Genomic DNA, 57671 nt, shown 5'->3' on the forward strand with positions numbered 1-57671 from the left:
GTGCTGAACTGGAAGCCAATCACGATTCAGGTCAAACCAATAATGGTTCGTTCTGCCTCTTGGCCAAGCTTCATTAAACTCAGCATTATTCGGATCACCGTTCATATTGTATGACTTGTGCGTATTCACCCAAGAAGCGAAGCGATTCAGACCATCAGGATTAATCGCCGGATCGAGTAGTAAGACCATATTGTCTAAATCTCCAGCGATTTCCTTTGCGGCAGCAAAATGATAGGCAGCCACCAATGATGCATTAGCACCACTTGGCTCATTGCCATGGACCGAATAGCCCATGAACATCACGATTGGCATTTTGGAAATGTCTACCGAAGCTCCGGCATCTCTAAGTTTTTTCCGATCGGATTTGATCTGATCAATCTTCGCAAGATTAGACGGAGACGTAATCGTCAACATTACCTGCGGTCTTTTCTCATATGTTCTTCCCGTTTCTTCGAATGTCACCCGATCCGAAGCCGCAGCCACGGCCTTCATATACATCACCAGCTGATCATGGCTCAGGTGCCATTCACCTACTTCATATCCCAAAACTTCCTTGGGAGTAGGGATAGCTTCGTCATAGGTATATCCTGCAGGCAAATAATAGCTTAAATCGACCTGAGCGAAGCTACACAGCGCATAGAAGGTCAAAAGCAGCGATAAAAGAGTTTTTTTCATAGTGATGGGAAGATTAACTTTCAGCAAATTCTTATTTTGATTACCCAAAAAAAGCTATTTTGGTTCAATGGTAAAAATAACTGAAGAGAACACATGGAATTAATATCACCAAGTAACGGACTTTTATATTGGCAAGGGGGAACATTTCTTGTGATGATCGGGTATTTCGCCTTTATGATTTATGCATTAGTGGATCTGATCCGTTCAGACTTTAGAGAGCAGCATATGAAGCTGATCTGGGCATTGATGATTTTATTCATTCCTGTGATAGGCACATTTATCTACCTTAATATGAGACGTAGCACAAAAAATAATTTTAGAAGATTCGATCCCAATTTTTCAACTAATCAAAAAACAGCAAAATGACATTACATTTTATTCAAAATATAGGAGGCGGAAGTATCCTTTTTCTATTAATAGGCCTTATCTATACTATCCTTTGGATTTATTGCCTAGTTGATATTCTTCGTTCAGATTTTAAAGATCCCAACATGAAAATTATTTGGATTGTGATTATCCTTTTTGCTCAAGGTATTGGCCCACTTGTTTACTTGGCGATGGGAAAAGGCACAAAATCAACTTACACTTCTTGATATGTTTGGATTAGGAGCTATTGGATTAATAATCTACATAATTACTATTTTCGATGTGGTGAGCAGTAAGTTCGCCAATCCAAATGACAAGCTCATCTGGGTAATCATCGTCGTTTTGGTGCCGCTTATAGGTACGGTGCTTTGGTTTTTAATAGGTAGGGGGAAGAGGATTTGAAGTCGAAACTCAAAAGATCAGTTGAAATAGGCCTCACTACATCATTGTCCTAAGGCCACCCAAGCTCATGAGAAGTCTATTTTTATTTTATAAGCAGATCAACAGTTTCAATATCCCATTCTCATTTATCATTGCCTTATTGGTTTTATCTGAAGGAGGCAGTTTTGCAGTTTTCTTCTTTTTACCCTTGTTGACACTTGGCTTCATGCTTTCGCTTTACCTTTATGAAGTAAGGCATGCTAATCAATACTTTTTCTATTTCAATTTAGGCTTGGATAAGGTGAAATTGATTGGCTTTACTTTCGGAATCAATGCCACAATCACCCTGATCTATTTCCTTATTTTTTGATCGTTATGGCTCAGCATACCTTAGAAGTAGATAGTATCATCGAAACATTTGGGTATAAACATCTTTTGACAGATATCTTTATCAAATGCGCTACAGGAGAGGTTCTAGGGATTTTGGGGAGAAATGGAACAGGCAAATCCACCTTGCTTCAAATCATCTTTGGCTCGGTAGAGACAGAAAACAAAAGCATCAGAATAGATGGTCAATCCTATGCAAATGCCTATACAGCTGGAGAAAAGATCACCTATCTACCCCAAGGAAGTTTCTTACCAAATAGTTTAACAGTTGCAACAGTCATTCGGACATTTCTATCCACAGAAACTAGTAGAAATACAGTTTCCGAAAACGCCCGAATCAAGCCATTTCTCAAGAAAAAGATCAACGCTTTATCTGGAGGCGAAAAGAGGTATTTACAAGTACTTCTGATTCTCAATCTTCCCACTGCTTTCGCTATGCTGGATGAGCCTTTTTCGCAAGTAGAACCACTTTATCGAGCAGACATCAAATCACTGATTCAATCACATAAAGAAAAAAAGGGCATCATTATTACCGATCATGACTACGTCAATCTGATGGCTGTGAGCGACAAAACCTTCTTGCTGACAGGTGGTGCACTAAAGCCTATCCAAGAAAGTAAGCAGCTTGTTGAGTATAATTATCTGCCACCAGAATAATCACAATTGATCAAAATGCATTTTAAGAAATGAAAAATCACTTGCGATATATCTCTTTCAACGCTCCAGTTAGCTCAGGACATTCAAACTCAAAGCCAGCTTTTTGGATTTTTTGTGAGGAAACTCGATTACCTCCAAGAACAATTGCTGCCATTTCCCCAAGGAATAGCTTCAAGGCAAAAGCCGGTACTCCTATTCCGATATAAGGCTTACCCTTTGCTTTGGCAGCAGCTTGGGTAAGTTGCTGATTTGTCGCTGGATTTGGACCTACTGCATTGAATACGCCTTGTAGCGTTGTCTTTTCCAAGGCAAACACAAACATTTTCGCCAAATCTTCAATAGCAATCCAACTCATCCACTGATCTCCTTTTCCCAGAGGCGCTGCAATAGGTGGCTTCATCATTTCGCCTAGTGCGCCGCCATCTGCATCCAGTACGATGCCAATTCTTAACATAACAGTACGAAGATTTAGCTCTTCCATTTTTTTCACTTCGTTTTCCCAGGCTACAACCACCTGAGCTAAAAAGTCAGTCCCTGCTGCTTTCGTCTCATCCATCAAGAAGGTTCCAGTATTGAATCCGTAATACCCCACTGCAGATGCCGAGATAAATGTGTTAGGCTTCGCGGTGGATTTCTCTATCGCATCATAAAGTAGGTGTGTGCTCTGAATACGAGAATCCAAAATTAGCTTCTTACGCTCATCTGTCCAGCGCTGCTCAGCAACTCCGGCACCAGCTAAATGGATAATAGCGTCCGCCCACTCTACAGCTTCTGGATCTATGGTTTGCTTTTCCACATCCCATAGAAAAGATTTTTGTGTTTGTGAAGATCTGCTGAGCCATGCAACTGAATATCCTTTCAGTTCCAGTAGCTGGGTGATTTTATGGCCAATAAGACCTGAACCTCCTGAAATAAGAATATTTTTCATCTGTTTGTATTGTAAAATATAATCGTCCTCCCGAAAACTATCAGGAGGAATCTCGCAGCATCGTACTCACCCCAGTATATGGAGAATATAACATTCTCGATTTTGTTAATGGGTGATTTGTATTTAGATAACTCGAATACTTCCAATTAAGTTAGTCTTACTAGAACGATTTAGGGTAACCGATGCTTCATTAAAGTCAATTTCTATTCCTAATTTGGCCTAACTAATTCAAAAACCAAGTTTGAGCAGCACTTCTGTTTTTCGGTATCTACTTCTCTGGATCGTTTTAAGCCTTTTGGTTGGTCTTCTCTCTGGCGCTGCATCTGCAATTTTTCTCATTGCATTGAATTGGGCTACTGAATATCGTGAATCGCATCTCTGGATCATCGCTTTTCTGCCCATAGCGGGTTTTGTGATCGGATGGAGCTATTACCGTTACGGAGAAAATTCAGTGAAAGGGAACAATCTTTTGCTCGATGAACTTTATAAAACAGAAAAGCCAATTCCGCTTAGAATGACTCCTTTGGTACTTTTTGGGACGATTATGACACATTTATTTGGTGGATCAGCAGGACGTGAGGGTACGGCGGTGCAAATGGGTGGCTCCCTAGCCGATCAGCTGACCAAATATTTTCACCTCAATCCAGAAGATCGAAGAATCATCTTAATTGCTGGAGTTGCAGGAGGATTTGCTTCTGTATTTGGAACTCCATTAGCAGGGGCAATTTTCGCTTTGGAATGGATGCTTCACCGAGAAATTCGATTGAAATCCCTGTTTCCAGCGTTTTTGACTGCTTTTGTAGCCAACTGGGTTTGCACCTCCTTGTTTGGTGTAGGCCATACACATTATTTGGTAGATCTCGTTCCTCCACATACCTTAATCAACCTACTTTGGATTCTCCCCGCAGGAATAGCCTTTGGGTTATCAGGGAGATTATTTGCCCAAAGCACTCACTTCTTTTCTCATCAATTTTCAAAACACATATCTTATCCACCACTTCGTCCGGTCATTGGCGGACTCCTGATCGCTGCATTTGTATACTTTTCGGACAGCACAACTTACATTGGCTTAGGAATTCCAAGGATAGTAGAGGCATTTGAAACACCCGTTCCTTGGTACGATTGGTTGGCAAAAACAGGACTGACCAGCTTAACCTTAGGTGCTGGATTTAAAGGGGGTGAGGTTACTCCCTTATTCTTCACCGGAGCGACTTTGGGCAATGCTCTTGCTACATGGATTCCTCTTCCTTTAGCATTGTTGGCGGGGATGGGTTTTGTGGGTGTCTTCTCAGGCGCCACCAATACACCTTTTGCATGTACCGTAATGGGCATGGAATTATTCGGCTACGAAAGCGGCATATTTTTGGGAATTGCCTGCCTGATCGCCTACCTTTTCAGTGGCAAATCAAGCATTTATTCCTCACAAAATCTGGATAAGAAATTCCACTTATATCCTGCAGAAGGGATTTTTAATGTCTCACCAGAGAAGTCCCAAAAGAAAGATTGATATTGCTTCAATGCCTATTTTTACCCCATGAAACTTAAGCTGAAAATTTTTTCTAACCCTGATCGCAATATTATCTTCCTGAAAAAGGTGGTTAAGGTCCAGGAAAAAGTGGTTCAGGTCAGCAGTATTTTTGCATTTGCTATTTTACTTTTTCACTTGGGTTATTCTATTGATCCTCAAGATCAGGTCACTACTTCATCACTCTTCAATATATCGCTAATCTTAATTGGATTAGGGTACTTTGTCCGAGTTTTATTAGTTGAAAAATCCATAGTTCCTGCACGGGTAATCCTCGAATTATTCCTGTCTATCATACTTATATTCACTGCGCTAGTTCGCTGGAATGTGCTGGGGGATGATATCACTAAGCTGGTATTAGAATTCACAGCACATTATCACCTGATCAACGGGCTGGTGATAATTCTATTCTTTATAGAGCTTAGCAAATTTAGCCTTGCTATCAATGAGCTCAAACTCAGTCCTTCCTTGGTATTTATACTTTCTTTTATCATTCTGATTTTTGTAGGAACTGGACTTCTGAGTCTCCCGGAGGCGACTACAAGAAATATTAGCTTTATAGACGCCTTGTTTACGGCGACTTCAGCCGTATGTGTCACTGGTTTAATTGTACTGGATACTGCGAAGGATTTTACGTTTTTTGGTCAGGTAGTCATCATGATTTTGTTCCAGATAGGTGGGCTTGGAATTATGGTTTTCACGAGTTTCTTCGGTTTCTTCTTCAAGGGCAGTTATTCCATCGAAAACAGACTTTTTATCCGGGATTATATCAATGAAAACAATGTAAATGAGATTTATACTACCTTATTTAAGATAATTTCTTTCACAGTTTTAGTCGAGGGATTTTGTGCTTTTCTGATCTATCATTTTACGGATTCTGCACAGTTTTCAGGTAAAGGAGATCAATTGTTCTTCGCACTTTTCCATGCTGTTTCAGCCTTTTGTAATGCTGGTTTTTCTACCCTAAGCAATGGCCTTTATCAGGAGGGTTTCCGAGAAGCTTATAACATGCACTTAGTTATAGCATTGGCCATAGTTCTGGGAGGAATTGGTTTTCCTGTAGTGTTGAATTATTATTCCTATCTGAAGCATGTGGTCGTAGGAACGGTAAAAAGCCTATTGGGCATAGAAAAATACAGACATAGGCCACGAGTCTCAAGCGTCAACACCCGATTGGTAATCTATACGACTGGAATATTGCTTGTCGTGGGAATGATCGTTTATGCCATCTCGGAACAAAATTCTAGCCTGAAAGGGCTAAGTACGTATGGAAAATTTGTAACCACAGTTTTTGGATCAGTGACTCCACGTACCGCAGGATTTAATACCGTAGACATGCGAGAATTGGCAGTTCCCACGATTTTAGTCTACCTTTTCCTCATGTGGATAGGAGCATCTCCTGGATCCACGGGTGGAGGACTCAAAACCAGTACTTTCGCTGTAGCTATGTTGAATACATTTAGCATTGCTTCTGGTAAAACCAGAGTAGAAATTTTCAGAAGACAAATTACTAATGAGACGCTTAAGAAGGCATTTGCAGTGATTTCTCTTTCCGTGCTAGTAATAGGAATGGGAATTTTTTTACTTATGGTATTTGATCCAGAGCTTCCTATGATAGATGTGTCCTTTGAAGTCTTCAGTGCATTTTCTACCGTCGGATTGACTCTCGGAATCACTCCTCAATTAAGCTTGGGTAGCAAACTTGTGTTGATGGCTATCATGCTCATCGGAAGAGTAGGAACACTGACAATTCTGGTGGCCATCGTCCGAAAAATAGGTGAACAGCGGTACAAGTATCCTGAGGAAACTGTCTTTATAACTTAATCAATCTTTCTATTTTGCATGATTGACAAATACCAACAAAGCATATAAGCTATTCACACATGAAATACATAATCGTAGGCATAGGCAATTTTGGGGGCTATCTGGCAAAGCGTCTGACTAATCTTGGACACGAAGTAATTGGCGTAGACACTAGCGAAAGCAGAATAGAAATGATCAAGGACAGCATTACTCATTCCATCGTAATGGATGCTACAGATCAGGCTGCGGTAAAGAATTTACCTTTGAAGGATACCGACATCGTCATAATCGCGATAGGTGAAGATATAGGTGCATCTATTATGAGCACCGCGATTTTTAAGCAACTTAAATCAAAACGAATTATCGCCAGAGCTATCAACTCCCTACACGAAACGGTAATCCAAGCGATTGGTGTAGATGAAATAATTCACCCAGAGGAAGAGACTGCTGATCGACTTTCGAAGCGGCTTGAGATGAAAGGCGTTCTGGATTCTTTGGAGATTTCCGATGAATACAATATCGTGGAAGTGAAAGTGCCTGAAAGATATGTAGGAATGACCGTAGCAGACGCGGATATACGAAAGGAATTTTATCTTAATATCTTGACAGTGATTAAGCTAGAACAGCGGAAAAATCTTCTTGGAATAAATACTCCCTACAAAAATGTAATCGGTGTAGTCACTCCAGAGTATAATTTTGATGCAGACGATATCTTATTACTTTTTGGGAAAATCAACAACATACAAGACTTTCTTAAGCTGGGAGATTAGGCAAGTTTACCTCCACAAAATTTACAATACTCATCCCAACTATCCAATCCAGTATGCTTACAATTAGGACATTGAACTGCACCTCTATTTTCCATTTTCTTCTTCTGCGCCGCCATCTCTGAGGACACAATCCCAGTAGGTACCGCAATAATAGCATAGCCCATTAGCATGATGACAGAGGAAAGTAACTGTCCAAGTGGTGTGGAGGGCGTTATGTCACCAAAACCTACTGTAGTAAGTGTTACGATCGCCCAATACATGCCTATAGGAATACTCGTAAAACCATTTTCTGGTCCTTCTACAATAAACATCAGTGTACCTGTGATCAATACAATCGTAAGCACAAAGGCTATGAAAATCATAATCTTATGCGAACTAGCTTTAAGAGATTTAGTTAGGTACTCGGCTTCTGCCACGTACCGGCCTAGCTTTAGGATCCTGATCACTCTCAGTAGTCGTAAAGCTCTGACTACGGTCAGCAATTGGGAATTGACCACGAAAAAGCTGAGATAAGTTGGTAAAATAGCCAGCAAATCCACCATTCCAAAAAAGCTAAAAATATAGCCTCTTGGTTTTCTGGAAAGCCAAATCCTTAACATGTATTCTAATGTAAAAAGAATGGTAAAAACCCACTCTAAAATAAAAAGTAATTCACCGTATTGAGCCCTAACGCTACCAACTGAATCTAATATTGCAACAAAAATACTTCCGAAAATCATGAATAAGACCACAATATCGAAGGTCTTCGAAGCCCAATCATCGGACTCAAATACTATATGTGCCAGTCTTTTTTTGGTGAATATCATTCGGGAATTTAGAAAAATTTAAAAGTAAAACCAGACCTAATCAAGGTAATAAACACGCTTCACACGAGTACTTATATTTGTAAGCAACTCATAAGGGATAGTTCCAATTCGTTCAGCCAGTTCTTTCAAGGAGATTTTCTCTCCATAAACGATGGCTTCATCACCGGCTTTCACATCCATTCCGCTCACATCCACCATGCACATATCCATGCACACATTACCAATGATGGGAGCCTGTTTTCCATGGATAAGTACATAGCCTTTACCATTGCTGAATCGGCGGTCGTAGCCATCTGCATACCCTAGCGCTAGAGTCGCTATTTTACCGCCGGTAGCTAGAACTCCCTTTCTGGAATACCCTATTGTTTCGCCAGGTTCGAGCTCTTTGACTTGGGAAATCGTAGTTTTCAGCGTACCAATCGTTCGCAGTGCCTGCTCAAATTTACCTGTCACTTCTACGCCATACAGTCCGATTCCCAATCTCACCATATCAAATTGGAATTGTGGAAATGTACTTATTCCAGCAGAATTGAGCGCGTGAATCAACGGTCTATAGGATAGCATACTGAGAACTTCCTCTTTCATTACTATGAAATTCTTCATTTGTGTTAAAGAAAATTCACGATGAATCTCCTCGTCAGCACCTACAAAATGAGTATAGATTGAGGCTACTTCCAATTGAGGGTTGGCTTTAATCAAGCTCTTCAAAACTTCTATTTGTTTTTTTTCAAAGCCCAATCTGTGCATACCAGTATCCATGTCGAGATGGATTTTCATGGTAGTGTGATGTATAATACTCCAAGAGGCTAAACTCTCAAAATACTCCGGACTGAAAACTACCGGCTCCAAATTAAACTCACTGCACAACCCAAAAGACTCTTGCATGGCATTCAATACCATAATCGGTAGTTTGATTCCCTGTTTCCGCAAAGCAACTCCTTCATCAGAAAAAGCAACCCCCAAGTAATCTGCACCCATGGTCTGGATTTGGTTGGCGATTTCCACCGCTCCTCCACCATAAGCGAGTGCCTTCACCATTACCATTACTTTGGTTTTTGGGGAAAGCAGTTTTTTATAGAAATTATAATTGTGCGTGAGCGCATTGAGATTGATCTCCAAGGTGGTACCATGAATCCTCTGTTGAAGTCGGTTGACTACTTCCTCAAATCCAAACACTCGTGCCCCAGTTACTAAAATCAAGTCATTTTGAAAGGTCTCAGGATCGAGCTTGGCCAAAAGCTCTAGCGTAGAATTGAACCCAGTGAAAGATTCTGGGAATTCTTTCTCCAAAAAGAAAATCTCCTTACCCACACCATACAATTGGTCAAACCGGTACTTTTTGATCAACTCAGAAACCTCAGCATAGATCTTCTCTGGAGAACCTTGCTGCAATAAGTCAGACAGGATCAGAATTTTCCTTCGCTTAGGCCTTTGTTGCTGCATGAAATCCAGCGCGACCTTTAATCCTGCCAAGTCATTATTGTAGGTGTCGTCGATCAGCAAAGAATCATTGATTCCCGGCTTTAGCGTCAAGCGCATATCCACAGACTTCAGATGCGCAATTCCTTCTTGTATAGATCCAACGCTTTGTCCTAGCGTGATCGCGGCTACGATCACATGCGTGATATTTTCTAGAGAAGCCACATCCGTGAAAGGCACATGAAAAGTATGCGTGCTTAAATCCGAGTTCATCAAAATCATTCGTGATCCATTCCCTTTCACCTTCAAAGATCTGGTAAATTCTGCTCCAGCTCGATCTGACCATCCTACTCGTTTGTCAGATGGAAAAACAGACTCAATCGCCTCAGAAATGAAGTCATGATCTCTACAATAAATCAAAAAATTAGAGTCCTTGAAAAGTGAAAGCTTCTCCTGAAGCTTAGCTTCCAGACTTTCAAATCCTTCTTGATGGGCTGTACCGATATTAGTGAAAATTCCGAGGTTTGGTTGGATCATTTCCTCCAATGCAGCCATTTCTCCAGCTTTGGAGATTCCTGCTTCCAGTATTGCTACTTGATGATAAGACTCGATTCCAAAGATAGATAGAGGTACTCCAACTTGAGAATTATAGCTTTTTGGGCTTTTAGCCACGGCATATTTTTGCCCCAGAATCTCTCCCAGCCATTCTTTGACGATGGTTTTACCGTTACTTCCGGTGATGCTGACGACGGGATTCGTAAATAGTGAACGTTGGTATTTGGCCAGCAATTGTAATGCTCTACGCGTATCCGCCACCTTGATAAAGCAAACATCTAAAGCTGTGGACTCATCAAAATCATCATGAACCAAAAACGTCTGGACGCCCAATTTTACTAATTGAGGAATAAAATCTGCCCCATCAGCTTTTGCACCGCGCAATGCCACAAAAAGTGTCTTGGAGGGATGAAGAATTTGTCTGGAGTCTATTGCAAGTTGAGAAATCATCAACTCATCATGCCGATTCAGAACACTTCCTTTGGTGAGTTCTACGATTTGCTTTTGGCTAATTTCCTGAAACATCTGGTCCCGCCTCTAATTTCTTTTTCTTAAAAAACACTTGCTTAACCCAACGAGGAAGGAAAAATGCTCCTAAAATCAAGTAAGGGTAGTAGGATAGAAGTCGCCACAAGATGCTAGTTACAAACGTGTAATTTGTTAAGAATTCGGTAAAGAATTGACCAAAGAAAAACTCCGCTGTACCACTACTACCTGGGGTAGGTGAGATCATCATCACGATCCACATAATTACTTGGCGCGCAAAAACGATGACATGCTCATGAGCAGCAAGGGGCACAAAAGCCGAAATCAATGCATTTAACATCAAGTATCTAGAACTCCAGATGAAGATAGTAGCACCAATAATCGGCAACCAATAATTCCATTTTTTACCCGATAGTTCTTTGGAAGCTTCGATGATCTGATCTCCATATCCTTGGGCTTCATGTTTCCATTTGAGAAGCCATTTAATCGAAAATAGCTTGATTAGAAGCCATTTGAAAACTCTCGGCTTGTAAAATAAAGCTGCAGCCATCACTATGCTGTAAGTAGCATAGAGCGTATACGAGATCCAGAAAATCGCCTCCATGCTATTCTGAAGCTGCATTTCCAGTACTTTACTTTCTGGAAAAATACTTCCTTTCGCAAAAAATAAGATAATGGGAGCGCCAATCACAAAGAATAAATTATCTAAAATCGCTGTCACCATCACATAGGCAATGGCTTTACCGAATTTGATCCCTTCCTTATTTAAGATAAAAATAGCAACTGCTGTCCCGCCCACCACAGAGGGTGTCACTGCAGAAGCAAACTCCCAAAGTATGATGACATAGATAGACCTCTTCCATGTCAGTTTCCTATCCGTAATCTCCCTTATTCGATATACATAGCCTACATCCCTAAATAAGATCACCAAAATGGCAAGAATTACCCAAGGAATAGAAGCATCAAAAATCCCATTCAGAGAGTCCTTATTTACTTTAGGATCAAAATAAAACATACCGAAGACAATGGCTAAACCAATGATTACCGGCACCCAAATTTTATTCGGATTAAGTGTCTGAAAGATTTTTTTGTTGTCCAATTTCATATGCTATGCAACTGCTATTGGCTCTGATATTTCCACCCAAAAATTATTAAAGCCATCTCCAATGACAATCGTAACCAGGGAAAGTTGAAGTAATTCTAAAATGGCTAGAAAGGTATATATCACAAAAATCTTATCGGGCTTGTAGCTGATGAATTCAGCGAATGGCACTTTTTTCTTAAAACTTACTTTCTCCAACACAAAGTCTTTTTGTTGGGCAATGGTATAAGGATACTGGATTACGGTGTGTTTGGTTTCATCCACTCGCGAAGCCATTTTGGACATCGACCGCTGAAAAACTTTCAGCAATTTGTATAAATCCATATCCTGCATCTCTGCATCCACATCATCCACTTTGCTAAGTGTCTTCAACTCGGAGGCTATATTTCCACGCTTTTGTTTGGACATTTCCTCCCCTTCCATAGCGGAAAGTACTTCGATGACGGATTTGTATTTCTTGTATTCCAGAAGATTTCTGATCAATTCCTCTCGTGGATCCACTTCTTCACCTGCCTCATTCAGTTCAGGTCTTGGCAAAAGCATTCGTGATTTAATCTTCATAAGGGTTGCGGCGAAGAGAATAAAATCACTGGCTACTTCCATTTCCATTTGCTCCATCTGATGTACATAATCAAGGAAGTCATTGGTAATCTTGGAAATAGGAATGTCATAAATATCCAGTTCATCACGCTCGATGAAGAAGAGCATGAGGTCAAATGGACCTTCGAAGAGTGGTAATTTGATTTCGAAACTCAAAGGATATTTAAATTATTGGTTAATTTTGCCACCTTGTTGCCAAAGATATTCAATTAAGCTAAATTAATTGAAAACGACAGGAGAAAGAGACAGTCGTCTTTTCGTCAAATTATTCATAGAAAAAACAAAGGAGCATATTTATTGTTATTCTATTTTGAACACTTTACCGCTGTAAAATGCTGATTGAACCAGGAGAATTATTAGCTCAAATTAATAGCCCCGCTGACCTTAAGAAATTTCCTAAGGAGAAGCTGGTACAAATTTGTGATGAACTTAGACAGTTTATAATCGATAATGTATCCGTTTATGGAGGCCATTTTAGCGCGAGTCTTGGCGTGGTCGAGCTTACAGTTGCCCTTCACTATGTGCTTAATACTCCTGAAGACCAATTGGTCTGGGATGTAGGACATCAGGCTTATGGTCATAAAATTCTTACCGAAAGGAAAGATCGCTTTCATACAAATCGTCTTTACGGAGGCCTTTCTGGTTTTCCTAAAAGAAAAGAAAGTAAATACGATACGTTCGGTGTAGGTCACTCCAGCACATCAATATCTGCAGCATTGGGTATGGCTGTCGCTTCCCAGTATAAAGGGCTTTCTCAAAAACAGCATGTCGCGGTGATTGGCGATGGTTCTATGACTGGTGGTATGGCCTTTGAAGCTATGAACCATGCAGGAGTAGCAGACACCAACTTGTTGATCATCCTGAATGATAATTGCATGGCAATCGATCCGAATGTCGGTGCGCTCAAAGATTACCTCACCGATATTACTACTTCCAAAACCTACAATAAAGCAAAGGATGAGGTTTGGAAGATTTTGGGCAAAATGAGCAAATTTGGAACAAGCGCTCAGGATGTAATCTCCAAAGTGGAAGGTGGAATCAAATCTGCTATTCTGCACCAAAGCAATCTTTTTGAGTCATTAAACCTTCGATACTTCGGTCCAGTAGATGGTCATGATGTCAATCATTTAGCAGAAATATTAAAGGATCTTAAAGATATTCCAGGGCCTAAAATCCTTCATTGTGTGACAATGAAAGGAAAAGGATATGGTCCTGCGGAAAAAGGAAATCAAACTACCTGGCATGCCCCAGGAGCTTTTGATAAAGTTACCGGAGAAATATATAAAACGACTCCAAGCAGTCCGCAAGCTCCAAAATATCAGGATGTTTTTGGACACACGTTAGTAGAATTGGCTGAAATGGATGACCGAATCATGGGAGTTACTCCAGCTATGCCATCTGGTTCGTCTATGAATATCATGATGAAAGCGATGCCAAATCGGGCATTTGATGTAGGAATCGCCGAGCAACATGCGGTGACTTTCTCTGCTGGATTGGCTACACAAGGACTAGTTCCTTTCTGTAACATCTATTCTACATTCATGCAGCGTGCTTATGATCAAGTATTACACGACGTCTGCCTTCAAAATCTTCCTGTAGTCTTCTGTTTAGATAGGGCAGGATTTGCAGGTGCCGATGGCCCTACGCACCATGGAGCATATGATATAGCTTTCTTTAGATGCATACCAAATCTGGTCGTATCTGCACCGATGAATGAGGAAGAACTTCGCAACATGATGTACTCGGCTTCTATTCATAACGGTCCTTATTCTATCCGATATCCAAGAGGAAAAGGCGTAATGCCAGAGTGGAAAACTCCATTTGAAAAAATTCCAGTAGGGCAAGGAAGAATTGTGAAAGAGGGAGAAGATGTAGCTATTCTAACGATTGGACATATTGGTAACTATGCGGTAGAAGCTTGCGAAAAACTAGTGAAAGAAGGTTTAAACCCCGCTCAGTACGATATGCGATTCGTGAAGCCGCTGGATGGGGAACTACTTCATGAGATTTTTGGCAAATTCAAAAAGGTAATCACTGTAGAGGATGGTTGTATTATGGGCGGGTTTGGCTCAGCTGTGATCGAGTGGATGATAGATCATGGATATCAGGCACAAGTGAAGCGTCTTGGTATTCCAGATGAAATCATCGAGCACGGCGAGCAGGAAGAATTACATAGAGCTTGTGGTTTTGATGCAGAAGGCATTGCTGAGGCTGTCAGAGAAGTTGCTGAAGTTTCCAAATCTATCTAAACAAATGTCTGCTATTCATTTTTTCGAAAAAGGCCAAGGTCAACCTATAGTCCTAATTCATGGTTTCTGCGAAATCGGAGAAATGTGGAGAGATTTTGCAGAAGCTTTATCCACAGACTTCAGAGTGATCTGCCCTGATCTTCCAGGATGTGGCAGTACTCCAATCGCTTCAGACTCTATTCAGATGGAGGAAGTAGCAGTTCTATTCGAAGAATGGATGGAGGAAAATAATATCCATAATCCTATAGTAATCGGTCATTCGCTAGGTGGATATGTGATGCTAGCGCTGCTTGAATTGATGGGAAATAAACTTAAAGCTGTTGGTCTTTTTCATTCTTCAGCTTTAGCAGATGATGAAGAGAAAAAGGGCATGCGAGACCGCACGGTTATTTTCCTGAAAAAACACGGCGTTAATACTTTCGTAACATCTTTCGTCCCACCACTTTTTCCAGAGGAAAGAAGAGAAGAACTATCTGATGAAATAACTCAAGCCATAGCGCAAGCTAAAAATTGTAGTTTGGAAGGATTAATTGCTTTCACCAAAGCAATGAGAGATAGAAAAGATCGATTGGAAGTGTTGGAGAATTTCTCTGGACTAAAACTGGTGATCGCTGGAACTGAAGATGGAGCGGTAAAAATCGATACTAGCCGAAAGCATAAATCAGCAGTAACCGATTACTTCGAACTCGAACACACGGGGCATGTCGGCATGATCGAGCGCAAAGAGGAAACTTTGAAAATTGTCAGAGAATTTTGCGAAAAGGTGAGTAGGAGCGAAACCTAGATCTTACTCCCTAACGACTCCATCAACTTCTCCAAATACTCCTGATCAACCGAATCAAAATCATCTAATTGATCGGAATCCACATCGAGTACAAAGGCAACTAAACCTCCTTTGAACACAGGTACGACTATCTCAGACTTTGAAGCAGAGCTGCAAGCGATATGACCTGGAAAAGCATCTACATCGGGAACCAAAATTGTTTTGCCTTCTTGCCAAGCTGTACCGCAAACTCCTTTTCCCATAGAAATCCTCGTACACGCTATTGGTCCCTGGAAAGGACCAAGTACTAACTGATTCTCTTTGACCAGATAAAACCCAACCCAAAAGAAGTCAAATGCCTCTTTTAATGCTGCGGAGATGTTAGCCAGATTTGCATAAAGATCAGGTTCACCGGAGATCAAAGCTTCGATTTGAGGCAGAATCGCTTCGTATTTTTCCGCTTTTGTAGCGGACTCAGGAATGTATAGACTTTCAGACATGATGATATATTCTTAAAGTATCTTCCAAGATTTCTATAGTCTCGGATACTGGGGTAGGAGGTATTGGGGCTGCGACCCCACTTCCAAATTTGTTGCTGCTTGTAAACACACGTGCTTCATCCCAAAGTTCAGAAGCCAAGAACTTATTCAATGAGTAACTTCCTCCTTCTATAAGTACACTTTGAATATTCCGCTTGTAAAGATCTTCCAAAATATCCTTTACCTGAAAATCTGGGTCCAGCTTCTTATATTCAAGCGTGCCCTTAACTTCAGATTTCTTCGTATTGTAACAAATTGTAGGAACTGCTTCGTCAAATAGTTTGAGTGAATTGGGAAGCTCAAGTCTGCTATCAATAACCAATCTGAGGGGATTTTTTCCAACCCAATCTCTGACATTCAATGCAGGATCATCGTATTTGGCTGTATTTTTTCCCACCATTATCGCATCTTCTTCAGCCCTCCACTTATGCACTAACTGTCGGCTAGAGGCATTCGTAATCCACTTGGAAGAGTAATCTTCTCTCGCCACAAATCCATCAAGAGTTTGGGCCCATTTCAGAATTACATACGGACGCTTTTTTTCAATCTGAGTGAAAAAACGCTTGTTTTGAATACGAGCTTCTTTTTCCAATAGCCCTGTTACCACTTCTATTCCAGCATCTTTCAATTGCTGAAATCCTTTTCCACCAACTAATGGATTGGTATCGAAAGCAGCTATGACAACTTTCCTAACCTTTTTCTCTACCAGTAGACTTGCACATGGAGGGGTTTTTCCATAGTGAGCACATGGTTCCAAGGTCACGTAAACTGTAGCTTCCATCAAAAGCTCGTGGTTTTTTACTGCATTCACCGCATTGACTTCAGCATGTGCTTGACCGTATTTCTGATGGTAGCCTTCGCCTATTATTTTGTTTTGATGTACGATCACACAGCCAACCATGGGATTTGGACTTACTTTACCCCGGCCAAACTCCGCCAGTTCAAGTGCTCTTTGCATGTAGAGTGCATCAGAAATCATCAAGGTTTTTTCTTAAAAGTGATTGTATTAAGAAGGCTGTCCTCACTCACGACTAGATCTTGTGTATAAGCAGTGTCCAAATAAAGTTCGTCTTTCGCATCAAAGAAAATCTTATATGATCCAGCCGGCACTCTGAAATTGTATTTTCCAGTAGCATCGGTATGTGTTGAAATCGTATCCTTTCCGTCGCTCAAATAAACAGCAGGATAGAGAGTCAATGGTTTTAATAATCCACTAATATCAATCGTTCCTGCGCCCTTTGTTAAGGTGAAAGTTGGATTCAGCCCGTAGGTAAGAGGGGATTCAGAAACTTTTACAATTGACTTTTCAAGGTTAATATCCAATATAATATCATAAGATATTCCTTGCTCTGTATCTATTGAAGTAGTCAACAATATTTCGTTTTGGGAAGTGTCTGAGACTTTTAATGGATACTTTTTCTGATCATAATACATGGAATGATCGTTACCTAAGATGATTTTTGCAGATATTATTTGCCCAATAGGCAATTCATTTCTACCTAAGAGCAGCGCATTTCCACCAACTAAATCACTCACTTTTATACGCTTATCTCCAGATTTATATTCTAAGAAAAAAGTCCGGCTTTGTGTATCACGCCCACTTGCCAACACCTCTATATCTACTCCCTCTATCTCTACAAATACCGAATCCCACTTAGCCGCATTGTCCACCAAAATAATATTTAAAAGTGCTTTGGGGCTAGCATCTGGATCTTCGCAAGAAGCCAAGAGAAATATGCTAAATATCGAAAGAAGATAAAAATACAGTTTTTTCACAGGGTAAATTTAGTCCAAAACTTTTCAAAACGGGAAGGCAAGAAAGTCTAGCACAAAAAAAAGGCCAGCAACAGCTGACCTTTTATGTTAGATTTTCAATAACTATTTCAACTTCAATACGATTGGATTTATAGAATTAAGCTTTCCATTTTCTACCAAAACCCCTTCTAATTCTACAGGGCTATAAGAATCATTTGGAGTAAATATCAATTTGTACGTACCCTGATCTAAACCAGTGATTTTATAATTACCTTTTGCATCGACGAAGGTATTCATCGTGTCATCTCCTTTTTGAGCAGTCACTTTTACTGGTTGTGCTTCTAATGGAAGAATTTGTCCCATGATTCCAGCGGATATTTCGTCCAAATAGGCTCTTAATACCGGCTTTAATATGATCTGTCCAGAGTTTCCAGCCTCAACGATTGACTTCGCTGCATCAAAATCGATAACAAGATTATAGGTCATTCCTCCCTCAATACGCTCATCGACTTTTATCTTCAGTCCACTTTGCTGAGCACTCGGTGTTTTCATATCATGACGTTGACCCTTCTTGATCACATAATTATTTTCTCCAAGAATCAATCTAAGCTGATCGATTTTTCCCTCGGGAAAATCTTCCGTACCTAATAATTTGCTATTTCCTCCTGTTAAGTCCAGAAGATTTATAGGCTGGCTTTCATTGTAAGTGATCTCATTCCATGATGAGTCATCATCGTTGTCGTCATCAATTCCCTCTTTGTCCACTTTAACCCGAACAGCCAAAACCTCAACCCAGACCTCATCATATGATGCTGGTGCGTCTACTAAGCGAATATTTACACGAGCAGTATCACTGCTTGGATTCTCATCATCTGACGTACATGACATAGCTATAAGCGCAAGTCCAGTAAGCAGGATATAAGAAAAAATATTTTTCATAGTTATTAAGTTTAATTGCTAGATAAAATCCAAGTACCGTGCCAACTGAATAATAATCAAATTTTAAAGTAATGTCTGAAGAGAATCTTATTTTTGGGAATGATGAAATGGGAACGCCTTTTATCCAGAGGCAGATTTGGTGATAATCCGGGATTTATACCTACGCAAGTAACCCGAAGTGAGTTTGAAGTTGATTACGATCGAATAATTTTTTCGTCTCCATTTCGAAATCTTCAGGACAAAACTCAAGTTTTTCCATTACCAGAACAGGCTTTTGTACATACACGATTAACACATAGCTTGGAGGTTTCCAGTGTGGGAAGATCTTTGGGGAAATCAGCTGGAGAAATGCTCCTGGAAAAGTACCCACAACTGTCTAATACAGGCATTACACCATTTGAAATTGGTGCTATTGTGGCTGCAGCAGCTTTAACACATGATATCGGAAATCCTCCTTTTGGTCATGCAGGAGAAGAAGCTATTTCTGATTTCTTCAAGTTTCACCCTTCGGGAAAATGCTGGGAATCTCATGTCCGTACAGAGCAACTAGCAGATCTACAGAATTTTGAGGGAAACGCGCAAGGATTCAGAATGCTTGTTTCAAAGCAGTTTGGGTTAAAACTCACGTATGCGACTTTGGCTACATTTACCAAATATCCTCGACCAAGCATGATTGCACACCGGGATATCGCTAGGAAAAGTCAGAAAAAATACGGCTTCTTTATCAATCAACTGGCAGACTTTGAACAAATGGGAGCGGTCTTAGGAATGGAGAAATCCAGTCCAGAATGCTGGTATAGACATCCGCTCGCATTCCTCGTGGAAGCAGCGGATGATATTTGCTACAGCATCATCGATTTAGAGGATGGCTGTACGCTAGGCTTGGTGAGTTTTGAAGAGACGGTGAAGCTTCTCGCACCGATTTTGAAGGACAAACTTGATCCAAATAAGTTAAAAGAACCAAGAACAGAAGCTCAAAATCTGGGTGCTCTACGAGCGCTGGCTATAGGAGAATTGATTGGCGAATGTGTAGAAGTATTTGGCAACTATGAGGAAAGTATGTGCAAAGGAAATTTTGATAAGGCTTTGACCGACATTATTCCTTCGGCTAAAGCATTGAAGAAAATTACAGAAGTGTCTGTAGAAAAAATCTATAGATCTCAAATTGTTTTAGAAAAAGAAGCAGCTGGATTTCAAGTCTTAGAGGGCTTGTTAGAAGTGTTTTCCAAGGCACTTTACCATCAGTTCTACGATCTGGAAAATTTCTCAGGTCAAGATAAAAGTATCTTGAGACTATTACCTGCCGACTTCCCACTGAAAGGCTGGGGGGCTGAGGTAAATCCGTATCCAATGCTTCGAAGTTTGGTAGATTTTATCTCTGGTATGACTGACAAGTATGCACTGAATCTCTATCGCCGGGTCAAAGGAATTTCATTCCCTGGATCGTAGCTCACAGAAGTAATCCAATAAGTGTTCCCAAAAGGATCTTTGATGCCTCCGCTTCTTCCATAAGGCTGATTTGATACATTCATAATGATGACTGCTCCTAACTCAATGGCAAGCTCAAAAGCAGCATCTGCATCTTTGACATAGACAAATAGTCCTGAGTTTTGAATTTCATAATCAGGTGTTGCTTCTGCGATCATCACCGTGCTTTCACCTATTATGATCTCCGCGTGCATAATTGTATTCTTATCTCGCATCTCTTTCAATACTACTTTCGCAGAAAAAACTTCTTCAGCGAATTTGATAAAAGATGCAGCATCTTTGAGAATTAAATAGGGCATCACTGCCTGATAATCTGCCGGAACTTTAAGGTCTAGGATCATATCTGATTAAGGTTTATATACGGATAAGATAAATAATTGCGAAATCTATAACTTGAATTTTTGCTGACGACGGCAAAAAACGTACTATGGATGAGACATTAAATTTCTTCTATAATGCTAAAATTTGCCAGAGGCTTAAAACTTGTTATAATCTAAGCTCTTGCTTTTCAATATTTCGTATCTAAGTGGATTAGAATAAATGAATTTCCAGCCTATTCACCCTCTTGCTAAATAAGACCCAGTTATGAAAAAGACCTTAATCATTGTTTTAGGTGTATTTATATTTTTGATCGCTGTCGCAGTGGCTGTCCCCTTTATTTTTAAAGACAAAATAGTTGCACGTATAGACCAAGAAATTGCCCAGTCTATAAACGCTAAAGTTATTTACGATATAGATAATGTGAGTATAAGTCTCTTTAGAAGATTTCCGAATGTATCTGCAAGAATCAAAGACTTTGATATCGTAGGAAATGCCCCATTTGAAAACGACACCTTGGTTTCACTTCAGGAATTAGCCATCGATTTGAATCTTAAATCTGTCTTATTTGACGATTATCCAACCTTGACCGGAGTGCATTTGAACGGTGGCAATGTTTACATCAAAGTCTTGGAAGATGGTATCGCCAACTACGATATAGCTTTCCCCTCAGAAGAAGTAGCGGTAGAAACAAGCGCGAGTAATTTTCAGATCGGTGTGGATAAGATCGAAATCAGTAATCTAAATGTAGTTTATGACGATAGACAGCTCAATTATTTCATGGCTTTGGGAGGAATTAATGCCACAGGTTCTGGCGATTTCACTGCAGATGTCTATGATCTTCCTATTGAATTAGATGCCCAGATCGCAGACATCACCTATGAGAATGTCAGCTACCTTTCCAACAAAACTTTTAAAGGGAAAACCGTATTAACCATTGATTTGGAACAAATGAGGTTCACGCTGGGAGAAAGTAATTTTCAGCTGAATGACTTTTTATTTGACCTCAATGGATACCTCGCAATGCTTGGTGACGATATGGAAATGGATTTCAATATCGAGGGAATAGATAATGAGTTTAAAAGCATTTTGTCCTTGGTACCTGGGATTTATTCAGAGAGTTTTTCAAGTTTGAAAACTTCCGGAACGATGGATTTCAAAGGAAAAGTAAAGGGTATTTACAATGATGAGAAAATTCCTTCTTTTGATATTTCACTGAAAGTGGCCGATGGAATGTTCCAGTATCCTAACCTGTCAAAACCTGTAAAGAATGTCAATTTGGATCTTCAGGCAAAAAACGAGACAGACAATCTGGATAATACTTCCATTTCCATTCCTGCGTTCGACCTAGACTTCGGTAGCAATCCGATTTCCGGAAAATTGTACCTCTCTGATTTGGTCAGCTACACGATAGATGCAGCGCTAAAAGGCAAGCTGAATCTAGAGGAATTAACTTCTATTTTCCCAATTGAAGGACTAGCATTAAAGGGAAATCTGGACATAGATGCAACTGCCAAAGGCAGATATGATTCAATTGCGGGAATTATTCCAGCTATCAACGCCAAAATACTTTTGGCTAATGGCTATGTAAAAAGCGTAGATTATCCTGCGCCAATTGAAAAACTAAATGTCAATGCATCAGCTCAAAATCCTAATGGAAGTATGACGGATTTTCTTGTTGATCTTAGCCAATTTGGCTTTGAGCTGGAAGGCGAAGCAATCAATGGAACTCTGAAAATCCGAGATTTCGAAAAACTTATCTGGGATGGTGAAATCAAAGGCGGTGTGGATCTAAAAAAGATATTGGCCATTTTCCCTATGGATGATATGATAATGGAAGGACGCATACTAGCTGATATCAATACCAAAGGATCTTATGAAGCGGTGGAAGCCAAAAAATATAACCAACTGGAAACTCGTGGATCAATGGCCGTCAGCAATTTCAAGTATTCATCTACGGATGTTCCTCAGGGAATTCAGATCGCCAAAGCAATAGCGGAATTTACACCAGAGCGTATAAATCTGACTGAGTTCGACTCTAAAATCGGAGAAAGTCCTCTTCAAGCTACTGGTTCACTTTCCAATTACATGGAATATCTTTTGGGTGAAAATGGCTCGCTTAAAGGACAACTGGCCATGAACAGCAGCAGATTCAATGTAAACGAATGGATGAGTGAGAATTCATCTAAAGACACTACAAGCAGTGAGCTTTCTGTCATAGAGTTGCCAAAAAATATTGATTTCAAAATGACTGTGGCTGCAAATGAAGTACTTTATGACAACATGAACCTCAAAGAAGTTAAAGGCGATATGTCGTTGAAAGATGGTGTTTTGACCTTTTCTGATGCTTCCATGAAAACGATGGGTGGCACGATAGGTTTGTCAGGAAACTACGATCCAAGAGATCTCACGGCTCCAGCATTCAGATTCAATTTGAATATCGCTGAGCTTAGTATAGCTGAAGCTTTCAAGTCTTTCAATACGGTAAAAGCATTTGCTCCGATAGCACAAAATTTGACGGGAAAATTCAATTCCAATCTTAATTTCTCAGGAAAACTCGGACAAGATATGATGCCTTTATTATCCAGTCTGGATGGTCAAGGTGTATTAAAAGTCCTCGAAACGGCATTGAAAGACAGTAAAATCCTAGAAGAAATCACCAGTCTTACTAAGCTCAAGGATGTTAATTCACTTCAGATGAAAAATATTTCCATTCCGATCACTATTGAAAATGGTGTGATGGATGTCAAGCCTTTTGATGTGAGGCTATGGGATTACCAAGCCAACGTGCAGGGAACTGCAGGTTTTGATGGCTCAATAAACTACTTGGTTAATATGCTGATTCCAGCAGGAAAGTTTGGATCTCAAGCAAACTCGATTTTGGCAACTATCACTGGAACTGCAACGGATGAGAACACCACAATTCCATTGGCATTGAATCTTTCAGGAACTTACAACTCACCGAAGATTTCCTTTGCTGGTGGTAATAGCATCGAATCTTTATTGGCAAATGCGCTCAAAGCAAGAGTAAGCGGAGAGGTTGCAGGCCTACAAACAAAAGCAACAGAGCAATTTAATGCAGCACAAGACAGCGTAAAGCAAGTGCTCAAAGCGAAATCAGCAATAGCTCAGGATAGTGCCAAAAAGGAACTTGAAAAACATGTAGATGTAGCCAAGGACAAAGCGGTAGATGAAGCGAAGAAGCTATTGAAAGGCTTTTTCCCTAAAAGTACTCCTGCTGCAAAACCAGATACCACGACTGTGAGAAAGGATTAATACTTATAAGTTTGAGCGATGGGGAGTTGTCAGTTTGAGCGAAAGTTCTTAATCTCTTTGCCAGCCAATTGATTTTGCCAGCGATCCAAAACTGGCTGCTCTAAGTGCGCTTCTCTGTATTCGTCTGGATTCATGATGGGAATTCCTTTAATGATCGGATACAGTCGAGTACATGTGGCACAAGTGAGCCAACCTTCGATGATATTCTCTTTCTCATCTTTCAGGATTATTTTCAAATCCAGATCTTCCTTATCGAAGGGGCAACACAATTTTTGTATAGTTTCTAATTTCATGAGTTTATGTTTGTTTGTTAGCGGTCACACCGATTAGTCGGGGCGGGCTATGAAATCGTGCATGGTAAATAATCTTCCCATCGTTTAACAGTTTGGTCATGCTCGATTTCATTTTTTTAGGTCAGATAGTAGTTGTTGATACTGAGAAATAGCGTTTCCAGGATCTGCAGCGCTCATCACACCGGATACTACGGCAATGCCGTCAAATTCCAGAGATTGGAGCTGCACGAGCATTTCGGTAGAGATTCCACCAGCCAAGAAAATTGGGATGGAGGTATGTTTTCTTGTCTTTCTCACTGTTTCAAACTCCACCAAATCACAACTATTGGCAGTCGATGATGGAAACATAGAACAGAAGGAGAGGTAGTCTACATCTGCTAAAATGGCCATCTTAATATGTTCAAAGTCATTATTTACAGTGATTCCAATGATTTTTCCCTGTTGCTTCAGCTGGGGAATTGATGATAAATATTCATCAGTCAACTCGTCAAAATGCACTCCATCCAGTCCAAATAGTTCGGCCCATTCAGGATGATTATTTATCAGAATAGGAATTCCTGAGCGGTTACAGATCATTTTAATTTTAGCTATCAAAGCAGGTACTTGATCGTGAGACTGAAAATTGTCCCAAATCTGCAGCGCACATGGTTTCGCCGTAACCGCTTTTTCCAATGATTCTAAAAGCTGGCTTTCTTCCATAGAAGGGTCAATCACCAGGTATATTCCGGAGTTAATTTTCGCTTGTTGATTCATTTCCATCCCGCTTTTAATGCATCAAAATAAGCAGCCCAATAGGGATCTGTCTCCTGATAGACTAGGGGAGAGGTAGTGCCTAACTTTTGGATTTGAATGCCAGATATACTTTCAGTCACTCTTCCCACTTCAGTGCAGAGAATATTTTCTTCAGTAAGTCTCTTGATCACATCATCAGATTTTTTGGGATCGCAAGCAATGATCATGGATCCCGCACCCACACAGTAGCGGGGATCGAGCCCAAACAAACCTGAAATGGCAGCAGCTATATTTCCAATTGGTAGCAATTCATTCACTACTAGTCCTCCTTTCTCAGATGCAACAAGCATTTCATAAATAGCACCTAATACTCCACCTTCAGTGACATCATGCATCGCATGAATCTCCGTGAACTTCTTCTCCGTTCCAGCTGCCACTAGCGCATCCTTGAGAGAGGAAGTATGATAAAATTGCGCACATGCTGATTGGTAAACTTCTATCCCTAGCATTCGCTTGATAGTTTCGGGAAAGCTCATTCCCAAAATGGCTGTTGCTGTCAAAGCGCATGATTTCGTCACCAGAATCACGTCTCCTTCTTGTGCACCGGTGGAGCATAGCATCTCAGATTCTTTTGCTATAGTGATCAAGGTACCGCCTCCGGCAAAAGTCGAATTTTGTCCATGCACAAATCCCGTATGACCACCTGTGATCGCAATACCTAATTCTTTGCAATAGCTATCGATATGTCCCCAATAAGTGCTGAAATCCGCATTAGAAAGCGTTTCCGGCAGATTCAGCACAAACTGTCCATACTGCGGAGCAAAGCCAATAGTGGCCATATCGTTTGCCATCAGGTGTACACTGAGCCAGGCTGACTCCTGCAAACCCAAGGAAGGTATCAATGAAAGTGGATCGCTGGTAGCCGCCATCGCCAGACCTCCAGGAAGTGAGGTTATCGATACATCTACTCCAAAAGCTGGCCCTTGTATCACCTCGTTTCGCGAAGCTCCCAGCCTTCCAGCCAGCAATTTTTGGTAGCCTTCATGAGTGATTTTGCCTAGATCAGCCATCAATCGACATCATTCAATTTGACATATAAACCAAAAAAGTCTCCATAAGGAACACTCCATTGCTGGACAGGAAACCACTTTGGAAGACCAGTGCATGACCACTCAATCGTGTAATCTCTTCCTTCCAGCGCTTCTTCAATGATCTTAATGAGCATCGCTGGTGTGTAAAAAGTAGCGGTGACATAGAACGGATTTTTACCAAAAACCTGCTGAACTCTTCGTCGAAGCACTTTTGGAGAATTTCGATTCATCATTCCCATTGCAATGCCGTATTTGGCCACGCGGGCAGATTCCCGAATCACTTTCACAGGATCCTTGTAATATTCAAACGTAGTGATGAAAGCCAAGGAATCGAATGTATGATCCTTAAATGGCATGTGATGCGAATCCGCCATGACCAAGTCGCCGTCAAACAAATGAACCGCTTGGGAAAGCATCAGCGGAGAAATATCACCTCCAGTTGCTGTTATACCGATTTCCTTCCACCAGCGCGTAAATCTTGTAGTGCCACAGCCAAATTCTAAGAGGGTTTTTACTCGTTTGTCTTTTGACACCAGTTGCTCCATGACTTTCTTTTGCCATACTTCGGCGCGCTTGTATCTCCCTTCATACCAAAGCTCATAGGTGTCTGTGTGCGCCCGGTTGAAAAACCATTCAGGACGATTTTGCCAGTTTTTCTGCGCGTCAGGCAGTAATTCGAAATTCTTTTTCTCGAGTTCCATAGGGAATGTTAGGTTGCAAAAATATTAACTGCATTTCCTGCGGTCAGACAACCAAGAGAAAACAAAGGCGTTTTCTGGCTTAAGCATCCCTACGTTGGCATGATCCAAATCAGGTAATTCGGGTATTTTCTCAGCCTTCCCAAAGGAAAGCACCCCGTGCAATAATTTCAAATATAGGTGAAAAAGAGTAAGCTAAAAACCTAAAGAGGTATTTAGATAATCATCATTATTCAAAGCTTAAACTTAGAGGTCTCAAAAAAAACAGGAGCCTTAGGCTCCTGTTTTACATTAATTATTTTTCTTACTTTCTTTTTTAGCGGCTTTATCCGCACGCTTTTCTTTCAAGGTCTTGGTAGCCGCAGACTTATCGTTCTTTGGTTTACCTTCTGGTTGTTTTGCCATAGTTGTGTTGGATAAATGATGTTACTGATAACCGTTAAGGTAGCGGGAATTTTGCAACTCCCAATCTGACATGAGAACTATTTTTTAGCAGTTTGAATGCCAGAAACTCCTATTTCACAGCGATAAAAATATCAACGGAGGAATTAGCACCTTGTTGCGATTGAGAACCATATACTTCGAAATCAGCAGTATATTCTCTGTCCAAATCACTGTCTTTTGCCCAGATTTCCTGCCAGCAATTTACGACCGCATCAGGCATTTTTCCTTTAGCTACAAACTTAGCATGCTTGCCTCCATGAAATTTCTTTGATACCAAGCCTTCAGTAATATTTCCTTCATTCTCCACTTGGTAACCAATTAGACAAGTGTATTCTCCCTTATAATCAGACTCGTAATCTGTATAAATAGCATAGATATCATCACTGATTTTTCCTTCTATTTTATCTCCAATCTGCTCTTCAAAAAACCGTCTCCAGAGCGCACCTAGAACTTCAGCTGCTTTCCCAGATGTATTTGAAGTTCTTGCAGCAATTCCAATTATCTTAAAAGGGGCTAAAGTGTGCATTTTGTGCTTGGTAGTAGATAACAACTGATTCATATAAAGAAGTAAGTTAAGACATGATAGCCTTTTAAACTAAACCAAAAGGTAAGCAAATATAAAAGTTTCGACCTCCACATTCCCTTTGGTGTACACAGTAGATAAAACCAAAAATAGCCTCCGAACTTTTTCAATTCGGAGGCTTTCATTCTTACCTTCTCACTGGTTTAAAATGGATATTTCCCTTGATCAATCATATAGTCAGCAACTTGTCTTCTCAATTCCTTGGTATTATAAAGCTCTGATTTGGTGAATCTCTTCAAGCCCATCAGCATCACTTTTTGCTCATCGCCTTGAGTGAAGCTACCGATTGCCTCTTTAGCAGCCACATTGATTTTGTCAACCGCCTGAGATAGATAAATCTGCGTCATCGCAATTTGATTCTTGCAGGCATCTTCACCTTTCATAGACACCAACTTCTCGGTGCGCAATACGGCTGACTCACTTGCGTAGATCTCTATCATCACGTCAGCAAGATTCATCATGATTTCCTGTTCATCTTCAATCTTGTCCTGAAGTGTCATGGCTGCTTTTCCACCGACCATTAGGAATACTTTTTTTAGCTTCTTCAACACTTCTTTTTCAGCTGCGAAAAGTTCTGAAGTATCAACTGTTTCAAATGAGGGTACAGAAATAAGTTCTTTAGAAACAGCCATAGCAGGGTCAAAAATATTGATTTCGCCTTTCATCGCACGCTTCAATAGCATTCCAACCATGAGCATACGGTTGATTTCGTTCGTTCCTTCGTAAATCCTGGATATTCTAGCATCACGATAAGCACGCTCCATAGGCGCATCAGCTGAGTAGCCCATACCACCATAGATCTGAACTCCTTGATCTACTACATAATCCAGCACTTCTGAGCATTGCACTTTTGCGATAGCACATTCAATCGCGAAAGCTTCGACACCTTTGAGTTTAGCTTCGGTAGCATCCATTCCTTCTGCCTCTAGCGCATTCATCTTATTCTCGATATCCTGACCAGCTCTGTAACAAAGTGCTTCAGAAACGTAGGTCTTAGAAGCCATTTCAGCAAGTTTGGACTTGATCGCTCCAAACGTATTGATGCTCACACCAAATTGCTTACGCTCTGTAGAATATTTGATTGCATGAGTAGTTACGGTACGAACTCCACCAAGTACGCCAGCGCCAAGTTTTACTCTACCGATGTTTAGGATATTTACCGCGATTTTGAATCCATTCTGACGATCCGAAAGCAAATTCTCTACTGGCACAGGGCAATCGTTGAAGAATACCTGACGAGTTGAAGATCCTTTGATACCCAACTTTTTCTCTTCTTCATTCATCGTAATCCCGCCAAAAGACTTCTCTACTATGAAACAAGACAAGTTTTTATCATCTTCTATTTTGGCAAAAACGATAAATAATTCCGCGAAACCAGCATTAGAAATCCACATTTTCTGTCCTGTGAGAAGGTATGTTTTACCGTCTTCAGAAAGGGTAGCTTTAGTTTTACCACTATTGGCATCTGAGCCTGCATCTGGCTCAGTAAGGCAGTAACATGCAGCCCATTCACCGGTTGCGAGCTTTGGAAGATATTTTTTCTTCTGTTCCTCAGTGCCGTAATACAAGATTGGGAGTGTACCTATACCCGTATGAGCTCCATAGGTAGTAGAAAAAGAGCCTGCTGCGCCGATAATATCTGCAATCAGCATAGATGTATTAAAACTCATACCCATACCGCCGTATTCTTCAGGGACGGTGATGCCCAAAAGACCAAGTTCTCCGGCTTTTTTGAAAATACGTGGAACAAGCTCGGGGTCTTTCATACTATCGATCTCCTGCACATGCGGTGTGATCTCCGTATCGATAAAATCCTGACAAGCCTGAGCCATCATTCGTTGTTCTTCGGTAAATTCTGCTGGGATAAAGATGTCCTGTGCATCCGTTTCCTTGATAAGGAATTCTCCTCCTTGGGTTGATTTTGTTTGGGTGGCCATTGTTATAAATTAAGACTTTAGATTTTAGACGCTAAACATCAGACTTCATTATTCATCATTTCTCATTCATCATTCGATATTGAAAAGTTCAAAAATTCAGAATGTCGAATGCTGAATGCTGAATTTTGAATGATGAAGTGGGTAGGACTTCCTATTTAAGCAGTTCGTAGACCCCAGCCACGCCCTGACCACCACCTACACAAGCAGTGACTAGTCCGTACTTTTTATTCTGCCGACGAAGTTCATTGAACATTTGTATGGAAAGCTTTGCTCCAGTACATCCCAGCGGATGACCAAGAGATACAGCTCCACCATTTACATTCACGATATCTGGATTCATATCCAGCGCTTTCATCACTGATAGACCTTGCGCAGCAAATGCTTCATTCAGCTCTATCAAATCAATGTCATTTAAAGTTAAACCTGCCTGCTTCAATGCTTTTGGAACGGCTACTTTTGGCCCAATCCCCATGATTCTAGGATCAACTCCTGCAGCGCTATAAGACATCATTCTAGCAATTGGCTCAATGTTCAGTTCCTTCACCATTCGCTCAGACATCACTACTACGAAAGCCGCTCCATCAGAAGTTTGAGATGAATTACCGGCAGTGACTTGACCGCCATTTTTGAAAGCAGGTCTCAGTCCAGCTAATACTTCCATGGTAGTACCTGGACGAGGTCCTTCATCCGTATCTACTACAAATTTTCTGGTTTTCTTTTTGCCTTTTTCATCCAGGTAAGTTTCTTCCACTTCTACTGGTACAATCTCATCCTTGAACTTTCCGGCCGCTATTGCAGCTAGAGCTTTCTCGTGAGACTTGACAGAAAAAGCATCTGATTCTTCCCGAGTGATACTGTATTCCTTAGCCAGTTCCTCAGCAGTCAATCCCATACTGATGTAATAAGAAGGATGCTCGGTGGCTATTTTATAATTTAAAACTGTTTTGTAACCCATCATCGGAACTAGAGACATAGATTCTGTTCCTCCGGCGATGATACAATCTGCCATTCCTGCTTTCACTTTTCCTACTGCCAATGCGATAGCTTCAATACCAGAACCACAATATCTGTTGACAATAAAACCAGGATTGGAAACTCCCAAGGCCATTAGAGAAATCATCCTTCCCATTTGCATTCCTTGCTCCGCCTCAGGTACTGCATTTCCTACGATCAGATCATCAACCATTTTGGCTTCAAGACCTGGTGTATTTGCAAGCAAATGCGTAATCACATCTGTTGCCAAATCATCTGGACGATAAAATCTAAAGCCACCTTTTTTGGCTTTCCCTACCGCCGATCTATATCCATTTACTATATATGCTTCCATGTTATTTTCGAATTATTTGTGTGTTGAGATACTTGGTACATTGTACGTCGTACTTAGTACGTCAATTGCGCAACGGTTTTCCCTTGAATAAAATACTATGAATTCTCTCCAGCGTCTTCTTTTCACCTGTGAGACTTAGGAAAGCTTCTCTTTCCAAATCCAGTAGATATCGTTCTGAAACTTCTGTTGGAGACGATAAATCCCCACCAGACATCACCCAAGCTAATTTTCGAGCAATCTTCGCATCATGCTCAGAAATGTAAGCACCGTATTGCATGCCCGTCACTCCAGCATCAAATAATGCCAACGACTCCTTTCCCAATACCTTAATATTTGTTTTCTCGATAGGCTGCGTGTATCCTGCTTCGTGCATGGAGATTACTTTCGATTTAGCTTCAGCCAATTGGCGTTTTCTATTCAATGTAATCCCATCTGATTTTCTCAAATAACCAAGATTCCTAGCTTCCTCCGCAGAAGTGGAAACTTTAGCCATAGCTATATTTAAGAAATACTCTTGCAGTTGATTCAATTCTACATCACCAGAATTAATGGCATTAGAAAATCTCAATGTCATCTCCTTAGTACCACCACCAGCTGGAATCAAACCAACTCCGACTTCTACTAATCCCATGTACAATTCCGCATGGGCCTGTACGTGATCAGAGTGAAGCGAAAGCTCACATCCACCACCTAAAGTCATATTATGCGGTGCTACTACTACAGGAACTGATGAAAAACGAGCGCGCATCATGGTATTCTGGAAATGAGATATCATCAAATTGATCTCGTCAAAATCCTGATCACCCGCAAACATGAATAGCATTGCCAAATTTGCTCCTGCAGAGAAATTCGCACCTTCATTCCCAATCACCAATCCTTTATGTGACTTCTCAGCCATTCCGATAGCAGTATTGATGCCTTCGATGACTTCCTGACCCATAGAGTTCATCTTGGTGTGGAATTCCAATCCGATTACATCATCGCCTAAATCATAGACAGATGCTCCTGAGTTATTCCATATCTTCTTACCAGCAGATTTGAGCGTATCTAGAATGATAAATTCATCTAATCCTGGAATTTCTAGGTAAGATTTAGAGGGAATGTCGTAATAATGCTTCTTTCCATTTTCTACTTTGTAGAAGGAGTCATTTCCTTCTTCCAACATCTCATAAACCCAAGCTGCAGGCTTCTCACCAGCTGCTTCCATTTTGTCTACAGTCTCTTTTACACCGAGTAAATCCCAGTTTTCAAATGGACCAAGTTCCCAACCGAAACCAGCTGAAACTGCCTGATCGATCCTATACAATTCATCAGAAATTTCGGGAATACGATTAGAACAGTATCTGAATAAATCATAAAAAGTAGCACGATAGAATTCTCCTGCACGGTCATCAAAATTCACTAGGAATTTGATCCTCTTTTTTAAATCTTCAAATTCTTTGGCCGCTTCTAAAGCCTTAAACTTCGGTTTCTCTACGTCCTTATATTCGAACGTTTCAAAGTCAATTTCTTTCAGCTCTTTTCTGCCATCTTCATGACGGATCATTTTGAAGTAACCTTGACCTGTCTTATCTCCAAACCACTTATTATTATAAAGTACTTCGACAATTTTAGGAAGCTTAAATTTTTCTCTAGACTCGTCATTTGGTAAAGCTTTGTAGAGGTTATTCGCAACATTCACAGTAGTATCCAGCCCCACTACATCCATTGTTCTAAACGTAGCTGATTTAGCTCTACCAATTAATGTTCCTGTCAATTTATCTACTTCAGATACTCCAAAGCCCATTTTCTCGATAGTATGCATTGCCGAAATAATTGCATATACTCCAATTCTATTGGCTATAAACGCAGGCGTATCCTTACAAAGCACAGTTTCTTTTCCAAGGAACTTGTCACCGTATTCCATCATGAATTCCACTATTTCAGGCTTGGTTTTAGGCCCAGGAATAATTTCCAGAAGCCTCAAATATCTCGGTGGATTGAAAAAGTGCGTACCTACAAAATTCTCTTGAAAATCTTCAGATCTTCCCTCGCACATCATGTGCATCGGAATTCCAGAAGTATTGGAAGTAATCAACGTTCCAGGCTTCCGGTACTTTTCTACTTTCTCAAAAAGTGATTGTTTGATATCCAAACGCTCAACGATAACCTCAATTACCCAATCGTACTCTTTGATTTTCGGAAGATCATCATCAAAATTTCCAGTAGTTATTCTAGCCGCAAAGGCCTTATCGTATATAGCTGAAGGATTTGCCTTCAGGGTGCTCTGCAAAGCATCATTTACTATTCGGTTTCTGACTCCTGGATTTTCCTTGGTCAAACCCTTTTTCTGTTCCTGCTCTGTAAGTTCAAAAGGTACAATATCCAGTAAAAGTACCTGCACGCCGATATTGGCGAAATGACAGGCAATTCTGGATCCCATAACTCCCGAACCTAAAACGGCAACTTTTTTAATGGTTCTGTTCATAATTTTGGGCTTTTGGTCTTATTAACCTTGTGGCGGTTATTAAATTATAATTCAAATATTGTTTTATTAATATCTACTCCTTTATCAGTTTGTACCTGATCGATGACAAGTTGTATTTTTTCAAATACGCTGAAAAAACCAGTTAGATCTTCTTCACTGACTACTTCACGTACTTGTTCATTAAACTCTCTAATCGTATTGACAGAAATCGCTTTGATTCTCTTTCCTTCTTCTGTTAGGTAAATTCGGACTGAACGCTTATCTATTAAATCTGGCTTTTTGAAAATCAGTCCTTTTTCTTCCATCGTCTTTAGCATACGTGTTAGGCTTCTAGTTTCCAAACCAATCTGTGGCGCAATCTTAGTTGCTGGCGTTCCATCTTTAGAATTGATGTTAATCAGTACAAACCCAATCGCAGTGGTAAATCCCTCAACTGCAGCTTGCTGATTGTACATTCTAGAGATAGCATGCCATGCACTTTTTATATGATAATCAACAGTTTCTTCTCTCTTCATCTCTATGGAATGCATCAATTTTACGATTCCTAAGTTACAAAAAATAATGTATGCATGCATACTATATTGATAAAAAGTTATGCATGCATCACAAATTCTATTATAAAAAAAACAAAATTTAAAAGAGAATCTCTATCTAAAACTCTCAGTTAGTTTCGAATTCAGATTAAAAAGCATGAAAAATAACTTCTTTAAAAAATTTATGATTGTAATTAATAATGTTTGGTTCTGATCAATCTTGATAAAGATTATTAATCTCTTTTTCAAATTTTTGATGAATCACCTTTCTTTTCAATTTCATCGTTGGCGTCAACTCTCCAGATTCAATTCCCCAAGATTTTGGCAAAAGTTTAAAACGCTTTATTTGCTCCCATTTACCAAAATACTTATTCGCCTGTTCTAGCTCCCGATCGAACTTTTCTATTATTTCTGGTTTTTTGATCATTTCTTCATCAGTCGTGTAGGGAATATCTTTGTGTTTACAATACTCCTTCAACCCTTCAAAACTCGGTACTATTAGAGCTGTAGGGTAATTTCTATTTTCGCCTAGTATTAGCAACTGATCAATCAAACTAGATTCTTTGAATTTGTTCTCCATGAGCTGCGGAGCAATATACTTTCCTCCAGAAGTTTTGAACATTTCTTTTTTGCGATCTGTGATTTTCAAGAATTGTCCATCTAACTCTCCAATATCTCCTGTATGAAACCAGCCATTTTGAAGTACCTCTGCGGTCATGTCAGGTTCCCTGTAGTAACCTTGCATTACGTTAGGCCCTTGGACTAGTATTTCGCCGTCTTCTGCGATTTTGACTTCTACATCTTGAACTAGTTTTCCTACCCAACCAATTCTCATCTCCTTATGTGTACATATTGATGCTGAAACTACTGGTGAAGTTTCCGTCAGTCCATATCCCTCACAGACTTTGATCCCTGCAGCCCAAAAAACACGAGCTAGTCTAGGTTGCAAAGCTGAAGCACCAGAATTGATCTGCATTACTTCTCCGCCCAATGCTTCTCTCCATTTACTAAAGATAAGTTTGTTGGCTAGTTTCAGTTGAAAATCATACCATGATCCCATAGTTTTTGCAGGATCATATTGCAAGCCTAGATTTAGCGCCCAAAAGAAAAGGCTCTTCTTAATACCAGTTAGCTCATATCCCTTAGCTACTATTTTATCATAAATTTTCTCCAAAAGACGAGGAACAGTATTGAAGGCATGTGGCTTAACTTCCTTCATATTTTCTCCTAAAAGCTCTAGACTCTCCGCATAGTAAATAGAGAAACCTAGATACATAAAACAGAATGAACCAGTCCGCTCGTATATATGACACAGAGGAAGAAAACTTAAAACTCTGGAAGTTCCGTATGCAGGCGTCATTATAGCTGCAATTGCAAGCACATTTGAGAGCACATTGGAATGGGAAAGCATCACACCTTTAGGTCTTCCTGTAGTTCCTGAGGTATAAATAATCGTAAATAGGTCATCTGGATTCACCTGTTCTTTGGCATTTTCCAAACCCAAAATATCCTCATTCACACCAATAGCCAAAAAGTCTTCCCAAAAGATTGTTCCTTCCAATTTTTCAAAACTATATATCAAACGATCTCCTGAAACAACTTTTGCTTTTTCATGGATAATTTGATCACCCACAAAGATCATTTTTACTTCAGCATGCTCAAAAATATACTCATAGTCCGCAGAGGTGATGGTAGGATACATAGGAACAGATACAGCCCCAATCTGCTGTAAAGCTATATCAACAAAATTCCATTCTGGACAGTTATTAGAAATGATAGCTATTTTATCACCTGATTTGACACCAGTTTTAAGAAATGCTAAGCTCAGATTGTCGGAGATCTCCTTGACATCTCTAGTTGAGAAAGATTTCCAAGCCCCATTCTCCTTTTTAGAGAGCGCAATCTCTTTATCATAGGTAGCGATCTGATAGGGAATCAAATCAAAAAGTCTTGAAGGCTTCATAGTTCATTATTTTGGGTATCTATAATATTACCAAAATGTGAGATGATTACAAAGAGTTATCCACGCTCTCTTTTTATAGTAGTTGTAAAATAGATTTTTAAAAAAATTCTTTACTAAGGTTATTAGGACTGTGGATTTGTGGAAAAGACGCCTAAATATTCTTCTCAACGTTTATCCCTACCAAACCTTTGGGTTTCCCACTACTTATCCCCTCGTTGTCCACATGTATGTTACTGTAAATGATAGGAGTAAGTCAATTAGCTGTTTTATGTGGATGATAACCTTTTTTCTACCTGTTAGGAAAATGGCTGTGGATAGAATGATATTGGTTGGTGGATAACTGTTGGCTTTTCCCCATTAATAGTACTTAGAGGAAAAGCCTAGAAGAGGGACGTGTATAAGTGCTGAGTTATCGTTAAGTAGTCCACGCTTATCCACAGATAAATTGGTACTTATCCACCCCTAATTTTGTACTGTTTTCAAGCCTGTTTTTGGAGTGGATGTTATCACTAGGTCTTCCAATGTCCAACCACCTCTGATGGATATATTTTTATCTCCAGTATCAGGATCTGTGAAATAGAAGGTTCTTTCTGCATTTCTCTTTTCTTCATAGTTGGCAGGATCCCAACGTTTATTTGCATTTGTGTCTTCAATTACTCTGATTTCATAATTTCCAGCTTCTATCAAGTTAAATGAAAAGTTATTTCCAGATTTAATATAAGCTTCTCTTTTCATTTCACCTTTACTATCCAGAAGTTGCACTATAAATGGACCTTCGGCCCCTTCTATGCTTCCAGAGATCAAATCAGCTAACGTTTCTAGTTTAAGTTTTTTATAATTTGCAGATAAAACTGTTTCATTGTATTGACCTTCAATATCCAGAAAAGTAGAATCCGCTGCCTTTACTGTAAATAGTTCAAAGGGAATTGAGTCTGGTATGCTTAGGTTAATTTGAAGAATATCTCTTCTTAAAGAATCTTTAAAACTTAGCATTTTCGGGGTAATGGCAATTATTGAAGCTGTATCATAGGCTAAATAAAGGGAATCATAATTAATATTTTTAAGTGGCTTATTGAAGGTTAATTCAACACCTAGATTCTTGTAGAAGCTTTTTCCCGAATTTGGAGTAATGCTGAGTTTTTCTGATCTTCTTTCGGAATTTTCAAATTTTGCATAAATCAGTGAATCAATATTGAATCCTACCGAATCAGTTAAATTCACTTTGAATGCTAAACTATCTGTGATAGGCTTTTCTAAGTAAAGTGTTATTCTTTTATCTCCCAGAGTATAAAAAATATCAAACTCAGGATTTTCATTTTCAATGGAAATTTCGACTGGATTCTTATTTAAAACTATGGTATAATTTGAACCAACTGAAGAGGATCTTAATATTCTAATAGGATTCTGGTCTCCCTTGGATAGATTGAATTGTATACCATCAATGTTTTGGATGATGGTAATGGTATCTTTTATAAAATCAAATGCCTCCGACTTGTATTCCGCCTTAAGGCTATTATTATCATCTAGCCATGCGTATGCGATATACTTCCCTGATTTGATATTGGAAATGAAAAATTTTCCTACAGAATCCACTTGGGTCAAATAATAAGGAGGTGCTGTAAATACGTTCGTTGTATCATCTAATGGATATAGACCCACTATAGCATCTTCTAATTGTGTATTTCTCCCAGGAAAATAAGTATTAACTGATCCTGAAAAAGTTAGACTGTCAATGCTTTCACCTGTAGAAAACACCAATTTCAAATTTTCTACTGGATTTGCTTCAGAGAGATCTTGAATGGATTTTTGAAAATTGAATACGTAAGTTGTGCTATCTTCTAATATTTGGTTTAGCTCTATTACCAAGGTGTTTTTGATGGCCGTGATAATTACTTCATCCTTATTTATTCTTGGAGTGATTAGGATATTTTTATTTGCATTATCTAGTTTTATGTATTCATCAAAGGTTAAAATGATTTTTTCTGGTTTGGTATTCAAACTTTGATTCTTGGGACTCATGTTTAAAACTTTTGGTGGGTCAAGGTCTCTTGGTCCCCCCATAGGTGAGCTCTGTTTGGCACATGAAAAAGCTAGTAGGCTTATTACTAAAAGAATAAGTAGATTAATGTTTTTCACTTTTTTTTGAAAACGAATAAATTACTTGAATGATTTATTGCACTCTTAGATGCTTCTTGATTTGATTTTAGACCTGTTCTGATTGCATTCCAATATTTCTTCATCATGGATTGCTTCGAATCTAAATAGCCTTCTGATAGTAACGAAACATAATAACTATCGAAGATCATCGGAGATTCTTGTATGAGTTGTAAATCAAAGATATCTCCGAACTTTTGGATTGCTTTATGATTGAAATGGTATAGATGTCTTGGTACATCCCATCCTGCCCAATTCGTACTGTATTTTACAGCATCCAGACTTTCAGGATTTGGTACTGCTATTATGATGTAACCATCTGGTTCTAAGTGTTTTATAATTTTTTTAATACTTTTTCTCAATTCATGTACGTGTTCTAATACATGATAGAGTGTGATAATGTCAAATGAATTTTGCTTAGGTAACTCATTTATTGACTCATATATCCTACCATTTAATTTAGAATTAGCCAAAAGCCTAGCTTTTTCATTAGGTTCTATTCCAGTTACATTCCATCCCTTTTTATTTGCGCTATAAAGTAACTCACCTGTACCACAGCCATAATCGAGATATTTACCTTTAGTAGGCTTTAGGCTACTTAGATGTTTTATTTTCTGTGATATTGCATATTTACGTACTCTTTGATAAATGAACTGAGTTAAGTTTTTGGATTTATCATCGTGGGAGAAATATTCTGGAAAATCATAGTATGTGGCTATAGTCTCTACTGTGGGTCTTGGATTAGTAAATTTCAAACCACAGTTAGTACAGTTGCAAATACTGAAAGACTCGTGACTTACAGCAAAATCTTTTATTACTTTAGAATTAAGAAAATGTCCACTCTTGCAGAGTGGACATTTTGTAAGTCTTTCTAGCATTTTATCTTCCAAGGTAAACGGTGATTATGGATAGGTCTGCAGGTGTTACACCACTTATTCTTGAAGCTTGGCCCATTGTTTCGGGTCTTATTTTACTCAGTTTTTGCTTGCCTTCAGATGATAGAGCAGGAATAGCTATATAGTCAAATTTCAAAGGAATCTTAAAGTTTTCCATACCACTTAGTTTATCTACCATTTGCTGTTCTTTCTCTATATAACTATCGTATTTGATTTGTATTTCTGCTTGTTCTAGAACCTCAGCTGGATATTTGGATAGATACTCGTTTATTTCTGGGTTGAAAGTTTTTAGTATTTCAAGACCTATTTGAGGTCTTTTTAAAAGCTTCTCAGCAGTTATTTTTTCTTTGATAGCAGCAGTACCTGATTCTTCCAAACCTATGTTTACACTTTCTGGGGAGAATTTCTTCTGTCTTAGATCATTGATAAGCTTAGCTGTAAGATTTTTCTTAGCATTCATTTTGTCTAATCGTTCATCTGATGCTAATCCTATGTCATGACCTTTCTGAGTCAATCTTAAATCTGCATTGTCCTGTCGAAGTAGAAGTCTAAACTCAGCTCTTGATGTGAACATTCTATAAGGCTCATCTGTACCTTTATTTATTAGATCATCTATAAGTACTCCAATGTAAGCATCAGATCTTTTCAGTAAGAAAGGATCCTTTTCTTGAGCTTTTAAGCTTGCATTGATTCCAGCTACTAATCCTTGACAAGCTGCTTCTTCATATCCTGTTGTACCATTTATTTGTCCAGCGAAATACAGATTTTCCATCAATTGTGTCTCTAAGGTAAGTTTCAATTGTGTCGGTGGAAAATAGTCGTATTCTATCGCATAACCAGGACGGAACATCTTTGCATTTTCAAAGCCTTCAATTTTACGGATGGCTTTGTATTGTACATCTTCTGGAAGTGATGTAGAAAAGCCATTTATATACATTTCTACCGTATTCCATCCTTCCGGTTCTACGAATATTTGATGTCTGTCTCTTTCTGCAAACCTATTTATCTTGTCCTCTATTGATGGACAATATCTAGGACCTAGGCCTTGAATTCTTCCGTTGAACATTGGAGATCTATCAAAACCTTCTTCTAGTGTAGAATGAACTTCTTTATTTGTATAAGTAATCCAACAAGTTCTTTGTTTCTTTAGTGTACTTGTGGTATCTGAAAAGCTAAATTTCTCGGGATTCTCGTCTCCTTGCTGAACTTCCATTTTGGAATAATCAAGGCTTCTTCCGTCTACTCTTGGTGGTGTACCCGTTTTCATCCTTCCGGACTCGAAGCCAAGTTCTACAAGTTGTTCTGTAATACCTCTTGCAGCAGCTTCACCTGTTCTTCCTCCTCCAAATTGTTTTTCACCAATATGTATTAGTCCATTGAGGAAAGTACCGTTTGTCAGCACTACACTTTTTCCAAATATTTCAAGCCCTATGCTTGTTCTCACACCTTTTAATTCTCCCTTTTTGACAACAAGGCCTGTGATCATTTCTTGCCAGAAATCTACGTTTGGAGTTTGCTCTAGAGCTAATCTCCACTCTTCAGCAAACATCATACGATCATTCTGAGACCTAGGAGACCACATAGCAGGCCCTTTTGATCTGTTTAACATTCTGAATTGAATCATTGATTTGTCAGAAATAATACCTGACATACCACCTAAAGCATCTATTTCTCTTACTATTTGCCCTTTCGCTACACCTCCCATTGCTGGGTTGCAAGACATTTGAGCGATGGTATTCATATTCATTGTACATAGCAAAACCTTCGAGCCCATGGCTGCAGCAGCTTGTGCAGCTTCGCATCCGGCATGCCCCGCCCCTACTACTATGACATCGTATATTGGAAACATTATATCCTTTTTTGTTTACTGTTTCACGTGAAACAGTAGTAAATTCGATCCGTATGGGTTCACTGTTTCACGTGGAACGTTTAAATCTTTTCGAATAAATCTATAGCAAATTCTTCTTTGCTTCTCATTAGACTTTCCTCTTCTGTTAATTTATCCTTATAACCAAGTAAATGAAAAAGACCATGGCTTAATACTCTGCTTAATTCATTTTCCTCTTCCGTTTTAAGCGTCTTTGAGTTTTCTTTTACTCTTTCAATACTTATGAAAATATCCCCTTCTATTATTCCCTTCTCCTCGGAGTTATCAAATGTGATAATATCTGTATAAGTGTCATGATCTAAATATTCAACATTTATATTCAGTAGATATTCGTCCGAGCAAAAAACAAAATTAAGATCTGAAATTATATGATTTTCAGATTCAGCAAGGTTTTTAAGCCAAGCCTTTCTTTTTCTCTTTTCTTTTAGAGAGAATGATACTTCTTCAGTAAAGAAATTGATAGGCATAATTTAATTCATGTAAAATGATAAAACAGTCTTAGTGCCATTATTCTCAAATTTCACATCGTCCGAAAGGTGCTTTATAAGGAAAATTCCTCTACCACCAGTTTTTTCTATGTTTTCTGGTGCTGTAGGATCTTTTAGCTCATTATAATCAAATCCCTCACCCTCATCCTGAATAGTGAATAAAAGAAGCTCTTCTTCAAGAGTCAATTCTAAATGAACAAGTTTATTCTTATTGCCTTGATTTCCGTGAATGATAGCATTACTAATGCACTCCGTAACAGAAATCATAATGTTACCATAGATATCATCGTTAATCTCAAAGTTTTCTCGAGCATTGTCGATGAAACTTTCAATTATTTTTATGTTCTCAATAAGAGAAGGAATTGAAATTTTTATGTTTTTCATCATAATTGTATTCAATGAATAATATCTAATATTTTATTCTACCTCGATAAGAATTGGACAATGATCTGAATGTATTGTGTCAGCTAAAATGATTGAGCTTTTTAGTCGTTCTTCCATTGGAGCCGTAGCCATATGATAATCAATTCTCCATCCTAGATTCTTAGCTCTAGAATTTGCTCTATAGCTCCACCAAGTATAATTGTCGGGCGCTGAATTGAATTTGCGAAAACTGTCTACAAATCCAGATTCTGTAAATTTATCCATCCAAGCTCTCTCTTCTGGCAAGAAGCCCGAACAATTCTTATTTGATTTTGGATTATGAATATCAATTGCTTTATGACAAATATTGTAATCTCCACTCAATATTAAATTTGTGTTGGTTCTTCTTAAATCCTGAGAGTATCCATATATGTCATCCAGAAATTCATATTTGAACCCTTGACGAGCTTCACCAGTAGTACCTGATGGAAAATATGCTGTTAAGAAAGAAAAGTCATCAAAATCAACCTGAAGAATTCTTCCTTCATCGTCGTATTTTAAATACTCCATTCCATATTTAACCGATTTTGGCTTTATTTTAGTCAATATTGCCACACCACTATATCCTTTTTTTACGGCTGAATGCCAAAATATTTCGTAGCCCAAATCTTCGAAAATAGTAGCATCTATCTGCTCTAAATTAGCTTTAACCTCTTGTAAACCAACTACATCTGGATTTACCTGTTTAAGCCAATCTACAAAACCTTTATTCATGGCAGCACGAATGCCATTGACGTTATATGACACTATTTTCACAAGCTATTCAATTACTATTTCGTATTCTTTTTCAAAATATTCTATTACCTGAATCTTTAAAAGCTTTTCCTGATCTAATAAATCGAAATGAGGAAGGTCTTTTATAAGTTTCCAATGGGGCCAGCCATCTTGATCGACGTGATCCAGCTCGTAAAAGCCATCGTAACTTAAAACCTTACAAACAGCAATATGCATTAGATCCTGTTTTTGCTCTTTACTAAATATCCTATTGCCTTGGCCTAATTCTTGGACACCTATTAGAAAGAGTACGCCATTTAAGTCCGCAGGTTTTTTACCAATGGTTTCTTTAAGGCCTTCTAATAATTTAGACCAACGTTTTTCTAATTCCAGATCGCGTTTAAACATTATAATCCTTTGATTGTCAAGTGTTTACTAGTATTCTGCTGCTCCTCTTAAATGTGGAATTACAACTGATACTTCTATTACGGTAGCTATGGAAAAAACTTCGAAAATTTGTTTTTTTGTTATACCTATATCCTAGTAATTTCCTAAATAATACCTTACGCAGTCATCGCATCTTCTATAGAACAGGCAAATCCGATCATCTCTTCCGACTTTATATCTACGGATTTCTCAGGATGTGCTTTAGTAATCAGTTTAAATATACGCTTGATTACTGTATTGTCATCAGCCAGTATATTATCATTGATATGACTGCGATACTCATTGAATTCTTCTATGAGATTCATTAACTTAACTGTATAGGAAAGATTTAGAAAGCAAATATACCACTATTTGCCCTTGACAGATAGGAACAAGCCTTTTTCACAATGCGTTTATTTTTTGTAAAAGATTTTTTGGATTTAATTTTTCCTCGCAATTGTCTTTTGTGTGGCAGGACTCTCTATGATCTGGAGCAAAACCTGTGTTTAATCTGTAAGGGCATGCTTCCTGTAACCAGTTATCATTTGCGACCCATCGATAATGATCTAAGTGATAAAGTGAAAGGATTGAGTGACGTGAAGATGGTGATGGCTTATTTAAAATTTACCAAAGGTGGTGATAGTCAAAAGCTTTTACATCAACTAAAGTATAGAAATAAACCTCAATTGGCTCAGGAGTTGGGCCTATTGTACGGGACTATTCTCAAGGATCATGAATTTCATAAGTGCTGGGATCTCATTGTTCCTGTTCCTTTACATCCTATGAAACAACTTCGTAGAGGTTACAACCAAAGTGAACAATTTGGAATAGGTCTTGGTGATTCGCTGTCGTTAGAGGTAAAGAAAGCATTAATACGGGGGAAATTTACAGAAACACAAACTCAAAAATCACGAATTCAACGAATGGATAATATGGACGAGGTGTTTCAGATATCGCCTAATGCAACTATTGCTAACAAGTCAATTCTCTTGGTAGATGATGTAATGACTACAGGAGCTACATTGTGTGCCTGTGCGAATGTACTTTTGGCGAATGAGGCAAAAAATGTAGATTTGGTCACCATTGCAGCAGGAGGATGAATCGTATGATTGATATAGAATTATTAAAATACCCAATTGGGAAATTTAAGAAGCCACAGCATATTTCAGAAAATATGGTAAAGGAGGCTATTGATTACCTACGTTTATTTCCAACTTATTTGGAAGATACGATCCAAACTTTCTCAGATGTTCAGCTTAATACCCCCTATCGACCTGGTGGTTGGACTGTAAAGCAATTGATACATCACCTTTCAGATAGCCACATGAATGCATTTATGCGATTCAAATGGGCACTTACGGAGGATAACCCTACAATCAAGCCTTATGATGAAGCAGCTTGGGCAAAACTGGTTGATTATTCATTACCAGTTTCTGATTCCATCCCAGTTATCCGGTTTATTCACTCTAAATGGTCCACTATCCTTGAATCGATGAGTTCTGAAGATTATTCGAAAACGTATTTCCATCCAGACTCACAATTATCGGTTCCTTTGGCTGAAGTTGCACTTATGTATCAATGGCATTCCACACATCACTTAGCACATATTCAGCATTTAATTATGCGTGAAAAATGGTAAGCGAATCGCCTTTTCTTAGGTGAGATCATTAGATTTTATCCATTTAGTCTATATTTCAACTCATGAATATTTCCCTCAAAAATCAACGAATTCTAGTAACTGGAGCTTCTCGGGGAATCGGAAAGGCAATTGCTAAGCAGCTTTCTGATTCTGGAGCTGAGGTGATAATTCATTATAATAAAAATAAGAATGAGGCAGAAAAGCTTCAAAATGAATTAAAGAATCCAGCTGTTATAGAGTCTTGTGATTTATCAGACATAGATCAAGTAATTGGATTTGTTCCCAAATTGGTAGGGAAATATGGGTCAATTTCAGGTCTGGTAAATAATGCTGGGATCTCACTTTCCGCGCCCGATAATCTTGATACTAAAGAATGGGTGAAGATTTGGAATGAAACACTTCAAGTAAATACTACAGCGCTCGGAATTCTATGCAAAGAATTTGTAGAACATGCCTTAGTTAACCAAAGTGGAAGGATCATTAATATCTCTTCTAGGGCAGCATTTCGAGGAGATACCACAGATTATATAGCTTATGCAGCATCTAAAGGTGCAATTGTCAGTTTGACAAGATCAATTGCCCGGCATTATGGGAAACAGGGAATCAAAGCTTTTTTAATTGCTCCAGGGTTTACACGCACGGACATGGCTGATGAAATTTTGGCTGAATATGGAGAGGATTTTGCCTTGAATGATATTGCACTGAAGGAGCTGACAAGACCCGAAGATATTGCGCCTATGGTCACGCTGCTTTGTTCTGGACTGGCAGATCATGCTACTGGAGCAAGTATCGATATCAATGCGGGTTCGTATGTACATTAATAGTGATTTGATATCTAAGCAAAACATCCAATGCCTCTAAGGCAAAAAACCAACGATATTCTTTCCCCAGAATTAATTAAAATTCTGAAGATTTTTGGATTGATATCGATCGGGTTAGTTTTTACTCTTTCCTTTTTCAATACGAGACGGGCGAATAATTCGGGTGAAGACCTGACTTTCCATATGACTTCTTCCAGTCGTCTTTACTTTTTAAATGTTCGTGCCATAAATTACGACAGAGAAGTAAGGCCTGATGCAGGAATGATTCTTTTTCGTCATGGCAAAAGAGCTACTTTAAAGTCTAAGCAATTGCTTGATATGGTAATTATTCTTAATAATCCAAAAGATGAAGCTTACCTCTATTTGGAACCTGTGAGCATAGATTGGCCGCTTGAAATTAAAGCTTCGCTTGGAGGAAAGGAAGAGATATTCCAATTTAAAAATGGAAATAATACCGATGTTTTAAGGTATATCAAACAACTAGAGCCGTGGATTTTCAATGAGGCTAAATTTGAGTTAAAAGTTGATTCCAACTGGATTCCTTTGTGGTCAACTCCAAAAGAAAAGGAAAGCATAAAATCCATACTAGAAGATTATTATAAATTGATAAATGAGCGAGAATAATTCGATGGAAAACCCAAATTCCCACATGGAGCAATTCAAGAAATTAGTAGGCCAAAAGCTAGATAAAATGCCCTCACAGGCTGGAAACTGGCTTGGAGGAACACTTCTGGAAATTGAAAAAGACTTTATCAAAGTATCCTATATTGTGAGTCCAGCAATGTGCAATCCTGCACGGATTCTGCATGGAGGAGTGGCATCATTGATGATAGATGATGTTATCGGAATGGGGAATTTTGTAGCCGGCTCAGAGTACTTGATGACTAGTATAAATCTGAATGTAGATTTTTTGTCTGCCGCACAGGTTGGTGAGAAATTAGAGGTATCTGCAAAATTAGTTCGATCTGGCTCAAACCTAAATCATTGGGACGCCGTAATCACTAAAGACTCAGGTAAAATCGTAGCTAAAGCTAGCTCCAATATGATCAAAACGCACGTAAAGATGAGTGAACTCGGGTATTGAAATCTAATACTACTTAATTTTACACAAATGAAAAATTTTCTACTACTACTTATATTCTTAGGAACTTCTACTTTTGCCCAAGCTCAATGGACAACTTCTTTCCACATCAGCAATCGCCCTTTTGTAGGAGTAAATAAGCAGTTAGGAGAAAGATGGCTCCCAGAATTTCGGGTTGATGTGGATAATAGTTTTGATTACACTGGGCTAGAATTGGTTGTGAATTATATTTTTGTCAAAAAGGACTCATATCAATTCTATGGAGGATTGGGAGGAAGGGCGAATTATTATTCTGGTGTAGTGATTCCAGCAGGCTTGAACATCTATCCATTTGAAAACAAGAGTTTTGGGTTTCAAATGGAATTAGCTGGAGTTGTTGGAGAATTGAGTTACCTCAGGGGTTCTACTGGAATCAGATACCGCTTCAACAAGAATTAAAATTGCTCCATTTTCACCATCAAATCCCAAACAGCTATACCTAGAGATACAGAAATATTTAAGGAGTGCTTGGTGCCCAATTGCGGAATTTCCAAAACTGCATCACAAGCATTAAGCACTTCTTCTTCTACGCCAAACACCTCATTTCCGAATACTAGAGCATATTTTTTACCTTTTTTAGGAATAAAATCATTGAGCATCACTGAACGATCTACCTGTTCTAAAGCACAAATTTGAAAGCCTTCAGCTTTCAAATTTTCTACCGCCAGCATGGTATTTAGGCAGTATTCCCAACCTACAGACTCGGTAGCACCCAAAGCAGTTTTCTGAATATCCCGATGCGGTGGTGTACCAGTAATTCCGCAGAGATAAATTTTTTCTATTCCAAAAGCATCTCCAGTTCGGAAAGAAGAGCCGACGTTATTTAGGCTTCGAACATTGTCTAGAACGATAACAATTGGCGATTTATCCATTTCTTTAAACTCCTCTACAGAAACTCTTTCGAGCTCTTCCATGCTTAATTTTTTCATTGCCTTTTGTTCTGCTTTGTGAATGGCTTATTTTCGACTTTATTCCTTGAGTAAGTTTTTGAAATTACGTACAAAAGTAAGCATACCCCATGAGTAAGTCTAAAGACGGCAAAGAAACGCCCTTAATGAAGCAGTATAATGCCATAAAAGCTAAGCATCCCGGTGCCTTGCTACTTTTTCGTGTAGGGGATTTTTATGAGACTTTCGGAGAGGATGCCATTCGAGCTAGCAAAATTCTGGATATCGTGCTGACCAAGCGTGGCAATGGTGCTGCTACATTTATTGAACTGGCTGGTTTTCCACATCATTCTTTGGATACGTATTTACCAAAATTGGTGCGTGCTGGAAACCGTGTAGCAATCTGCGATCAGTTGGAAGATCCGAAGTCAGTCAAAGGGATTGTGAAGCGTGGTGTGACGGAATTGGTGACGCCAGGACTTTCTTTCAACGATCAAGTCTTAGATACAAAGAAAAACAACTACCTCGCTTCCATCTCTTTTGGAAAGGACAAACATGGAATTGCTTTTTTAGATCTTTCTACTGGGGAATTTATGTGCGCCGAAGGCTCAGCATCCTACCTCGAAAAGCTCATTCAGAGCTTTGCGCCAGCTGAAATAATTTTCTCTAAAGCTGCTAAAAAGTCTGCTGCAGAGATGCTGAAGAATGATTTCATCACGTTCCATTGCGAAGATTGGGTATATCAATATGATTTCACTTATGAGAAGCTCAAGACACATTTTGGTACGGCTAATCTCAAGGGCTTTGGCATTGAAGAGCTTGAATCGGGTATCGTAGCTGCGGGTGCGATTCTATATTATTTGGAAGAAACAGAGCATAAAGAAATTCAGCATATATCTTCTATTTCGCGAATAGCGGAGGAGAAATATGTTTGGTTGGACAAGTTTACGATTCGAAACTTAGAGCTGGTATTTCCTCAGCATGAAGGGGGGATTCCATTAATCAATATCTTGGATCAGACGGTAACACCGATGGGTTCGAGGATGATGAAAAAGTGGATGGTACTTCCCCTGAAGGAGAAATCTACAATAGAAGAGCGGTTGAATGTGGTGGACTTTTTCTATCAAAATGAAGCGCTGATAGATGAGATGGTCGATCCACTGAAGCATATCGGTGATTTGGAACGATTGATTTCCAAAGTCGTGGTGGGTCGTGCGAATCCTCGAGAGATCAATCAGATCAGACGTGCGCTGATAAATATAAAACCCATTAAAGAGTTACTTAAAAATCAGAAGAATCCTACACTGAAGCGACTTTCTGATCAATTGAATCCATGTGAGTTTTTGTTGGAGAAAATAAGTACAGAACTGAAAGAAGATGCACCTATGCTTACGCATCAAGGAGGAATTATCCAAGATGGAGTAGATGAGGAATTGGATGAATATCGTGGTCTGGCGAATACTGGAAAGGATTTTCTCGTTCAAATTCAGCAGCGGGAGGTTCAGAATACTGGAATTACCTCGCTTAAGATAGCTTTCAACAAAGTATTCGGATATTATCTAGAAGTCACTCATTCACACAAAGACAAGGTTCCAGCCGAATGGATTAGAAAGCAAACACTTGTCAATGCAGAGCGGTATATCACGCCAGAACTGAAGGAGTACGAGGATAAAATCCTGAATGCAGAGGATAAAATGATCGCAATTGAGCAACGGTTTTTCTTGGCTCTTGTCCAGGAGACAGCACAGTATGTGACGCAAATCCAGCAGAACGCCAGAGTGCTTGGTACCTTGGATGTTCTTATTTCTTTTGCCCAAGTAGCAATTTTGAATTCCTATAGTAGACCAAAAATCTCAGAGACAGAAACACTTGAAATCAAAGATGGTCGTCATCCTGTAATCGAAAAACAATTGCCTCCAGGCGAGGATTATGTGCCTAATGACATTTACCTAGATCACGATTCGCAGCAGATCATGATCATCACTGGTCCAAATATGGCTGGTAAGTCGGCTCTCCTGCGTCAAACGGCGCTCACGGTATTGATGGCTCAGATGGGAAGCTTTGTACCTGCATCCTTCGCAAGAATTGGTATTATCGATAAAGTATTTACCCGTGTTGGAGCTTCAGATAATCTTTCAAAAGGTGAATCCACCTTTATGGTGGAGATGACTGAGACAGCCAGTATTCTGAATAACTTGTCGGATCGCAGTTTAGTTTTGATGGATGAAATTGGACGAGGAACATCGACTTATGACGGAATTTCCATTGCTTGGTCGATTGTGGAGTACTTGCACAACCATCCTACTTTTAGAGCAAAAACACTTTTTGCAACGCATTATCATGAATTGAATCAGCTTGCTGCCGATTTTCCTAAAATCAAGAATTTCAATGTGTCTGTAAAGGAAGTGGGTAATAAGGTGATTTTCATGCGAAAGCTAAAGCCAGGTGGAAGTGAGCATAGCTTTGGTATCCATGTAGCACAAATGGCTGGGATGCCAAACCCAATTGTCCTTAGAGCGGCTGAGATTATGTCACATTTGGAGAAGGATAAGGCAGTGGCTGAGCAAAAGAAGAATATCAAATCCATCCCCAAAAATAACTTTCAGTTAAGTATGTTTGAGATGGACCCTAAATTTCAAGAGGCGAAGGAACTTCTTGATGGGATAGACATCAATGCTATTTCACCAATAGAGGCCCTTTTAAAATTGCATGAATTAAAAAAGAAAATTGAATAAGTAAGAACTACTTTTTATAAAATGAATTACCAATCAATTTTTGAGAAATTGAGCGATCAGGAATATCTATAATAACCTGATTATCAAAGGAAAATTGATAAACTTTCATTTTTATCCTAAAATGTTAACAGTCGTAAAGGTTTAACATTTGCCTGTTTGATTAAAAATTTTTTTACTGAAAATGTAGAATAACTGTCAAGTTATACTGTTTCAATTTAAAGGTATGAAGACTTCATTTGCACTGAATAATCCCGAATTTTCGGTTTTCAGAAAATTGTTCTTGATAGATTTTATCAAGGCACTATAACTGAGAAGCATTCTTCTGAGTTTTCATATACAAACACTCTGGGTTCATATAATAATTAAAAATTAGATTAATGCATGGAAAAGTTAGGCCATATCTGATAGACTCTGCTGGTAATTTCGCTATATATCTACACGTCGTTATGCAGCTTTATACCCCACCCTAATCAGCGAACTATGTGTGAAATTATTCTTAAAAGTAAGAGGGAAGGTCACGGATATTTGTAAGTAAAAATTCACCAAACAATAAAATTGTATCCATGACCAAAAAAAAGAAAGAGATTGTGAAGTTGATTTTGCGAGGAAAGGAGTCTAAGGATATCGCGGTTTGCCTGGATAATTCTGTAAATACTATTTCAATACATCATAAAAACATGCTTAAAAAGCTTGATGCGCGAAATGTTGGGAAAATGGTAAAAATATTATCAACCTATCCATTTTGATAGTAGCTTGAAAATCAATGACAAGGATGATTATCGAGGAAAAACTTGAAAAAATTACCAAATAATACTTGTAAATTTCTCCTTGACGCTTACCTTTGCATCCACAATTCAACTGGATCACGTTCCAGTTAAAACAAAAGCGAGAGTAGCTCAGCTGGTAGAGCACGACCTTGCCAAGGTCGGGGTCGCGAGTTCGAATCTCGTCTCCCGCTCAAAAAGCCCTTGATTCAAGGGCTTTCTTGTTATACGGAATTTGTAGCTTGGTAATGTCCAAGTTAAGCCGGAAAGAAAAATCTATGTTTTTAGGATATAGATTAAGCCGGGATGGTGGAATAGGTAGACACGCAAGACTTAAAATCTTGTGAGCGTAAGCTCGTGCGGGTTCGATTCCCGCTCCTGGTACAAAAGCCTCGTAGAAATACGGGGCTTTTTTGTGTTTTTTAGCCAACTGCTTTTGATAAATTTGCTTTTACAAAACATCATGCTTTCACTCGGTGCTATTTTTTGTATTTTAACCGCTATGGAAGAATTTGAGTTTTTATCTTCTGACTGGCCAACTGTTAAAAATTGGCTGATCATAGGCGGTTCAGCACTTGCCACATTTATGATTTTTCTCTTTTTGGCTAGAAAATCACGTACACTTTTAAGCAGAAGACTTGTGAAGCGAATGGATGACGATCTGTTGGCTAATTTTCTCGCTGGCGTATTTGGGTCAATCGTAATCCTAATTGGCTTGTTGATTGTATTCCGTATTATAGGATTGACCGGGGTGATTTCTGGCATGCTTGCAGGAGCAGGTATTTCAGCTTTTATAATAGGTTTTGCACTGAAGGATATCGGAGAAAACTTTCTTGCAGGAATTCTATTAGCGTTTAAAAGACCCTTTAGAGTCGGTGATTTAGTAGATATTGGAGGAATCCGAGGAACCGTTTTAATTCTTAATCTCCGTGATACTCAAATAAAAACTCCTGACGGAAAGGATGTTTTTATTCCTAATGCTAATATCATAAAGAACCCCTTGGTTAATTTTACTATTGACGGATTTCTTCGCTATGATTTTACTGTGGGACTGGATTATGGCTCAGATTACAGAGCGGCACTATCGATAATTTTAGAAGCTATATCCACCGTAGAAGGAGTGCTTACTGAAAATAAAAAACCAAAAGCTTGGATCTCAGACTTGTCAGAAAGTACGTTAAATCTTCAAGTGGTTTTTTGGGTAAATACATTTGATAGAAAAATCAGTGATATGGAAGTGAAAACCGACGCAGTCATTTCTGTATTAACGGCATTAGAAAAGGCCGGCATTAATATGCCAGCCCAAGTTTTGGAAATCAAGAATTTTCAGGGAAAGAGTTTTAAAACTGCCTGATTACTGATTTAAAATGCCTTTTAAATCAGCAGGAGAATATGCTACTGATTTCAAGGTTTTTCTATCACCTTCTCTGAAGACTAAGAACAATTCACCTTCTTTTTCATAGAAACATTCGGTGCCTTTTGCATTGTAATGTGCGACGGTTGCTTTGGCTTCTTCTTCTGTTTTGCAGGCTTTGCTCATATTCGAGCGCTGCACTTCATCGAAGAGAATTTTGAATTTTTCGCCTAAGCCAAATTCCAGAATAGCTCCTGAAAGCACATATTGCAAATCGCAAAGTGCATCAGCCACTTCGACCAAATCATTATTTGCGATAGCTACTTCGAGTTCCTTTAACTCCTCTGCCAGAAGAGATACACGCAAATCACATCTTACTTTCTCAGGGATAATCGGAGACGGCAGAACAGGGTGTTTGAAGGTTTCGTGAAATAGGGCGACTGAGGTAAGCGATTTAGGATCTTGCATTATTTGATTTATTGAAAGGTTGAAATAAGTAAAAAGACTTGGATTTCGGGCCTTTTACACTTGAATTCTAATGTAGTAAAGTGGATTGATAATATGTTTCACCCAATTTCTGACCGATTTGAAATTGAGTTTCAGACAATAAGTCTGTTTTTCTGACAAGATGCTTAAGTTTGTAGCTCAATAGTGCCTTGGATGAATTTTTGTCCAATAGTCTACAATTATTCTCCATGCAAATATCATTTTATAAATATCAAGGAACTGGCAATGACTTCATCATGATCGACGATCGTGGGCAGGAGTTTGATGATTCTGATCTTCAATTAGTCTCAAAAATTTGCGACCGAAAGTTTGGAATTGGTGCTGATGGCTTAATTTTAATCAGAAATCACACAGAATTTGATTTTGAGATGATCTATTTCAATGCTGATGGCAGTCAAAGTATGTGTGGCAATGGCGCTAGATGTGCAGTTGCTTTTTCAGCATATTTGGGAATAATTAATGAGAAGACAAATTTTCTAGCCATAGATGGAGCTCATGATGCGATTTTGAAAGATGGATTAGTAGAGTTGCTGATGGGAAATGTGGCTGGAATAGAGGTAAAAGGAACTGATTCTTTTATCAATACTGGCTCACCTCATCATATCCGATTTGTAGAAGACGTGGAAAATTACCCAGTTTTTGATGAGGGTAAAAAGATCAGGTATGATCAAATGCATTCCCCAGCAGGCACTAATGTTAATTTCGTTGAAAAACTGAGCGAGGACGAAATTTTCGTTCGTACTTATGAGAGAGGTGTGGAGGATGAGACTCTTTCATGTGGTACTGGTGTGACAGCAGCGGCTATCGCTTTTGGGAGGGATCAATCAGTGGCCTCGATTAAAATAAAGACCCTTGGAGGTCAATTATCTGTAAAATTTAAAGCCTCCGTTGATGGTGGCTTCAACGAAGTCTGGTTAATAGGGCCTGCGGAACAGGTTTTTGCCGGAAAAATAAATCTTTAATCAGCTCTTGGAGATCTTTTCCAATGAACTGGTTTTATTATCAATTATAACAAAAAGGGCTTAATTTTATAGCCCCTATAGAGATTCACAATAAGCTAACATGTTAGATATTATAGCAAAAGGACTTGCAAAAGTATTTGGAACCAAGTCCGACAGAGATATTAAAATACTTCTTCCGATCGTCACGCAGATCAATGAAGTTTTTGCTGGATTAAAGAGCCTCAGCGATGATCAGTTGCGTGCTAAGACTGAAGAAATCAGGGCTGAAATCAACGCTCATCTGAAAGAATTTGATGATAAGATTATTTCAATCAGATCTAAGGTAGATGACTTACCCGCAAAAGCTATTCATGAAAAGGATCAACTTTTCAATCAAATAGATCAGGTCGAGAAAGATCGTAATGTGGCTCTTGAAGTCATTTTGGAGAAGGTTTTGCCAAAGGCTTTTGCAGTAGTGAAAGAAACAGCAAGACGATTCAAAGAAAACGGCAAGCTAGTCGTGAAAGCAAATGATCGTGATCGTGAACTTGCTGTAAGCAAGCAGAATGTAGAGATTCAAGGTGAAGAGGCTACCTGGCATAATAGATGGATGGCCGCTGGGACTGAAGTCGTTTGGGACATGATTCACTATGATGTGCAGCTAATCGGTGGTATGGTGCTTCACAAAGGAGATATTGCTGAAATGGCAACTGGTGAAGGTAAGACATTGGTGTCTACCCTGCCTGCTTACCTCAATGCGCTTGCAGGACGTGGTGTCCACATAGTAACTGTGAATGATTACCTAGCCAAGCGTGACTCCGAATGGAATGCTCCACTTTTTGAATTTCACGGATTGACTGTGGATTGTATCGATAAGTTTACCCCCAACTCAGCAGGACGAAAGAAAGCCTACAAGTCGGATATCGTTTACGGTACTAACAATGAATTTGGCTTCGATTACTTAAGAGACAACATGGCTCGTGAGGCAGGAGACCTAGTTCAGGGCAAGCATCATTTTGCTATGATTGATGAGGTCGATTCCGTGTTGATAGATGACGCGAGAACTCCATTGATTATTTCTGGACCAGTGCCCAAAGGGGATGTACATGAGTTTGACGAGATGAAGCCAAGAGTTGCTACTCTTGTTGATGAGCAGCGTAAGTTGGTTCAAGGCTTTTTAACGTCTGCCAAAAAAATGCTTGCTGACGGCAATGATAAAGATGGTGGAGTAGCCTTATTCCGAGCATATCGTGGAATGCCGAAGTACAAGCCATTGATCAAGTACCTTTCTGAACCTGGAATACGAGTGATTCTTCAGAAGACAGAAAACCACTTCATGCAAGACAACAAGCGACAGATGCCAGAAGCAGATGAGCCGCTTTTGTTTACAATAGATGAAAAAACAAACGTAGTAGATCTGACGGATCGTGGTATCGAGACAATGACTACTAAGAATGAAAATATTGAGTTTTTTGTACTCCCAGATATCGGAGTAGTAATTGCTGATTTAGAAAAAGCAGAAGGTGTTGATGACACTGAAAAGCTTGTTCGTAAGGAGGAAGCTATTAAGGACTATAGCGTAAAAGCACAACGTATTCATACTGTAAATCAATTGCTGAAAGCATATTGTATGTTTGAAAAGGATACAGAGTATATCTTGGTGGATGGCAAAGTGAAGATTGTCGATGAGCAGACAGGTCGTGTGATGGAAGGACGTCGTTATTCTGACGGATTACATCAGGCAATAGAGGCGAAGGAAAATGTGAAGGTTGAAGATGCTACGCAGACTTACGCCACGATTACCCTACAGAATTATTTCAGAATGTATCACAAGTTGGCTGGAATGACCGGTACGGCTGAAACGGAAGCTGGAGAATTCTGGGAAATTTACAAATTGGACGTGGTAGTGATACCTACGAATAGACCTATTATCAGAGCTGACCGCGACGATAAAGTATATAAAACAGTACGTGAGAAATTTAACGCAGTAGGCGATGAAATCAATGAGCTCGTTGCTGCAGGAAGACCTGTTTTGGTTGGTACTACTTCGGTAGAAATATCAGAAGTTCTCAGCAGAATGCTAACGCTAAAGAAAATTCCTCATCAAGTGTTGAATGCAAAGCAGCATGCTAGAGAGGCGGATGTAGTTGCTATTGCAGGTCAATCTGGCACCGTAACAATTGCAACCAACATGGCTGGCCGTGGAACTGACATTAAATTGTCTCCGGAGTCGAAAAAAGCTGGAGGCTTGGCTATTATCGGTACAGAGCGTCATGAATCCCGACGTGTCGATAGGCAGTTAAGAGGTAGATCTGGTCGTCAGGGTGATGTAGGATCTTCTCAGTTTTTCGTATCCTTGGAAGATAGCTTAATGCGTCTTTTCGGTTCGGAGCGTATCGCCAAATTGATGGATAGAATGGGGCTTGAAGAAGGCGAAGTTATCCAGCATAGCATGATTTCAAAGTCTATAGAACGCGCGCAGCGTAAGGTGGAGGAAAATAACTTTGGAACTAGAAAGAGACTTTTGGAATACGATGATGTGATGAACTCACAGCGTGAAGTGGTATACAAGAGAAGAAGAAATGCGCTTAAAGGGGACAGATTGGAGCTGGATATTTTGAATATTCTCTATGATGTCTGCGAAAGTTTAGTTGACATTGGTAAGTCTAACACTGATCCAGAAGATTTCAGGATGAATGTATTTACTACCCTTGGGCTGGATCATACTGTCACTGAAAATGATCTAAAAACTAAAGATGCTGGTCTATTAACTCAAGGGTTATACAATCAGGCTTTTGAAAGCTATCAGAAGAAAAGCGAAGTGATGATGAATACTGCATTTCCAATTTTCAAGCGTGTGCAGGAAGAAAGAGGAGCTACTGTGAAAGAAATCATGGTGCCTATTTCTGATGGAATCAAGCAAATCGGTGTGGTAGTTAATCTTGAATCAACATTAAATACTGAGGGTAGAGAGTTAGTGAGAGCAATAGAGAAAAATGTATCTCTTGCTATCATTGATCAAAATTGGAAAGAGCATTTAAGAGACATGGATGACTTGAAGCAGTCGGTTCAAAATGCTGTATATGAGCAAAAAGATCCACTATTGATCTATAAGTTTGAGTCTTTTGAAATGTTCAAACGCTTCATCGGCAAATTAAATGAAGACATGACTACCTTCTTGACTAGAGCAGATTTGCCCAAGCAAGATCCAAATCAAGTCCATGCAGCTGCTCCTCAACGTAGTGCAGATACTGAAGTACAAGCGTCTAAAGCCGATGCTGGAAGCACGTTAAATCCAGGAGCAAATCGTGCTGCAGTAGCCGCTTCCAACGCTGGAAGAACAGCTCCACAGGTGGTAGCTCCTAGAAAATCAGATAAGGCATACGGAAGAAACGACAAAGTTTCTGTTCAATATACCAATGGAACTACCAAATCGGATGTGAAATTTAAAAGTGTGGAACAAGATGTGCATGAAGGAAAATGTGTAATCATTGATAATTAAGGAAATTATGAGAGTTCTCTGGATTTTAGGATTAGTACTGATTTTGGCTTCTTGTAAAATTACTAGAAAGACCACTAGTGCCGCATCTGGCTATGCCAATTATCAGGAGAACTTAAAACCATCTCTCCCTGTATATCCAGATTATCGTGCGCAGATGAGTGCAAATCCGTCATTAATTGAATCCTCGGCATCTACCGAGGCGATTGATGATCAATTAAGCCAAGTCCAGACGAGATTGATAAGTAAGAATAAGTCTGAGCCCTATTTTAGCGGGTTTTCAGTCTTAGTGTATTCGGGAATTGATCGAGAAAAAGCCTTCAAAACCCGGGATGAGCTAGCAATGAATTTCCCTGACCTTGCACCGGAAATGCAATATGAACAGCCACGATACCTCGTAAAAGTAGGGAAATATGCACATAAAATCGAAGCCCAAAAAAGCTTCTCAGAAGTGAAAGCGCAATTCCCCACTGCGCGGATAATTCAAGATCGCTTTCAGCGTGAAGAATTTAAAACAGTTAATGAACTCAATTAAAATAATGCTGAAGGACAAAATTAAA

At 39.2% G+C, this 57671-nt stretch carries 56 protein-coding genes, 2 tRNA genes and 1 riboswitch (2 of these 59 running past the window's edge); of the genes, 27 read left to right on the forward strand and 31 right to left on the reverse strand.

The window, feature by feature from the left end:
* Window positions 1-675, reverse strand: partial view of a M14 family zinc carboxypeptidase gene (locus BVH02_RS07635; RefSeq protein WP_086500875.1) — the 5' portion only. It extends 1881 nt beyond the left edge of the window; the window shows 675 of its 2556 coding nt (coding positions 1-675); the start codon lies at window positions 673-675; the stop codon falls past the left edge of the window.
* Between the two features lie 93 nt (window positions 676-768).
* Between BVH02_RS07635 and BVH02_RS07640 the strand changes: the two genes are divergently transcribed.
* The 5 genes from BVH02_RS07640 to BVH02_RS07660 all read left to right on the forward strand — a co-directional run bounded on the left by BVH02_RS07640 (window position 769) and on the right by BVH02_RS07660 (window position 2466).
* The gene (locus BVH02_RS07640; RefSeq protein ID WP_086500811.1) at window positions 769-1041 is read left to right on the forward strand and encodes a PLD nuclease N-terminal domain-containing protein; all 273 of its coding nucleotides are present in this window, start codon (window positions 769-771) and stop codon (window positions 1039-1041) included.
* Entirely contained in the window at window positions 1038-1268 is a 231-nt protein-coding gene (locus BVH02_RS07645) for a PLDc N-terminal domain-containing protein (RefSeq protein ID WP_086500812.1), read from the forward strand. The genes BVH02_RS07640 and BVH02_RS07645 overlap by 4 nt, the downstream gene beginning before the upstream one ends.
* Window position 1269: 1 nt before the next feature.
* Window positions 1270-1443, forward strand: coding sequence for a PLDc N-terminal domain-containing protein (locus BVH02_RS07650; RefSeq protein WP_086500813.1), 174 nt, complete (start codon window positions 1270-1272; stop codon window positions 1441-1443).
* A gap of 67 nt (window positions 1444-1510) precedes the next feature.
* Window positions 1511-1792, forward strand: coding sequence for a hypothetical protein (locus BVH02_RS07655; protein WP_086500814.1), 282 nt, complete (start codon window positions 1511-1513; stop codon window positions 1790-1792).
* 5 nt (window positions 1793-1797) lie between these two features.
* Window positions 1798-2466, forward strand: coding sequence for an ATP-binding cassette domain-containing protein (locus BVH02_RS07660; RefSeq protein WP_086500815.1), 669 nt, complete (start codon window positions 1798-1800; stop codon window positions 2464-2466).
* Between the two features lie 37 nt (window positions 2467-2503).
* Here the strand turns inward: BVH02_RS07660 and BVH02_RS07665 are convergent, their stop codons facing one another.
* Complete coding sequence (locus tag BVH02_RS07665; RefSeq protein ID WP_086500816.1) at window positions 2504-3394, reverse strand: TIGR01777 family oxidoreductase; 891 nt, start codon at window positions 3392-3394, stop codon at window positions 2504-2506.
* 241 nt (window positions 3395-3635) lie between these two features.
* Here BVH02_RS07665 and BVH02_RS07670 point away from each other — a divergent pair, with 241 nt between their 5' ends.
* From BVH02_RS07670 to BVH02_RS07680, 3 genes are read left to right on the forward strand one after another with little or no spacing between them, the layout of a single operon-like run.
* A complete protein-coding gene (locus BVH02_RS07670) occupies window positions 3636-4901 on the forward strand; it encodes a voltage-gated chloride channel family protein (RefSeq protein ID WP_223271836.1) in 1266 nt (421 codons plus the stop codon).
* A gap of 27 nt (window positions 4902-4928) precedes the next feature.
* On the forward strand, window positions 4929-6743 hold the full coding sequence (locus BVH02_RS07675; protein WP_086500818.1) for a TrkH family potassium uptake protein: 1815 nt from the start codon (window positions 4929-4931) through the stop codon (window positions 6741-6743).
* 59 nt (window positions 6744-6802) lie between these two features.
* Window positions 6803-7492, forward strand: coding sequence for a potassium channel family protein (locus BVH02_RS07680; protein ID WP_086500819.1), 690 nt, complete (start codon window positions 6803-6805; stop codon window positions 7490-7492).
* Here the strand turns inward: BVH02_RS07680 and BVH02_RS07685 are convergent.
* Genes BVH02_RS07685 through BVH02_RS07700 form a run of 4 tightly spaced genes read right to left on the reverse strand, consistent with a single transcriptional unit; the run spans window position 7489 to window position 12616 of the window.
* On the reverse strand, window positions 7489-8298 hold the full coding sequence (locus BVH02_RS07685) for an ion transporter (RefSeq protein ID WP_086500820.1): 810 nt from the start codon (window positions 8296-8298) through the stop codon (window positions 7489-7491). The genes BVH02_RS07680 and BVH02_RS07685 overlap by 4 nt on opposite strands.
* 36 nt (window positions 8299-8334) lie before the next feature.
* A complete protein-coding gene (locus tag BVH02_RS07690) occupies window positions 8335-10797 on the reverse strand; it encodes a bifunctional UDP-N-acetylmuramoyl-tripeptide:D-alanyl-D-alanine ligase/alanine racemase (RefSeq protein WP_086500821.1) in 2463 nt (820 codons plus the stop codon).
* Window positions 10781-11863: a lysylphosphatidylglycerol synthase transmembrane domain-containing protein gene (locus BVH02_RS07695; RefSeq protein ID WP_086500822.1), complete on the reverse strand. Its 1083-nt coding sequence runs from the start codon at window positions 11861-11863 to the stop codon at window positions 10781-10783. Before BVH02_RS07695 ends, BVH02_RS07690 begins: the two co-directional genes overlap by 17 nt.
* Window positions 11864-11866: 3 nt before the next feature.
* Window positions 11867-12616, reverse strand: a complete 750-nt coding sequence (locus BVH02_RS07700; protein WP_086500823.1) for a segregation and condensation protein A — start codon at window positions 12614-12616, stop codon at window positions 11867-11869.
* 176 nt (window positions 12617-12792) lie between these two features.
* Between BVH02_RS07700 and dxs the strand changes: the two genes are divergently transcribed.
* Together dxs and BVH02_RS07710 are read left to right on the forward strand one after the other, a co-directional pair.
* The gene (dxs, locus tag BVH02_RS07705) at window positions 12793-14709 is read left to right on the forward strand and encodes a 1-deoxy-D-xylulose-5-phosphate synthase (protein WP_086500824.1); all 1917 of its coding nucleotides are present in this window, start codon (window positions 12793-12795) and stop codon (window positions 14707-14709) included.
* A gap of 4 nt (window positions 14710-14713) precedes the next feature.
* Complete coding sequence (locus tag BVH02_RS07710; protein WP_086500876.1) at window positions 14714-15493, forward strand: alpha/beta fold hydrolase; 780 nt, start codon at window positions 14714-14716, stop codon at window positions 15491-15493.
* Here the strand turns inward: BVH02_RS07710 and BVH02_RS07715 are convergent.
* The 4 genes from BVH02_RS07715 to BVH02_RS07730 form a co-directional block, all read right to left on the reverse strand.
* A complete protein-coding gene (locus tag BVH02_RS07715; protein WP_086500825.1) occupies window positions 15490-15972 on the reverse strand; it encodes a GAF domain-containing protein in 483 nt (160 codons plus the stop codon). The two genes, BVH02_RS07710 and BVH02_RS07715, sit on opposite strands and share 4 nt — an antisense overlap.
* Entirely contained in the window at window positions 15965-16990 is a 1026-nt protein-coding gene (gene ribD / locus BVH02_RS07720; protein ID WP_244912266.1) for a bifunctional diaminohydroxyphosphoribosylaminopyrimidine deaminase/5-amino-6-(5-phosphoribosylamino)uracil reductase RibD, read from the reverse strand. Before ribD ends, BVH02_RS07715 begins: the two co-directional genes overlap by 8 nt.
* Window positions 16990-17787, reverse strand: coding sequence for a DUF4382 domain-containing protein (locus tag BVH02_RS07725; RefSeq protein ID WP_158093866.1), 798 nt, complete (start codon window positions 17785-17787; stop codon window positions 16990-16992). Before BVH02_RS07725 ends, ribD begins: the two co-directional genes overlap by 1 nt.
* Window positions 17788-17889: 102 nt before the next feature.
* Window positions 17890-18705: a DUF4382 domain-containing protein gene (locus BVH02_RS07730; RefSeq protein WP_086500827.1), complete on the reverse strand. Its 816-nt coding sequence runs from the start codon at window positions 18703-18705 to the stop codon at window positions 17890-17892.
* A 102-nt stretch (window positions 18706-18807) separates the two neighbouring features.
* Between BVH02_RS07730 and dgt the strand changes: the two genes are divergently transcribed.
* The gene (gene dgt, locus BVH02_RS07735) at window positions 18808-20154 is read left to right on the forward strand and encodes a dGTP triphosphohydrolase (protein WP_086500878.1); all 1347 of its coding nucleotides are present in this window, start codon (window positions 18808-18810) and stop codon (window positions 20152-20154) included.
* On the opposite strand, the gene BVH02_RS07740 is transcribed toward dgt, so the two are convergent.
* Window positions 20115-20534 (reverse strand): VOC family protein, encoded by a 420-nt coding sequence (locus tag BVH02_RS07740; protein ID WP_086500828.1) that lies wholly within the window; start codon window positions 20532-20534, stop codon window positions 20115-20117. The two genes, dgt and BVH02_RS07740, sit on opposite strands and share 40 nt — an antisense overlap.
* 244 nt (window positions 20535-20778) lie before the next feature.
* Between BVH02_RS07740 and BVH02_RS07745 the strand changes: the two genes are divergently transcribed.
* Window positions 20779-23787, forward strand: a complete 3009-nt coding sequence (locus tag BVH02_RS07745; protein ID WP_086500829.1) for an AsmA-like C-terminal region-containing protein — start codon at window positions 20779-20781, stop codon at window positions 23785-23787.
* Window positions 23788-23816: 29 nt separating this feature from the next.
* Here the strand turns inward: BVH02_RS07745 and BVH02_RS07750 are convergent, their stop codons facing one another.
* From BVH02_RS07750 to BVH02_RS21935, 18 genes are all read right to left on the reverse strand, one after another.
* Complete coding sequence (locus tag BVH02_RS07750) at window positions 23817-24080, reverse strand: Trm112 family protein (protein ID WP_086500830.1); 264 nt, start codon at window positions 24078-24080, stop codon at window positions 23817-23819.
* A gap of 108 nt (window positions 24081-24188) precedes the next feature.
* A complete protein-coding gene (locus BVH02_RS07755) occupies window positions 24189-24833 on the reverse strand; it encodes a thiamine phosphate synthase (protein ID WP_158093867.1) in 645 nt (214 codons plus the stop codon).
* Window positions 24830-25882, reverse strand: a complete 1053-nt coding sequence (locus BVH02_RS07760) for an AIR synthase-related protein (protein WP_191278319.1) — start codon at window positions 25880-25882, stop codon at window positions 24830-24832. The genes BVH02_RS07755 and BVH02_RS07760 overlap by 4 nt, the downstream gene beginning before the upstream one ends.
* Complete coding sequence (locus BVH02_RS07765; protein WP_086500833.1) at window positions 25882-26604, reverse strand: class I SAM-dependent methyltransferase; 723 nt, start codon at window positions 26602-26604, stop codon at window positions 25882-25884. Before BVH02_RS07765 ends, BVH02_RS07760 begins: the two co-directional genes overlap by 1 nt.
* Window positions 26605-26673: 69 nt before the next feature.
* Window positions 26674-26771: riboswitch (TPP riboswitch) on the reverse strand.
* A 344-nt stretch (window positions 26772-27115) separates the two neighbouring features.
* A complete protein-coding gene (locus tag BVH02_RS07770) occupies window positions 27116-27604 on the reverse strand; it encodes a GyrI-like domain-containing protein (protein WP_205635714.1) in 489 nt (162 codons plus the stop codon).
* Window positions 27605-27771: 167 nt separating this feature from the next.
* Window positions 27772-29565 (reverse strand): acyl-CoA dehydrogenase family protein, encoded by a 1794-nt coding sequence (locus tag BVH02_RS07775; RefSeq protein WP_086500834.1) that lies wholly within the window; start codon window positions 29563-29565, stop codon window positions 27772-27774.
* 151 nt (window positions 29566-29716) lie between these two features.
* Window positions 29717-30892: a thiolase family protein gene (locus tag BVH02_RS07780; RefSeq protein WP_086500835.1), complete on the reverse strand. Its 1176-nt coding sequence runs from the start codon at window positions 30890-30892 to the stop codon at window positions 29717-29719.
* A 61-nt stretch (window positions 30893-30953) separates the two neighbouring features.
* The gene (locus BVH02_RS07785) at window positions 30954-33359 is read right to left on the reverse strand and encodes a 3-hydroxyacyl-CoA dehydrogenase/enoyl-CoA hydratase family protein (RefSeq protein WP_086500836.1); all 2406 of its coding nucleotides are present in this window, start codon (window positions 33357-33359) and stop codon (window positions 30954-30956) included.
* 44 nt (window positions 33360-33403) lie between these two features.
* Window positions 33404-33874, reverse strand: a complete 471-nt coding sequence (locus BVH02_RS07790) for a MarR family winged helix-turn-helix transcriptional regulator (RefSeq protein WP_086500880.1) — start codon at window positions 33872-33874, stop codon at window positions 33404-33406.
* A 232-nt stretch (window positions 33875-34106) separates the two neighbouring features.
* Window positions 34107-35855, reverse strand: a complete 1749-nt coding sequence (locus BVH02_RS07795; protein ID WP_086500837.1) for an AMP-dependent synthetase/ligase — start codon at window positions 35853-35855, stop codon at window positions 34107-34109.
* Window positions 35856-36317: 462 nt separating this feature from the next.
* Complete coding sequence (locus BVH02_RS07800; RefSeq protein WP_086500838.1) at window positions 36318-37991, reverse strand: Ig-like domain-containing domain; 1674 nt, start codon at window positions 37989-37991, stop codon at window positions 36318-36320.
* Window positions 37988-38899 (reverse strand): class I SAM-dependent methyltransferase, encoded by a 912-nt coding sequence (locus BVH02_RS07805; RefSeq protein WP_223271834.1) that lies wholly within the window; start codon window positions 38897-38899, stop codon window positions 37988-37990. Before BVH02_RS07805 ends, BVH02_RS07800 begins: the two co-directional genes overlap by 4 nt.
* Window positions 38889-40754, reverse strand: coding sequence for a tRNA uridine-5-carboxymethylaminomethyl(34) synthesis enzyme MnmG (mnmG, locus tag BVH02_RS07810; RefSeq protein ID WP_086500840.1), 1866 nt, complete (start codon window positions 40752-40754; stop codon window positions 38889-38891). The genes BVH02_RS07805 and mnmG overlap by 11 nt, the downstream gene beginning before the upstream one ends.
* 80 nt (window positions 40755-40834) lie before the next feature.
* Window positions 40835-41260: an rRNA maturation RNase YbeY gene (gene ybeY / locus BVH02_RS07815; protein WP_086500841.1), complete on the reverse strand. Its 426-nt coding sequence runs from the start codon at window positions 41258-41260 to the stop codon at window positions 40835-40837.
* A gap of 3 nt (window positions 41261-41263) precedes the next feature.
* A complete protein-coding gene (locus BVH02_RS07820) occupies window positions 41264-41665 on the reverse strand; it encodes an ATP-binding protein (RefSeq protein ID WP_086500881.1) in 402 nt (133 codons plus the stop codon).
* Window positions 41666-41698: 33 nt separating this feature from the next.
* Window positions 41699-42460: an exodeoxyribonuclease III gene (locus BVH02_RS07825; RefSeq protein ID WP_086500842.1), complete on the reverse strand. Its 762-nt coding sequence runs from the start codon at window positions 42458-42460 to the stop codon at window positions 41699-41701.
* Between the two features lie 3 nt (window positions 42461-42463).
* Window positions 42464-42826, reverse strand: a complete 363-nt coding sequence (locus BVH02_RS07830; RefSeq protein WP_086500843.1) for a hypothetical protein — start codon at window positions 42824-42826, stop codon at window positions 42464-42466.
* A gap of 155 nt (window positions 42827-42981) precedes the next feature.
* Window positions 42982-43170 carry a hypothetical protein gene (locus tag BVH02_RS21935; protein ID WP_317045420.1) on the reverse strand — a complete coding sequence of 63 codons (189 nt, stop codon included), beginning with the start codon at window positions 43168-43170 and terminating at the stop codon, window positions 42982-42984.
* 195 nt (window positions 43171-43365) lie between these two features.
* Between BVH02_RS21935 and BVH02_RS07840 the strand changes: the two genes are divergently transcribed.
* The 6 genes from BVH02_RS07840 to BVH02_RS07865 all read left to right on the forward strand — a co-directional run bounded on the left by BVH02_RS07840 (window position 43366) and on the right by BVH02_RS07865 (window position 46823).
* Complete coding sequence (locus tag BVH02_RS07840; protein ID WP_317045421.1) at window positions 43366-43944, forward strand: ComF family protein; 579 nt, start codon at window positions 43366-43368, stop codon at window positions 43942-43944.
* 5 nt (window positions 43945-43949) lie between these two features.
* Window positions 43950-44483, forward strand: coding sequence for a YfiT family bacillithiol transferase (locus tag BVH02_RS07845; protein WP_086500882.1), 534 nt, complete (start codon window positions 43950-43952; stop codon window positions 44481-44483).
* Window positions 44484-44545: 62 nt separating this feature from the next.
* The gene (locus BVH02_RS07850) at window positions 44546-45304 is read left to right on the forward strand and encodes an SDR family NAD(P)-dependent oxidoreductase (protein WP_086500845.1); all 759 of its coding nucleotides are present in this window, start codon (window positions 44546-44548) and stop codon (window positions 45302-45304) included.
* Window positions 45305-45334: 30 nt separating this feature from the next.
* On the forward strand, window positions 45335-45928 hold the full coding sequence (locus BVH02_RS07855) for a hypothetical protein (RefSeq protein ID WP_086500846.1): 594 nt from the start codon (window positions 45335-45337) through the stop codon (window positions 45926-45928).
* A complete protein-coding gene (locus BVH02_RS07860) occupies window positions 45915-46388 on the forward strand; it encodes a PaaI family thioesterase (protein ID WP_086500847.1) in 474 nt (157 codons plus the stop codon). Before BVH02_RS07855 ends, BVH02_RS07860 begins: the two co-directional genes overlap by 14 nt.
* A gap of 27 nt (window positions 46389-46415) precedes the next feature.
* The gene (locus BVH02_RS07865) at window positions 46416-46823 is read left to right on the forward strand and encodes a hypothetical protein (RefSeq protein WP_086500848.1); all 408 of its coding nucleotides are present in this window, start codon (window positions 46416-46418) and stop codon (window positions 46821-46823) included.
* Here BVH02_RS07865 and BVH02_RS07870 read toward each other — a convergent pair.
* Window positions 46820-47353, reverse strand: coding sequence for an RNA methyltransferase (locus BVH02_RS07870; RefSeq protein WP_086500849.1), 534 nt, complete (start codon window positions 47351-47353; stop codon window positions 46820-46822). The two genes, BVH02_RS07865 and BVH02_RS07870, sit on opposite strands and share 4 nt — an antisense overlap.
* Window positions 47354-47442: 89 nt before the next feature.
* On the opposite strand from BVH02_RS07870, the gene mutS reads away from it, so the two are divergent.
* The 5 genes from mutS to BVH02_RS07895 all read left to right on the forward strand — a co-directional run bounded on the left by mutS (window position 47443) and on the right by BVH02_RS07895 (window position 52164).
* Window positions 47443-50046 carry a DNA mismatch repair protein MutS gene (gene mutS / locus BVH02_RS07875; protein WP_086500850.1) on the forward strand — a complete coding sequence of 868 codons (2604 nt, stop codon included), beginning with the start codon at window positions 47443-47445 and terminating at the stop codon, window positions 50044-50046.
* 563 nt (window positions 50047-50609) lie between these two features.
* Window positions 50610-50792 (forward strand): LuxR C-terminal-related transcriptional regulator, encoded by a 183-nt coding sequence (locus BVH02_RS07880; protein ID WP_086500851.1) that lies wholly within the window; start codon window positions 50610-50612, stop codon window positions 50790-50792.
* Window positions 50793-50931: 139 nt separating this feature from the next.
* A tRNA-Gly gene (locus BVH02_RS07885) sits at window positions 50932-51004 on the forward strand.
* A 106-nt stretch (window positions 51005-51110) separates the two neighbouring features.
* Window positions 51111-51194, forward strand: a tRNA-Leu gene (locus BVH02_RS07890).
* A 118-nt stretch (window positions 51195-51312) separates the two neighbouring features.
* Window positions 51313-52164, forward strand: coding sequence for a mechanosensitive ion channel family protein (locus tag BVH02_RS07895; RefSeq protein WP_223271833.1), 852 nt, complete (start codon window positions 51313-51315; stop codon window positions 52162-52164).
* On the opposite strand, the gene BVH02_RS07900 is transcribed toward BVH02_RS07895, so the two are convergent.
* Window positions 52165-52632: a pyrophosphohydrolase domain-containing protein gene (locus BVH02_RS07900; RefSeq protein WP_086500853.1), complete on the reverse strand. Its 468-nt coding sequence runs from the start codon at window positions 52630-52632 to the stop codon at window positions 52165-52167.
* Between the two features lie 227 nt (window positions 52633-52859).
* On the opposite strand from BVH02_RS07900, the gene dapF reads away from it, so the two are divergent.
* From dapF to BVH02_RS07920, 4 genes are all read left to right on the forward strand, one after another.
* The gene (gene dapF / locus BVH02_RS07905; protein ID WP_086500854.1) at window positions 52860-53633 is read left to right on the forward strand and encodes a diaminopimelate epimerase; all 774 of its coding nucleotides are present in this window, start codon (window positions 52860-52862) and stop codon (window positions 53631-53633) included.
* 100 nt (window positions 53634-53733) lie between these two features.
* Window positions 53734-57114 (forward strand): preprotein translocase subunit SecA, encoded by a 3381-nt coding sequence (secA, locus tag BVH02_RS07910; RefSeq protein ID WP_086500855.1) that lies wholly within the window; start codon window positions 53734-53736, stop codon window positions 57112-57114.
* A 7-nt stretch (window positions 57115-57121) separates the two neighbouring features.
* Window positions 57122-57646, forward strand: coding sequence for a hypothetical protein (locus BVH02_RS07915; protein ID WP_086500856.1), 525 nt, complete (start codon window positions 57122-57124; stop codon window positions 57644-57646).
* A 4-nt stretch (window positions 57647-57650) separates the two neighbouring features.
* Window positions 57651-57671, forward strand: partial view of a M20 metallopeptidase family protein gene (locus tag BVH02_RS07920; protein ID WP_086500883.1) — the beginning only. It continues 1170 nt past the right edge of the window; 21 of the gene's 1191 nt are visible here — the first part of the coding sequence; the start codon lies at window positions 57651-57653; its stop codon lies off the right edge, out of view.

The sequence above is a fragment of the Algoriphagus ratkowskyi genome, from assembly GCF_002150505.1.
In the GTDB taxonomy this organism is placed as follows: Bacteria; Bacteroidota; Bacteroidia; order Cytophagales; family Cyclobacteriaceae; genus Algoriphagus; species Algoriphagus ratkowskyi.

Bases quoted from the DNA above. Each gene is read 5' to 3' on its own strand.
- BVH02_RS07710 (WP_086500876.1), top strand. From the start codon at position 14,714: ATGTCTGCTATTCATTTTTTCGAAAAAGGCCAAGGTCAACCTATAGTC.
- BVH02_RS07855 (WP_086500846.1), top strand. From the start codon at position 45,335: ATGCCTCTAAGGCAAAAAACCAACGATATTCTTTCCCCAGAATTAATT.
- BVH02_RS07650 (WP_086500813.1), top strand. From the start codon at position 1,270: ATGTTTGGATTAGGAGCTATTGGATTAATAATCTACATAATTACTATT.
- BVH02_RS07780 (WP_086500835.1), bottom strand. From the start codon at position 30,892: ATGGAAGCATATATAGTAAATGGATATAGATCGGCGGTAGGGAAAGCC.
- BVH02_RS07820 (WP_086500881.1), bottom strand. From the start codon at position 41,665: ATGAAAAACATAAAAATTTCAATTCCTTCTCTTATTGAGAACATAAAA.
- BVH02_RS07665 (WP_086500816.1), bottom strand. From the start codon at position 3,394: ATGAAAAATATTCTTATTTCAGGAGGTTCAGGTCTTATTGGCCATAAA.
- dgt (WP_086500878.1), top strand. From the start codon at position 18,808: ATGAAATGGGAACGCCTTTTATCCAGAGGCAGATTTGGTGATAATCCG.
- BVH02_RS07730 (WP_086500827.1), bottom strand. From the start codon at position 18,705: ATGAAAAATATTTTTTCTTATATCCTGCTTACTGGACTTGCGCTTATA.
- BVH02_RS07795 (WP_086500837.1), bottom strand. From the start codon at position 35,855: ATGAAGCCTTCAAGACTTTTTGATTTGATTCCCTATCAGATCGCTACC.
- mnmG (WP_086500840.1), bottom strand. From the start codon at position 40,754: ATGTTTCCAATATACGATGTCATAGTAGTAGGGGCGGGGCATGCCGGA.
- BVH02_RS07755 (WP_158093867.1), bottom strand. From the start codon at position 24,833: ATGAATCAACAAGCGAAAATTAACTCCGGAATATACCTGGTGATTGAC.
- BVH02_RS07675 (WP_086500818.1), top strand. From the start codon at position 4,929: ATGAAACTTAAGCTGAAAATTTTTTCTAACCCTGATCGCAATATTATC.
- BVH02_RS07765 (WP_086500833.1), bottom strand. From the start codon at position 26,604: ATGGAACTCGAGAAAAAGAATTTCGAATTACTGCCTGACGCGCAGAAA.
- BVH02_RS07790 (WP_086500880.1), bottom strand. From the start codon at position 33,874: ATGAAGAGAGAAGAAACTGTTGATTATCATATAAAAAGTGCATGGCAT.
- BVH02_RS07660 (WP_086500815.1), top strand. From the start codon at position 1,798: ATGGCTCAGCATACCTTAGAAGTAGATAGTATCATCGAAACATTTGGG.
- BVH02_RS07695 (WP_086500822.1), bottom strand. From the start codon at position 11,863: ATGAAATTGGACAACAAAAAAATCTTTCAGACACTTAATCCGAATAAA.
- ribD (WP_244912266.1), bottom strand. From the start codon at position 16,990: ATGATTTCTGATGCACTCTACATGCAAAGAGCACTTGAACTGGCGGAG.
- BVH02_RS07745 (WP_086500829.1), top strand. From the start codon at position 20,779: ATGAAAAAGACCTTAATCATTGTTTTAGGTGTATTTATATTTTTGATC.
- BVH02_RS07845 (WP_086500882.1), top strand. From the start codon at position 43,950: ATGATTGATATAGAATTATTAAAATACCCAATTGGGAAATTTAAGAAG.
- BVH02_RS07895 (WP_223271833.1), top strand. From the start codon at position 51,313: ATGGAAGAATTTGAGTTTTTATCTTCTGACTGGCCAACTGTTAAAAAT.
- BVH02_RS07760 (WP_191278319.1), bottom strand. From the start codon at position 25,882: ATGGCTGATCTAGGCAAAATCACTCATGAAGGCTACCAAAAATTGCTG.
- BVH02_RS07830 (WP_086500843.1), bottom strand. From the start codon at position 42,826: ATGTTTAAACGCGATCTGGAATTAGAAAAACGTTGGTCTAAATTATTA.
- BVH02_RS07680 (WP_086500819.1), top strand. From the start codon at position 6,803: ATGAAATACATAATCGTAGGCATAGGCAATTTTGGGGGCTATCTGGCA.
- BVH02_RS07785 (WP_086500836.1), bottom strand. From the start codon at position 33,359: ATGAACAGAACCATTAAAAAAGTTGCCGTTTTAGGTTCGGGAGTTATG.
- BVH02_RS07770 (WP_205635714.1), bottom strand. From the start codon at position 27,604: ATGAATCAGTTGTTATCTACTACCAAGCACAAAATGCACACTTTAGCC.
- BVH02_RS07900 (WP_086500853.1), bottom strand. From the start codon at position 52,632: ATGCAAGATCCTAAATCGCTTACCTCAGTCGCCCTATTTCACGAAACC.
- dapF (WP_086500854.1), top strand. From the start codon at position 52,860: ATGCAAATATCATTTTATAAATATCAAGGAACTGGCAATGACTTCATC.
- BVH02_RS07840 (WP_317045421.1), top strand. From the start codon at position 43,366: ATGCTTCCTGTAACCAGTTATCATTTGCGACCCATCGATAATGATCTA.
- BVH02_RS07690 (WP_086500821.1), bottom strand. From the start codon at position 10,797: ATGTTTCAGGAAATTAGCCAAAAGCAAATCGTAGAACTCACCAAAGGA.
- mutS (WP_086500850.1), top strand. From the start codon at position 47,443: ATGAGTAAGTCTAAAGACGGCAAAGAAACGCCCTTAATGAAGCAGTAT.
- secA (WP_086500855.1), top strand. From the start codon at position 53,734: ATGTTAGATATTATAGCAAAAGGACTTGCAAAAGTATTTGGAACCAAG.
- BVH02_RS07870 (WP_086500849.1), bottom strand. From the start codon at position 47,353: ATGAAAAAATTAAGCATGGAAGAGCTCGAAAGAGTTTCTGTAGAGGAG.
- BVH02_RS07740 (WP_086500828.1), bottom strand. From the start codon at position 20,534: ATGATCCTAGACCTTAAAGTTCCGGCAGATTATCAGGCAGTGATGCCC.
- ybeY (WP_086500841.1), bottom strand. From the start codon at position 41,260: ATGCCTATCAATTTCTTTACTGAAGAAGTATCATTCTCTCTAAAAGAA.
- BVH02_RS07915 (WP_086500856.1), top strand. From the start codon at position 57,122: ATGAGAGTTCTCTGGATTTTAGGATTAGTACTGATTTTGGCTTCTTGT.
- BVH02_RS21935 (WP_317045420.1), bottom strand. From the start codon at position 43,170: ATGAATCTCATAGAAGAATTCAATGAGTATCGCAGTCATATCAATGAT.
- BVH02_RS07750 (WP_086500830.1), bottom strand. From the start codon at position 24,080: ATGAAATTAGAAACTATACAAAAATTGTGTTGCCCCTTCGATAAGGAA.
- dxs (WP_086500824.1), top strand. From the start codon at position 12,793: ATGCTGATTGAACCAGGAGAATTATTAGCTCAAATTAATAGCCCCGCT.
- BVH02_RS07645 (WP_086500812.1), top strand. From the start codon at position 1,038: ATGACATTACATTTTATTCAAAATATAGGAGGCGGAAGTATCCTTTTT.
- BVH02_RS07685 (WP_086500820.1), bottom strand. From the start codon at position 8,298: ATGATATTCACCAAAAAAAGACTGGCACATATAGTATTTGAGTCCGAT.
- BVH02_RS07775 (WP_086500834.1), bottom strand. From the start codon at position 29,565: ATGGCCACCCAAACAAAATCAACCCAAGGAGGAGAATTCCTTATCAAG.
- BVH02_RS07860 (WP_086500847.1), top strand. From the start codon at position 45,915: ATGAGCGAGAATAATTCGATGGAAAACCCAAATTCCCACATGGAGCAA.
- BVH02_RS07715 (WP_086500825.1), bottom strand. From the start codon at position 15,972: ATGTCTGAAAGTCTATACATTCCTGAGTCCGCTACAAAAGCGGAAAAA.
- BVH02_RS07655 (WP_086500814.1), top strand. From the start codon at position 1,511: ATGAGAAGTCTATTTTTATTTTATAAGCAGATCAACAGTTTCAATATC.
- BVH02_RS07865 (WP_086500848.1), top strand. From the start codon at position 46,416: ATGAAAAATTTTCTACTACTACTTATATTCTTAGGAACTTCTACTTTT.
- BVH02_RS07880 (WP_086500851.1), top strand. From the start codon at position 50,610: ATGACCAAAAAAAAGAAAGAGATTGTGAAGTTGATTTTGCGAGGAAAG.
- BVH02_RS07640 (WP_086500811.1), top strand. From the start codon at position 769: ATGGAATTAATATCACCAAGTAACGGACTTTTATATTGGCAAGGGGGA.
- BVH02_RS07850 (WP_086500845.1), top strand. From the start codon at position 44,546: ATGAATATTTCCCTCAAAAATCAACGAATTCTAGTAACTGGAGCTTCT.